Here is a 56534-nt window from a genome sequence, read left to right on the forward strand (position 1 = left end):
CCCTACCCAGCTGGCTCCACTTCTACAATCAGCACAGGCGCCACTCCGCGATCGGAGCCCCACCCATCAGCAGACTCAACAACCTGCCTGGACATCACAGCTAGGTCGGGCGGACGCCCCCTCGTGCCGGTCGTCGTCGGATCGACGCCGTTCGCGTGAGGCCGTTGGCGCCGAGCATCCCGATGGCAACGGCGACTGCGAGGCCGAGCAGACCGGGCCCCGCGGGGTGCGAGGCGCCCGTCGCCGAGAGCAGCGCGACCTGTGCCAACGTGAGGAGGACGAGCCCGGAGGCGAGGTTCACACGACGCAGGTCAGCGGCGAACGGCTGCGCATCGCGCCGACCCACGACCATTCCGATTCCGCACGCGATCAACTCGGTGAACGAGATCGCCGCCAGCGCAATGCCGACTCCGAGCGGGGAGGATGCAACACGCTCCGCGTCGAGGGAAGCCGGAATGCCGGTGAGGCCGCAGATCAGGCCGAAGAAGATGAGGGCCAGACTCACGCAGCGCGATGTGCGTGCAACACGCACCTCGGGCTGGGAACGCCGCCCCCGTCCTGGTCCGGCAACGAGCAACAGGCGAGCTTTCGCGGCGAGCAATCCCGCGCTGACGGCCACGCTGCCGAACAGGAACCAACTGGGAGCAGCGAGTACGAGGGCAGCCTTCGCACCGATCAGCAGCGCCGTGGGCAGAAGTGACGCCCGACCGAGCAGGACGAGACGCGTGCCACGGTTGCGGAGTTCGAGGCGGATCTGCTCGACGCGGGTGAGCGGGGTGGGCGACCCGGCGCCGTTCGGCGAGCCGTCCGGCGCCGGATCTCCGATCACGCGCGCGACCGCACGCCGATGATCGTCGCGGCCGCGGCGAGCGCGCCGATGACCGCTACCCCGATGGTGATCTTCTTCGTCTTCGACATCGCTGCTCCTGTTCTCCGTTCGTGCAGTTGACTCCTTCAGGTTCGCCGAGCGGATGCTCCGAGGCGTCGTCCACGTGCATCGAGCCTCCTACTGCGCTCGCAGTAGAGCGGGCAAGGCCCCCGCCTGAGTCGCACGGCACGATGGGGCCGCCGCGAGAAGCGGCGGCCCCATCGTGCGTCCGGTCGGTCAGCCGACCTTGGAGAGCTCTCCAGATCCGACCTGCCGGGGCGCGTCGTCCTCTGCGACGTCGAGGGCGTGGCCCTCCACGTCGACCGACGGCATGGCCCGATCGAGCCAAGCGGGCATCCACCAGGCGGCTCGCCCCAACAGGGAGAGCAGTGCCGGCATCAGCACGAGCCGGACGATGAATGCGTCTGCCGCGACGCCGACCATGAGACCGAAGGCGATGGATGCACCGACCGAGAACTCGCTCGTCGCGAACCCGCCGAACACCACGACCATGATCGAGGCCGCCGCGATGACCACTGGAGCGCTGCGCGCGAAACCTTCGCGGATCGCGGCCTTCGGGTCCATGCCCTTCTTGTGGAGTTCCTGGATTCGGGAGACCAGGAAGACCTGATAGTCCATTGCGAGACCGAACAGCACGCCCACGAGGATGATCGGCAGCAGACTCAGCATCGGATCGCCCTGCGGCGCAGGAATCAACGCGTCCAGCCACCCCCACTGGAAGACCGCGACCGACGCGCCGAACGCGGCCCCCACCGAGAGGAGATATCCGGCCGTCGCAATGAGTGGGATGAGGATCGAGCGGAACAGCAGGACCATCAGCAGGACCGAGATGACTGCGATGATGATCAGGTACTCGATGAGCGCCGCGTTGAGCTGCGCGTCCTGATCGATCCCGATCGCGGTTTCACCGGTGACTTCCAAGTGCACGCCATCGTAGGAGTCGGCGTCGTCGCGGATGGCGTGGACGAGATCCTTGGTCTGCTGGTCGATCGGACCGGCTTCCGGGATGACGATGATCCGAGCCATCTCACCGGTGGAGCTGAGCTCCGCCGGCACAACCTGCTGCACTCCGGTCATCTCGGACAAGCCGTTCACCACCGCGGCAGCACGAGCGGCGACTTCGTCGCCCTCCGCGAGGACGATCAGCGGGCTCTGCACGCCGCCGAATGCATCGAGGATCTCCGTGTACGCGGCCCGCTCGGTCGAGTCCGGGTCGGCGCCGCCCGGCACCGAGAGCGCGGTCTTCATCTGGAACATCGGGAGTGCGATCACGACCAGCACCGCGATTCCGGCGACTGCCGAGATGATCGGTCGCTTCACCGTGAGGCTGCTCCACCCGCGGATGAGTCCCCGCCGCTGCCGGCCGCCTTCTTCCAGGAACTCGCCGCGATCGAGCGCGACACGCTGCCGCGTCGAAAGCATCCGACGGCCGAGGAGCCCGAGAACGGCCGGCAGCAATGTCAAGGCGATGAGGACGTCGACGAGTACGGCGAAAGCCGCTGCAATGCCCATCTCCGTGATGACGGGGATGTTGACCACCACCAGGCCCACGAGGGCGACGATGACGGTGAGTCCGGCGAAGAGTACGGCAGTACCGGCGGTGCCGGCGGCGCGCGTCACCGCGTCGGGGACGCTCGAGCCCTTCCGGAGTTCCAGTCTGAAACGCGAGATGACGAAGAGCGCATAGTCGATTCCGACGGCGAGTCCGATCATCGCGGCGAGGATGATCGTGTTGTCGCCAATCGGCGTGAGCGCGCCGTACGCAAGCACGCCGACGAGCCCCACGCCGACGCCGAACACCGCGAGCAACAGGTTGACGCCGGCGGCGAGCAGCGAACCGAATGTGAGACCGAGCACGACGAGCGCCATGATCACACCGACCGCTTCGCCGATGCCCGGTGCGGGAGCACCGAGCGGCACGAGGTTCCCGCCGAGCTCGATTCCGAGGTCGGCAGGCGCCGACTTCAGGAGTTCGAGCGCTGCGGAGTAGTACTTCTCCTGCTGTTCCTCGCTCAGTTCGCCGTAGTGGATCGTGGAGACCGCGACGTCGAGTTTCGGGGAGAGGTACGGCTGCTGCGCGTTGTAGGGGTCGGAGACCGATTCCACGCCCGGGAGGTTCGCCGCATCGGCCAGCACTGCGGAGATCGCGGAGACCGTCCCCGAAGCGGTCACGTCGCCGCTGTCCGGAACGAAGACGAGCTGCAGATCCGCGCCGGCGGCGGCGGCGGAATTCGGGAACGCATCATCCATCCTCTCGAGCGCCTGGGATGCATTCGTATCGGGCATCGAGTCGGTGACGGCGCCGGGCGAGCCATTCGCGGTGCCGACCGCGAGTACGCCCACAAGGGCGGCGAAGATCAGCGCCCAGACGCCGACCACCGGCCAGCGGAAGCGGGCGGCGAAGCGCCCGATCTTTGACAAGAAAACGGACATGGGGCTCCTCGGGTGACGCAGTTGATTCGGATCGACCCCAACGTTCCCCGAATGGGCCGCAACCTGAATCGTCCGGTCGGAGCGACGGCTCTACTGCGTTCGCAGTAGTGCGTCGCAGATGCCGGCGAGGTCTACTCCGAACGCAGTAGAACCGTCGCTCCCCCTGCACGACGACCGAACGAGGACGGCTCGCCAAGCTGGCATGGACATCGAGGAGGAACCCATGAATCCATCAGTGAAGAGCCCCCAGGCCACGGACGAGCACAGCCCGATGGTGAAGCCGCGGCCCACCAGAGCCGCACCCGTCCGGCATCGAGTGCTGCTGCTGACGTCCGTTCTGCCCTGGGCGGCGCTCGCGACCGATCGGTGGGCGACCGAGCGAGCCGAGCGATGACCCGCGTGCTGCTGTACCCGCTCGCTGCCGCCTACGTTGCAATCGAGATGACGCTGTTCGTACTCGTCGCTGGGGTCATGCTCACGGTCATGCTCGCCTACTGGGTCATCCGGTCCGGTGCACGCCTGATCCGACGGTTCGCCGCGGCGACAACCGCCAGCGACGAGTACCGGGGCTGCACGCTGCCGCTCACCACTGATCCGCTCGTCCCGCGAGTCAAGGTCGGCTGAGATCTGACCCCGTTTCATCGGACGAGAAGTCGACCCCTCCGGGTTGTTGTTGGTCACTTGCCGCCGGTCGGCAGGTTGTGAGGAGCTCGCGCCGGCTCCGGGTCACGCCAGCACCATGCTCAGGATCGTCTTCGAGAAACTCGATCCGCCCGGTGTCTCACTTCGGATTCCATATTCCTGTCGGATCGATCGCCCGGTTGATTCGGCGGCTGATCTCGGCGAGTTGTCGGATCTGCGGTTCCGAGAGCGGCCCGAACACGAGTTGCTCGACGAGAGCGTGATGGGCCGGCGTGGATTCGGCAACTGTCGTTCGGCCGGATTCAGTCAGCACGGCAAGCGTGAATCGGCCGTCCGCGGGGTCGATCTCCCGGCGGACGAGTCCCTTGGACTCGAGTCTCGAGATCGCCCGCGAGAGACGCGAGAGCGTACTGCTCGCATACCCGGCGAGCGTGCTGATGCGCAGTGCGCGCTCCGGTGCACCGTCGAGCGCGTAGAGCAGCCCGTGCTCGAAGTGCGTCAGCCCGCTGTCGCGCGTGAGCTGCGCATCCAGTGCGGCGGGGAGCCGCTCGAGCAACGTCGCGAGCGCAGCCCAGGCTTCAAGACGGACTCCGCTCAGCGCCGGCGGTTCGGTTGGAGTCGACATGCATCGAGGCTATGTCACCGCATGAGGACGGCACGCACGGCGCGCCCATGACTTGCTTGAGCAAGTCAATCGGAGTACATTCACTTGCCTGGGAAAGTCATCCGACGAGCCTGAGCAACGAAGAGCGGCGCCGAGGGCGCCGACGCAAGGAGATGGGTAGTGGACCTGCAACTACAGGGCAAGAGGGCGTTCGTGAGCGGTTCGACGCAGGGGATCGGGTTCGCCGTGGCCGAGCGACTCGCCGCCGAAGGTGCCCGAGTCATCGTGAACGGCCGGTCGGCCGAGCGAGTGGATGCAGCAGTCCAGCGGCTGCGGGCCGCACACCCCGGGGCCGAGCACTCGGGACTCGTCGCGGACTTCACCGCCGCCGACGAAGTCGACGCCCTGCTCGGCGAACTCGGTGAGGTCGACATCCTCGTCAACAACGTCGGGCTGTTTGGGCTGGCGACGTTCGACTCGATCACCGACGACGATTGGGCGCGATACCTCGAGGTCAACCTGTTGAGCGGTGTCCGCCTCTCCCGGCACGTCGTGGCAGGGATGCTGCAGCGTGGTTGGGGCCGGATCCTCTTCATCAGCAGCGAGTCCGGCGTGAACGTGCCTGCGGACATGATCCATTACGGCGTGACGAAGGCCGCCATGATCGCCCTCGGCAATGGGCTCGCCAAGCTCACGCGGGGCACGGCCGTCACGGTCAACACCGTCCTCGGCGGGCCGACGTACTCGGACGGCGTCGCTGCGACGGTCGAGTCCATCGCCGGCTCACAAGCCGCACCGGTGGATGCAGTGAAGGGCGCGATCATCGGGGCGAACGCGACGACCCTGCTCGAACGCTTCATCGAGCCGTCCGAGATCGCGAACCTCGTCGCCTATCTCGCGAGCCCGCTCGCCTCGGCGACCAACGGGGCGGCGCTACGCGTCGACGGCGGGGTGCTGACCTCGATGCTCTAACCGTGCCGAACCTCGGACCGGCGGGTGCAAGACGCGCCCGCCGGCCGACTTCACGGCTGCGACACCTCGAGGTCGACGATCGCGGCCACGGAGCGAACCACAGCGGCCCGATGCGAGACGATGCGCTCAGGGCTCGACGGATCGGACCCGTCGGCGGCGAGCAACCCCTGCGGCGAGAGCACCCACGCTTGCGCGATCGAATACACGATCACCAGCAGATCGACGGCCCGACGGGCACTGCCGACCCGCGTGGCGACCGCGAGCGTCTTCTCGAGATACGCACCCATCGGCTCGGACGCGACGGCCGGTCGTTCGAGCTGCGCCCACAGGCTCACGCGCAGCGCAGTCGGGTCCTCGAGATGGAAGTCGAACAACCGCCCGGCCCACTCCGCGAGCGAATCCGGCGTCGGCGGCACCGCCGCCGCCATCGTTTCGACCGCCGAGCGCACCGCCGCATCGAACAGCCCGGACTTGTTCCCGAAGTACGCATAGATCATCCGGACGTTCGAGCCCGCCTCAGCGGCGATCCGCTCGACCCGCGCACCTGCCAGCCCGACGGCGGCGAACTCCGCCAACGCCGCCTCCAGAATCCGAGCACGCGTCGCCTCCGCATCCCGAACCACCATCACGCTTCCCTCCATCGCTTGACGCCGCGTCCGGCACGGCCTAGCGTATTGGTAAATGAATACTTACTTACATCGCGATCCCGAAGCCGCCCGGATCACCCGCGCACTCGCCATGACCCCCGCCTCCTCAGCCCGCGAGCGGACCATCGACATCACGACGATCGGAGCCCGCACTGGGAGCGCCCGGCGCATCGAGGTCTGGTTCTATCGCGTGGACGGCGAGATCTACCTCACCACTTCCCCGGCACGACGCAGCTGGTACGCGAACCTCCTCCGCAACCCGGACTTCACGTTCCACCTCAAGCACGGCATCCGAGCAGACCTCCACGCGCACGCCGAACCGATCCGCGACGCCAACACGCGCGCGCACGTGTTGGGCTCGATCATCGATGACCTCAATCAGCCCCGGAACCCGGCCGGCATCCCCCAGCCCGTCGAACCGCTCGCCGCCTGGCTCACGGGAAGCCCGCTCATGCACATCACCTTCCCGGCCGGAGCAAACTCATGACCGCACGCTCGATCGCCATCGTCACCGGCGCCAACCGCGGACTCGGGCAGAGCATCGCACTCGCTCTTGGCCGCTCAGGGCACCAAGTCGTGGCAGCCCACCGCCCCGGCAGCGACATCACCGAAACGACTGATCTCCTGACGGCCGAGCACATCCCCCACCTCACGTGGGCCGTCGACGTCGCCGACGTCGACTCACTCAGCGAGTCCACCCTCCGGCTCCGGGCGGCGCTGCTCCTGAGTTGGGACTCCGACCACGTCGACGTGCTCGTCAACAACGCCGGAGTCGGCAGCTTCGGAATGTTCGACGAGGTCACTTCCGATGAGTTCGACGCACTCGTCGCCACAAACCTGCGCGGCACGTACTTCACCTCGCAGGCACTCCTCCCTCTGCTCGACGGTCGGGGGCACATCATCAACGTCACGACCTCGCTGACTCGCCACGTCAGCCCCGCAACCTCGATCTACGCCGCATCCAAGGCCGCGATCGAGACGTTCTCGCGCAGCCTCGCCGGCGAACTCGGCCCCAGAGGCATCCGCGTGAACACCATCGCCCCCGGCCCCACCGCAACGGACTTCAACGGCGGTGCGATGCGAGACGACGCCGACCTCCGCGCGGAACTCTCGACCCGAACCGCCCTCGGACGCGTCGGCCATGCCGACGAGATCGGCGACGCCGTCGCCGCACTCGCCTCCTCGAGGATGCGCTGGGTCACCGGAGAGCGCATCGAAGTCTCCGGCGGCGCGTACCTGTAACCGCCGCTCCCCGAGCATTCGAGCGAATCAACTCGCGTCACCCAAGCCGCCAGGAATAGGCCGTAGTCGATCGAGAGCGGTCGAGACCGTGCAGCGTCTTGACTGCCTCGCCGATCACCGCGACGTCGCGAAGCACCGCGTCGTAGGCCATCCGGGCGACCTTGCTGCGACTCATATTTGCGGTAGCGGCTGCGACGCATCTTGGCGACAGCGCCGGCACCACCTCAGCGCTGGCGTCACCTACGCGTGCAGCAAGCCCGTCCCTCTTGTGAGCTCCTTCGATCTCGGTGGAGACCGGGCCGGTGCGGCGAACTTGCCGCACTGGTCCGGTGATCCGGTTCAGACGGTGGCCGGGCTGCCGTAGGGGGCGACGATCATGGCGGTGAGGTCCATCGCGTCGCTCATGCCGAGGCCCGCGCCGAACATCGTGTTGCGCGCGTCGACGGCCGAGCCCTCGACCTCGTAGAGGGTCGCATAGCGGAACGGCGCGGCGCCGCCCGGCTCCTCGGTCAGGCGCAGTGCCTTCGCCGAGACGAAGCCCGGGAGCTGGAGCACCTCCTGGACGTGCGTGCCCCAGTACCACTCGCGGAACTCGTCGTCGCGGCCCTCGACCGGGTTGACGAGGGCGATCAGCGTCTCGGCCATCAGGCGTTCACCGCCTCGCGCGTCGCGACGAGCGCGCCGTCGAAGTCGGTCGATGCGGACAACTCGCTCAGGATCTCGTGGAGCTTCCCGCGCCCGCCCGGGTTGAGCAGGAACTTGCGCGGCTTGCCGACGACGTTGGCGCCGTAGTAGTGGCTGTGCTCGGCGGAGAAGATCGACTTCGGGGCGAGCTCCGCCACCATGTCCATCCAGGCCTGCTCGTGCTCGGCGGTCGGCTCGAATCGGTCGAAGCCCTTCTCGCGCGCGTACACGATGGCGTCGGCGATCCAGTCGACCTGGTCCTGCGAGTAGCGGGGGTAGTTGCCGCCGCCGGCGCCGTGGGGGCCGCCTGGGAAGAAGAAGTTCGGGAGGCGGTGCGCGGCGAAGCCGGCGAAGTCGCTCGGGCCGTCCTCCCAGTCCGTCGAGAGGTCCAGACCGTCGCGGCCCCGGATGCCCATGCGGGTCAGTGCGCCGGTGCCGAAGTCGAAGCCCGTCGCGTAGACGATGATGTCGTACTCGCGGTGGCCCCCGGTGGTCTCGATGCCCGTCGCGTCGATCCGCACGAACGGGGTCTCCTTCAGCGAGACGAGCGAGACGTTCGGCTTGTTGAACGACTCGTAGTAGTCGTGGATGAACGGCGGGCGCTTGGCGCCGAAGAGGTGGTCCGTCGGGATGAGGCGCTCCGCGGTGGCCGGGTCCGCGACGATCGAACGCACCTTGTTCGCGAGGAATTCGCAGAACTCGAGATTCGCCTCGCGGTTGGTCGTCATGTCGTAGTAGTTCGACGTCAGTTTGCCGAAGCCGGGGGCCTTCCAGATCTCCTCGTAGAAGGCCTGGCGCTCCTCGGCGCTGTCCTCGGTCGAGAACTTCCCGGCCGGCGGGTGCATGAAGCCCGTCGGGTTCGCCGGGGAGGTGAGCTGCGCCGCGATCCGTTCGAAGTTGTCGCTGAGCCACCGCCGCTTCTCATCGGTGAGCGGGGCGTTGTTCAGCGGCGTCGTCCAGGTCGCGGTGCGCTGGTAGAGGTCGACCTGAGCTGCGATCTCCGAGATCACGGGCAGCATCTGGGCGCCGGAGGGGCCGTTGCCGATGATCGCGACGCGCTTGCCGGCGAACTCGAGCGGTTTGTGCGGCCAGGCGCCGGTGTGGTGCCCCTCGCCCTGGAAGTCGGCGAGGCCCTCGACCTCGGGGTAGTGCGGCACCGACAGGCCGCCGGTCGCGGAGACGACCCAGCGGGCGCGCACCGTCTCACCGGCCTCGGTCGTGATGTCCCAGCGGTTCGCATCGTCGTCCCAGACGGCCGACACGACGCGCTGACCGGTGCGGATGTGGCGGCGGAGGTCGAACTTGTCGACGACGTGGTTGAGGTAGCGCTCGATCTCGGGCTGCGTCGCGAACTCCTCCTCCCAGGCCCACTCGTCGAAGAGCTCCTTCGAGAAGAAGTAGCCGTACGTGTAGCTCTCCGAATCGAACCGGGCCGCCGGGTAGCGGTTCCAGTACCAGACGCCCCCGACGCCGTCGCCGGCTTCGAGGGTCTGCGCGGTGAATCCCGCCTCGATCGCCCGGTGGAGGGCGTAGATGCCGACGACGCCGGCTCCGATCACCAGTACTTCGACGTCGACGTCGTTGTCCGTCCTGCTCGTCATCAGGCTCGCTCCTGCTTCTCTGCTCTGGCCTCGGCCATCGCACAAAGCTAAGCACACGTGCTCAATACTGACAACCATCCCCGTGATCAGTGATTGTCGCCGCAACGTTATGCTTGCCTGAATTCAGCGCGTATGGTGAAATCCACCGATCACTCAAGGGAGAATGATGAACGCACCTGCTGACCTCCGATTCGACGGACGCGTCGCCGTCGTGACCGGCGCCGGCCGCGGCCTCGGCCGGGCCCATGCCCTGCTCCTCGCGGAGCGCGGCGCCGCGGTCGTCGTGAACGACTTCGGCGGCTCGAAAGAGGGCGTCGGCAGCGATCACGGCCCCGCCAACGACGTCGTCGCCGAGATCGTTGCGGCGGGCGGACGCGCGATCGCCGACACGAGCGACATCGGCGTCGAGGCGAACTGCCACGCGCTCGTCGAGGCGGCCGTCCGCGAGTTCGGCCGCATCGACGTCGTCGTCAACAACGCCGGCATCTCGCGCTGGGCGGCATTCCCCGACGCCGACGCCGACAACCTCGAGCGCACCCTCGACGTGCATCTGCGGGGAACGTGGCACACCACGCGGGCCGCCTGGCCGCACTTCGAGGCGCAGGGCTACGGCCGGGTCATCACGACCGTCTCCACGGGCATGCTCGGACTGCCGAACAACCTCGCCTACGCGACGGCGAAAGGCGCGCTGCTGGGCTTCACACGCAGCCTCGCCACGTCGGGCGCCCCGAAGGGCATCCTTGTCAACGCCATCGCGCCCAACGCGGTGACGCGTCCGAGCGAGACGACCGACAAGCCGAACATCGTCACCTCGTCGAGCATGGATGCCGCGCGTGTGCAGGCGATGGAGACCGGCCTCGTCTCCCCCATGGTGGCGCTGCTCGCGCACGAGTCCTGCCCGGTGAACGGCGAGATCCTCGTCGCGGGCGCGAAGCGCTTCTCGCGCTGGTTCTTCGGCATCACTCCCGGCTGGCTCGCCGACGACGCTCCCACCCCCGAGGAAGTCGTCGAGCACTGGGACGAGATCAACGATCAGGACGGCTACTACGTGCCGACGAGCCTGAACGACTGGGCCGGGCGTTTCATGGCGCACCTCGCCTGAGGGCGCTGCTCGGGCTCGCGATCCGGCGCCTGGATCGCGGGAACACGGAACGGGGGCGCGGGCTTCGGCCCGCGCCCCCGTTCCCCGTTCGGGTCAGCCCGTCGCGACGCGCGGATCGCCCGGCACGAGGGGGGCGCCGAGGCCGGCGCTCAGGAAGACGACGAGATCGTCGAGGAGCACGTCGAGCTTGGCCGCCTGCGCGCGCTTCTGCTGCGCGGACTGGTAGCGGGCGAGCGCATGGACCGCGCTCGTGAGGGCGACCCACCAGCGCTCGTCGAGCACCGCCGCCGGAACCTCGGGCAGCAGCTTGGCGAGCAGGGCCCGCAGCGAGACGACCGCCGCCCCCGTGTGCAGGCCCTGCGGCGCGAGCCCCTCGTAGCCGCCCTCCTCGGTGATGTAGAGGGAGAGGAACGCGAGGTAGTGGTTGTCCGGACGCACGTGGATCGCGAGCGGACGCACGAACGCGGCCACGACGTCGGCGACCGTCGGGACTTCGCCGCCGAGCATGAGCTCGGCGACCATGTCGGTGCGGATGCTCTCGCTCTGGGCGCCGCGCGACTCCATGAGCGCTGCGACGAGCCCGTCGCGATCGCCGAAGTGGTACTGCACGGCCGCGTGGTTGCGCTGGCCGGCCGCGACTCCGATGTCTCTCAGCGCGACGGCTGAAATCCCGTGCTCGGCGAACAGCCGCTCCGCGGCGTCGAGGATGCGCTGTCGAGTGGCCTCGCCGCGCACGTTCCCGCGCTCACCGGCAGGCCGGCGGGCGTTCGCGCGCGGCCGAGGCTCCGTCGCGGTTTGAGACATGACTAGGAATCTAGCGCGATCCTGATCCCGATCGGTGCCATTTCCGTGCCGGCCGGATACACGGTGCCGAACAACCCGACGGCCGCCGGCGCCAGCTGCGTCGACACCGCGTCCCACACAAGCTCGGTGCCGTCGGCACGATCGACCGGACTCGCCGCCGCAATGGCGACGACCGCCAGCAGGTCGTCGTCGTTCCCGTCGACGTGCGTGGCGAGCACGCCGCCGTCCGGTCCGACGACGACCTCGGGGTCCTTGATCAGGATGTCCATGAGGCCGCCGTGCGCGTGGAAGCGCACCCGCCCCTCGAACGAGAAGCGCCAATCGTCGCCCTCGCGGACGGCCCGTCGCATCGGGAACGAGAAGACCCCGCCCTCCCCTTCGACGGCGCCGCCCTCGACGGTGCAGGTGCCGCGGGCGATGCGCGTGACGTAGGTGATGAGCGAGTCGCGAACGGCCCAGTGGAGCGCGTCGACGGTCGCGGTCGCGGTCGCCATCGTCAGCTCCCGGCCGGCGGCCGGTGGTCGGCGGGGAAACCGGCCATGCCGTCCTCGAGTTCGAGTCCGAGGTTGCGGAAGGCGACGCAGTGCATGTCGTACGTGCCGATCGTGAAGACGAAGTCGATGAGCTGCTGCCGATCGAACTGCGCCTCGAGCGCGGCCCAGGTCTCGTCGGAGGCGAGCCGGTCCCCCGTGACCATCTCGTCGACCGCTCGGACGAGCGCGGCATCGGGAGCCGACCACAGCGAGGCATCCGGGCCCTCGGAGAGGGCGGCGATCTCGGCCTCGGTGAGCGCGCCGCTCGCCTTGCTCATCCAGACGTGCTGCGCCCACTCGTACTCGCCGTAGCCGAGCCAGGTGGTGCGGAGGATGGCGATCTCGCGGACGCGGTCGGACAGCGTCGAGCGACGGAGGTGGTTGGAGAAGGGCATCCAGCCCTTGATGAAGTCGGGATGCCAGGCGTAGATGCCGAGGATGTTCGCCTTCGGGCGCTCGGTCGAAGCGGGAGCCGCGCCGCCGGGCGCGTGGGAGCGGAGGACGGCGAACGCCTCGTCGACCTCGGCGGTCCAGTCATCGGTCGGGCGCGGCGGGACGCGCGGGGTGGTGGTGGCAGTGGTGTCGGTCATGTCGTTCGCTCCGCTCAGCCGATGAAGGATCCGCCGTTGACGGAGATGGTCTGGCCGGTGACGTACCCGGCGTCGTCGGACACGAGGTAGGCGACCGCGGCGGCGATGTCGGACCCGACGCCGACACGGCCGACCGGGATGTACTTCGCCATGTCGTCGGCCGAGGGGATCGTGCCCGCGGCACGCTTCTTGGCGACGCTCGGCGTGTCGACGGAGGACGGGGCGACGGTGTTGACAGTGATGCCGGCCTTGCCGAACTCGACCGCGAGCGCCTTCGTCATCGCCATCTGGCCGCCCTTGGAGGCCGCGTAGTGGGCCATGTTCGGGGCGCCGCGCTGGGCGCTCGACGACGAGATGAGCACGATGCGACCCCATCCGGCCTCCACGAGGTCGGGGAGCGCGGCCTGCACGGTGTTGAACGTGCCCGTGAGGTTGATGCCGAGCACGGTGTTCCACTGCTCGAGCGTCATCTCGAGGAACTTCTGCTGCGGGGCGACGGCGGCGTTGGCGACGACGACCGACACGGGACCGAAGTCGGCGCGGATCTCGGCGAGCGCGGCGTCGACCTGCTCGCGGTCGGCGACGTCGGCGTCGTAGCCGCGCGCGGTGCCGCCCGCTGCGACGATGTCGGCGGCCGCTGCGGCGGCGGTGCCGGGCGTGCGGCCGATGATCGCGACCGAGAAGCCGTCGGCCGCGAGCCGCTCGGCGATCGACAGTCCGATGCCGCCGGCGGCGCCCGTGACGAGGGCGACCTTGCGGCCGTGTGCGGCGTGGTCCGGGGCGGAGACCGGTGCCTCGGCGATCGACATTGCGTATTCCTCTCCATCGAAGAACCGAGCACCGCCCGTCGCCTGGCTCGTCGGTGAGGCGGCATCCGTGCGGTTCGGTCACAATTCTGTTGTTCAACGGAACGCATGTTCTGTTGAGCGACAGCACTAGGATCGCTTGCGCCTCACTGGTTGTCAAGCCACTGTGGGAGGCACCCACCGAACGAAGGCAGGCGATGAGCACCACGACTGATGCGGTCGAATCCAGCGAGACGAGCCGGCGCCGGCAACCGCTCGCCCGCGGCATCGAGCTCTTGACGTACATGGTCGAGAGCCCGAAGGACGCGCACGGCGTCCGCGAGCTCGCCGGTCGGCTCGACGTGAGCCCGAGCACCGCGCACCGGCTCATCACCGACCTCGAGAAGCTCGGGCTCGTGCGCCGCGCCGAAGTCGGCACGTCCTACCGCCTCGGACTCGAGTTCCTGCGCCTCGCGTGGCTCACGACCGACCGCTACCCCTCGCAGGAGCTCGCGCTCGGCGTGCTGCACGAGCTCGTCTCCGAGACCGGCGAGTCGGCGTTCTCGTCGCTCTACAACGAGCAGCGGCGCTCGATGATGTTCACGACCGCGGTCGAGTCGCCCCATCCCCTGCGCTACACCCTCCCGTTGCAGCAGTGGCTGCCGCTGCACGGCGGAGCCAGCGGGCTCGCGATCCTCGCCTACACCCCCGACGAGGTGCAGCGCGAAGTCGCGTACGGTCCGCTGACCAAGCTCACGCCCGACACGGTCACCGACCCGGAATCGCTGCTGGAGCGGCTCGCCGAGATCCGCCGGGACGGCTACGCCATCACGCACAGCGAGCGCATCGAGGGCGCGGTCGCGATCGCGGCGCCGGTGTTCGGGCTCACGCCCGGATCGGTCGCCGGCGCCGCCGGCATCTCGATCCCGGAGTTCCGGTTCGACCAGTCGAAGACGCTCGAGCTCGCGCACGCCGTGCGCCGGGCCGCCGACCGCATCAGCGCCAACATCAGCGGGCAGCGCCTGGACGCCTGACCCGCGCACGTTCCGCACACGCCGCGGCCCGGATGCTCTCGCAGCATCCGGGCCGCGGCGCTTCCGGTTGACATCGCCGACCCCTCCGGCGATACTCACTGTTGCGTACAACCGAACTGTAGTTCGCTTGTACGAGACACGGATCCCCCCGACAGCGAAGTTGAGGAACACCATGAGCGACTCCGACGCCGCCCGCCACGTCGTCATCATCGGCGCGTCCCTCGCCGGGACGCGCACCGCGCAGAACCTGCGGACCATCGGCCACACCGGCCCGATCACCCTCGTCGGCGCCGAGGCCGAGCTCCCCTACGACCGCCCGCCGCTGTCGAAGGACGTCCTGAAATCCGACTGGTCGGACGAAGTCGTCGAGGGCAATCGCCTCATCACCCCGACCGAACTCGACGAACTCGACGTCGACCTGCGGCTCGGCATCGCCGCGACCGGCCTCGACACGGTCGCCCGCGCGGTGCGCCTCGCCGACAGCACGACCCTCGCGTACGACGTGCTCGTGATCGCGACGGGCGCCGCCGCCCGGCCCTCCCCCTGGCGCCCCGAGTCGGGCGTCCTGCAGCTGCGCACCCTCGACGACGCCCGCGCCATCGCCGAGCGCCTCGCCCTCCGCGAGCCCGTCGTCGTCGTCGGCGGCGGCTTCATCGGCACCGAGATCGCCGCCGCCGCGATCGGCTTCGGCTGCCCCGTCACCGTCGTCGACCCCGTCACCGAACCCATGGCCCGCCTCGTCGGCCCCGAGATCGCCTCGAGCCTCGTCGAACTGCACCGTGCGAACGGCGCCGAGACCCGCTTCGGCGTCGGCGTCGTCGACATCCGCGGCACCGCCGGCGACCTCACCGTCGTCCTCGACGACGGCACCGAACTCGCTGCCTCGACCGCGGTCGTCGGCATCGGCTCGATCCCCGGCACCGACTGGCTCGCCGGCTCCGGCCTGACGCTCGAGAACGGCGTCGTCACCGACGGGGGCCTGCGTGCCGTCGGCGCCGACGACGTCTACGCGATCGGCGACGTCGCCCGCTGGCCCCACGCGGGCCGCGGCCTGCATCGCGCCGAGCACTGGACCAACGCGAGCGACCAGGCGCGCTTCGTCGCCGCCGCGATCGCCCAGGGCGCCGAGGCCGAGTACGCCTCCTCCGACTACGTCTGGTCGGACCAGTACGACTGGAAGGTGCACACCGTCGGCCACCGCGACCCGAACGGCACGTCGATCCTCGTCGGCGACCTCGCCGTCGACGGACGCGTCGCGGTCGTCCACGCCGACGCCGCGGGCGACGCGGTCGGCGTCGTCACCGTCAACTGGGTGCGCGCACTCAACCAGGCCCGCCGCCTGCTCATGACCGGCGGATCCGCACGGTCCGTCGCCGACCAGCTCGAGCAGCTCGCGCCACGCGCGGCCGCCTGAACGAGGCATCCGGAAGAGAAAGGAACCCCCGATGGTCTACGTGGTCACCGAAGCCTGCGTCGACGTGCAGGACACGAGCTGCATGCAGGAGTGCCCGGCCGACTGCATCTTCGAGGGCGGGCGGATGACGTACATCAACCCCGACCTCTGCATCGATTGCGGGGCGTGCGTCGCCGCGTGCCCGGTCGACGCGGTCTTCTACGACGCCGAACTGCCGGCCGAGCAGGAGCAGTTCATCGAGATCAACGAGCGATTCTTCGCCGAGATCGACACCCCGAAGTCCGGCCGCAAGGCCGGGAAGCTCGACTACGACGTCGACGTCATCGCGGACCTCGCACCGCGCAAGGAGGCCTGAACCCATGTCCGTCACCCGAGTCGCCGTCATCGGCTCCGGCCCGTCCGGCGCCTACACCGCGCAGCTGCTCACGGAGGAGTCGGAGTCGCCCGTCGAGGTCGACGTCTTCGACCGGCTCGCCACGCCGTTCGGGCTCGTCCGCTACGGCGTCGCCCCCGACCACCCCCGCGTCAAGTCGATCACGACCTCGTTCGCCGAGGTCTTCGACGAGACGCCCGGCGTCCGCTTCCTCGGCAATGTCGAGATCGGCCGCGACCTCTCGATCGCGGAGCTCCGCGAGCACTACGACGCCGTCGTCTTCGCGCACGGCGCCCCGCTCGACCGACGCCTCGGCATCGACGGCGAGGACCTCGACGGGGTCGACGCCGTCCGGCAGTTCGTCTCCTGGTACCAGGGCCACCCCGACCAGGCCGCCGACGCCTTCGTGCTGCAGGGCGGCACGCGCGCCGTCGTCATCGGCGTCGGCAACGTCGCCCTCGACGCGGCCCGGATGCTCGTGCGCGAGGTCGAGGACCTGCGCAAGACCGACATCCCCGAGCACATCGTCGAGGCCTTTGCCGCGAGCACGATCGACGAGGTCGTCGTCATCGGACGTCGCGGACCGGCGTTCGCGAAGTTCACCAACAAGGAGTTCATCGAACTGCTCGAGGTCGACTCGACCGACGTCGTCATCGACGCCGCCGATCTCGAGCTCGACGAGGTGCAGCAGGCGCACCTGGCGAGCGACCCGGCCGCAAAGCGCCTCGTCGCGACCTTCCAGAAGGCTGCGGACCGCGGAGTGCTCGGCCGCCGCAAGACGATCCGCTTCGTCTTCGACCGCACTCCCGTCGAGTTCCTCGGCGACGGCACGGTCACGGGCATCCGCCTCCGTGCGACGAGCGACCCGTCGGTCGTCGAAGACCTGCCGGTCGACCTCGCCCTCCGCTCCGTCGGCTACCTCGGCAAGCCGCTCGAGGGCCTCCCGTTCGACGAGCGGGCCGGCGTCGTGCCGAGCCGCGACTCGCGCGTCATCGACGGCGACGACGTCGTCGAGGGCGTGTACGTCGCCGGCTGGATCAAGCGCGGCCCGAACGGCGTCGTGGGCACCAACCGCAAGTGCGCTCTGGAGACCGTCGAGTCGGTGCTCGCGGACGTCGCCGCCCGCGGCGGCGCCTCCACTGCGTCCAGCGCCGAGACCGTCGACGCGCTGCTCCGCGGGCGCGACGTGCGGGTCGTCGACTGGAGCGACTGGCGCGCCATCGAGGCCGCCGAGATCGCCGCCGGCGAAGCCGTCGGCCGCGAACGCATCAAGCTCCACATCCGCGCCGAGCAGCTGCGCGCCGCCGAACTCGCCGGAGCGACGGCCGGTGTCTAGCTCCACCCTCCACGCGGACGGCTCGGTCGATTCGGCCGACGCCGTCCGCGTCGCGGTCGGTGCCGTCACCGACCCGGAGCTGCGCCGCCCGCTCGGCGAGCTCGACATGATCCGCTCGGTCGAGGTGCTCGACGGAGTCGCCTCCGTCGGCATCCTCCTGACGATCGCCGGATGCCCCATGGCGCAGCGCATCGAGCGCGACGTGCACGACGCCGCGTCCGGCGTTCCCGGGATCCACGACGTGCGCGTCGAGGTCGGTGTCATGGACGACGAGCAGCGCGCCGCACTCACCGCGAAGCTCCGCGGGGGCAAGCGCACCGCCGCGAACCCGTTCACGGCGGACTCGCTCACGCGCGTGATCGCGGTCACGAGCGGCAAGGGCGGCGTCGGCAAGTCGACCGTCACCGCGAATCTCGCGATCGCGTTCGCGAACCGCGGGCTTCGGGTCGGCCTCATCGACGCCGACGTGCACGGCTTCTCGATCCCCGCGCTCATCGGGCTCGTCGACGAGTCCGGCCGCATCCGCCGCCCGACCCACGTCGACGAGCTCGCGCTGCCGCCCGTCGCGTACGGCGTCAAGACCATCTCGATCGGGATGTTCCTGAAGCCCGGCGCCGAAGAGACCGCGGTGCCGTGGCGCGGTCCGATGCTGCACCGCACGCTCGAGCAGTTCCTCGGCGACGTCTACTTCGGCGACCTCGACGTGCTGCTCATCGATATGCCGCCCGGCACGGGCGACGCCGCGATCTCCGTCGGCCACCTGCTCCCCCACGCCGAGGTGCTCGTCGTCACGACGCCGCAGCGCGCCGCCGCGAGTGTCGCCGTGCGCAGCGGCCAGCTCGCCCGCCAGCTCGGCCAGCGCCTCCTCGGCGTCGTCGAGACGATGGCGCCGGCCGTGCTGCCCGACGGCTCGCCGTTCGAGCCCTTCGGCTCGGGCGGCGGGGCCGCGGTCGCCGAACGTCTCTCGACGCCCGACGACGAGATCCGCACGCTCGCCTCCATCCCCTTCAGCACGGCGCTGCGCGCCGGCGGCGACGCCGGACTGCCGGTCGTCGCGGAACATCCCGGCGACCCGGCCGCGCGCGCGTTCGCCGAGCTCGCGGCGACCTTGGCGGTGCGTTCCCGCGGTCTCGCGGGCATCAAGCTGCCGCTCTCGGTCGTCTGACGGCCCGACGACGAACCCCCGACGCCTGCGGCGCCGGGGGTTCTGCAGTTCCGGGCGGACCCCGAGCGTCCGGGACACGCCCCGCAGACGACGAGTGGCCGGACACGCCCGTGTCCGGCCACTCGCTGCTCGACCGCGCGACCATGCGACCGCGCAGGAGTCTCGTCAGCGCACTCCGGCCCCCACCGCATGCGCCGAGGGCGCGCCGGCCACGCCGTCGCCGAGCAGCGCTTCGACCTCATCGACCGAGAAGCCGACCTCGCCCAGCAGCCGGACGGTGTCGCCGCCGAGCGCCGGCGGGTACACCGGCTCGACCTCGGCCGTGTTGACGAACCGGATCGGCGTTGCGACGTTCTCGAACTCGGCATGTTCGCCCCGCACCGTGACGAGCGAACCGTCGTCGGCTTCGCGGGCATCCTGGAGCGCCTCGAGCACGTTGCGGACCGGGGCGACCGGGACGGAAGCGTCCGTCAGCAGCTCGACCCACTCGGCCGCGGGCCGTGTCGCGACGCGCGCCTCGAGGAGCTCCCAGAGCTCGACCTTGTTGCGGAGTCGCGAGGCCGCGTCGACGAAGCGCTCATCGGTGACGAGCTCCGGCACGCCGAGCACGCGGCAGAGTTCCTCCCACATGCGCGGGGTGTTCGCCGTGACGACGAACTCGCGCCCGTCGCCGCCGCGGAACGAGCGGTACGTCGCGATGGAGTCGTGCGCGGCGCCCTGCGGGCCGGGCGCGGTGCCGCGCACGGCCGTGTAGACGGCCTGGTACGAGAGCATCGCGAGCTGGCCGCGCAGCATCGAGACGTCGACGATGCGCCCCGTCCCGGTCTCGGCGCGGGCGCTCAGCGCCGCGAGAACGCCGATGACGGCGTAGAGCCCGGCCACGACGTCTCCGGCGGGGATGCCGAGTCGGGCGGCCGGGGCGCCGGGATGCCCGTTGAGACTCATCACGCCGCCGAGCGCCTGCACGACCATGTCGTAGGCCGGCCGATCGCGCCACGGCCCTTCCTGGCCGAAGCCGCTGATCGACGCCCAGACGAGCGAGGGATGCTCCGCCGTGATCGTCTCCGGCGCGAGCCCGAGGCGAGTCGTGACGCCGGGGCGGAAGTTCTCGACCACGACGTCGGCGCCGGCGATGAGGCGCTTCGCGACCTCGAGGCCGCGCGGCGATTTCAGGTCGAGCGCGATCGAGCGCTTGTTGCGGTTGTTCGCCAGGAAGTAGGCGCTGTCGCCGTCGACCTCGGGGCCGGCGATCGCGCGGCTCGAGTCGCCGTCGAGCGATTCGATCTTGATGATCTCGGCGCCGAGGTCGCCGAGCAGCTGCGTCGCCGACGGCCCGGAGAGGAACGTCGTCAGGTCGATGACGCGCACTCCCTCGAGCGGCGGACGGAGCGCGGTGCTCATGCCGCCTCGAACAGGTGGATCGTGCAGGCGCCGTGGTCGAGGCCGGCGGTCCCGCCGCCGGTGACGTGCGTCATCGCCCAGCGGGCATCCTCGATCTGGCGGTCGCCGGCGGTGCCGGTGAGCTGCCAGAATGCCTCGGCGATCTGCGCGACGCCCGAGGCGCCGACGGGGTGACCCTTCGCGAGCAAACCGCCCGACGGGTTGACGACGACGTCGCCGCCGAAGGTCGTGCGCCCGTCGCGGATGAGGGCGATGCCGCGGCCGCGCTCGGCGAGGCCGAACGTCTCGTAGTAGACGAGTTCGGCGATCGAGAACGCGTCGTGCAGTTCGATCATGTCGAGATCCTCCGGGCCGATGCCGGCGGCCTCGTACGCGTCGTGGGCCGAATGCTTGCTGATCTCGGGGGCGGTCATGTCGCGGTACCCCTCGGCGACCTGGCCGGAGTGCAGGATCGATGCGGCGACGCGCATGCCGCGCACGCCGAGGCGGGCGCGGGCCTGCTCGGAGGCGAGTACGACGACGGACGCGCCGTCGCCGGTCGGGCAGCACATGAGCAGCGTCAGCGGGTCGGCGACCGGGCGGGCGGCGAGCACCTCGTCGACGGTCACCTCGCTGCGGAACTGCGCGAACGGGTTGAGGGCGCCGTGCTTGCGGGCCTTGACGCTCACGAGCGCGAGGTCCTCGGGGGTCGCCTCGGTCTCGTGGAGGTAGCGCATGGCGCGCATCGCGTAGACGGCGGGCATGACGATGCCCTGCTTGACCTCGCGGTCCTCCGGCGAGAGCGGCAGCGTGCCGCCGCCGAACTGCGTGAGCTTCTCGACGCCGATCACGACCGCCACGTCGATGTCGCCGCGGGAGATGGCCTCCCACGCCTCGTGCACGGCGGTCGCGCCGGACGAGCAGGCGTTGTCGACGTTGACTGTCGGCACGGTGCCGAGGCCGATCTCCTTGCAGATGCGCTGGCCGGTCATCATGCCGCCGTACGAGTGGCCGACCCAGACGGCGTCGATGTCCTCCTTCGACACCCCCGCGCTGCGCAGCGCGTCGATGAGCGGCGGCACGGCGAGGCCGACGTAGGACGAGGAGCGGTGCTTGCCGAACGGCACCATGGCCGCCGAGACGACGTAGACGTTCTCGCTCATGGTCACTTCTCCTCTTCGGATGCTTCGGTTGCTTCGGTCGCGGCGGGCGCGATGGATGCGTCGGTCGCTTCGGGCGCGAACCACCAGGCATCCCCGTCGACGCCGAGGGCGACTCGGATGCCGGGCATCAGCGGAGCATCCTCGGTCTCGCGGAGGTCGGCGAGGGTGCGCACGTCGCCATCGAAATCGACGTAGCCGAGGGGACGGACGCCCTCGGCGCCCACGTGCAGACGGGTGAAGGTGTAGAGCACGCCGGCGGTCGGCAGGGCGACGCGCGTGACGTCGGTGCCGACGCAGTCGCTGCAGACGATGCGGGTGCCGATCATGGTGTTGCCGCAGGCGTCGCAGGTCGTGCCGACGAGCCGGGGCCCTTCGGGGAACTCGCCGAGGAGCCCGTCGGACTCGAGGTCGGCGACGGGGCTGGAGACGAGCACCTCGGTCGCGGTCGCGGCGGTCATGCGTTCACTCCGTTCTCCGCGAGGGCCCGCGCGATGGCGCGCGTCGGGCACACGTCGATGGCCTGCTGGATCTTGTCGTCGGCGTCGCCGTGGTCGTCGATCACGATCGCCACGCTGATGTCGTCGAGGTCGAAGGTCGCCGGCGCGTAGAAGGTGCACTGGCCGGAGCCCATGCAGCGGTCGCGGTCGACCGTCAGGAGGTCGGTGGACATCAGGACGCCACCGCCTCGTCGTGCTTGAGGTAGAGGTGCGTGTGACCGCGGAACTTGTAGCTGCGGATGAGGTTCCACTCGCGCTCGTCGACCGCCCCGTGCTTGCGCTCGTCGATCGTGATGCTCGTCGTGCGCTCGAGGAAGCGCTGGATGGTGAAGACGGCCTCGGCGCGGGCCAGCGGGGCGCCCGGGCACGTGTGGATGCCGCGGCCGAAGGCGAGGTGCTGGCGGGCGTTCGGGCGCTCGGTGTCGAACGTCGCGGGGTCCTGGAAGACGCGGCCGTCGCGGCCGGACGCGCCGTGCAGCAGCATGACGACGGTGCCGGGGGCGAGCTCGAGGCCGCCGATCTCGGTGGGGCGCTTCACGAGGCGGAACGAGCCCTTGATCGGGGCCTCGACGCGCAACGTCTCCTCGATGAACTTCGGGATGAGGGTGAAGTCGTTCCGCAGGCGCTCCTGCAGCTCGGCGTCCTCCGCGAGGCGCTGGAAGCAGATGCCCATGAGCTGCACCGTGGTCTCCTGACCGGCGGCGAACATGTTCGCGGCGATACGGGCGACCTCGATGGGCTCGGGCAGACCGCCTTCAGGGAAGGTCGCGAGGGCCATGCCGGTCAGGACGTCGTCCTGCGGCTCGGCGCGGCGCTCCTCGATCTTCGCGATGAAGTAGCCGTAGAGCTTCTCGATGCTGTTGTGGTGGTTGGCCTGCAGCTCGAGGTTGCCGAGCACGGGGCCCGGCTCTGCGGCGAGGGTGTCGAGGAGGAAGCCGTGGTCCTCGACGGGCACGCCGAGCAGGTCGGCGACGGCGAGGATCGTGAAGCCCTTGCAGTAGTCCCAGATGAACTCGCTCTCGCCCTTCGGCAGGATGCCGTCGAGGTAGCGGTCGGCGGTGTCCTTGAGGAACTGCTCGTTCTCCTTGAGGCGCTTCGGCGTGATGAGGCCCATGAGGATCGCACGGTGGTCGGTGTGGATGGGCGGGTCGAAGGTGACGATCTGGTCGTTCTGCGGGAAGAACGAGCGGTGCTGCTCGAGGAGTTCGGAGATGTCGTCGCCGACGACCTCGAAGGGCAGGTCGACGACCGGGCCGCCGGTGCGGTTGATCGACGAGTAGACCTCGGGCTGGTGGTAGACCTGCAGGGCCTCCTCGTAGCCGGTGACGATCACGACGCCGTACTTCGGCTCCCGGAAGACGGGGTGGTTGGCGAGCATGTGGTCGAACCACGGCTCGGCCTTCGCCGCGACGTCTTGGTCGGTGAAGAAATCGATGTCGGTGGGGTTCGTCAGGGCGGTGCTCATCGTGGGGTTCCTCTCTCGGCGATGCAGGGCTGGGGGCCTCGGCTGAAACGACGTCGGATCAGTGCCGGCCCTGCCGCCGTGCCGCGCTCAGGTGGTGCAAGAACTGCTTTGTTCCGTATTACCGAACATGCGTACCGTTGAACGGTACCATTAAGCTTCGCGTCTCACTCAGCGGCTGTCAAGCGATCGGCGAGGGGCCGCCCCGGCGCCGTTCGGCGCCGGGGCGGACGGAGTTCACTGGAAGCGTTTCGGGACCCCGTCGAGCAGGATCGTCTTCGTCTCCAGGTAGGGCGCGAGGCCCTGGATGCCGCCCTCGCGGCCGACGCCGGACTGCTTGAAGCCGCCGAAGCCCATCCGGGTGTCGGTCTTGAAGCCGTTGTTGCCGGCCGTGCCCGAGCGGAAGCGTCGCGTCGCGTACCAGGCCCGCTCGACGTCGTCCGTGAACACCGCGTTGTTCAGGCCGTACTGCGTCTCGTTGGCGAGCTGGATCGCGTGCTCCTCGTTCTCGGCCGGGATGACCGAGAGCACCGGGCCGAAGATCTCCTCCTGGGCGATCGTCGAGGCGTTGTCCACATTCGCGAAGACCGTCGGCTCGATGAAGTAGCCGCGCTCGAAGTGCGACGGCACGCCGCCGCCCGCGACGAGCGTCGCGCCCTCGCGCTTGCCCGCCTCGATGTGGTTCAGGACGCTCTGCTGCTGCTTCGCCATGGCGACCGGGCCGAGGTCGGTCTCGGGGTCGAACGGGTCGCCGACCCGCTTGGCACCGAAGGCGGCACCGAGCGCCGCCGCCATCTCGTCGTGGCGGTGCTTGGACACGATGACGCGGGTGAGCGACATGCAGACCTGGCCGCTGATCGAGCACTCCTGCTGGGCGATGGCCGCGGCGGCCGTGCCGAGGTCGTAGTCGTCGAGGACGACCGCCGCCGACTTGCCGCCGAGTTCGAGGGTGAACCGGGCGAGGCGCTCGCCGGCCGCCGACGCGATCTGGCGGCCGACCGGGCTCGAGCCGGTGAAGGCGACCTTGTCGACGCGCGGGTCGCGCACGAGTTGCTCCGAGACGCCGCGGTGGCCGTTGACGACGTTGAACACGCCCTTGGGCAGGCCGATCTCGTCGGCGATCTCCGCGAGGAGGTAGAGCTCGCCGGGCGACTCCGGCGGGGCCTTCAGCACGATCGTGCAGCCCGCGAGGAGCGCCGGCGCGATCTTGTACGCGGCGAGCGAGAGCGGGGTGTTCCACGCGACGATCGCGCCGACGACGCCGACGGGCTCGCTCACGACGACGCCGAAGGCGGAGAACTCGGGCTGGTCCCGCTTCTCCCATTCGTAGGTCTCGGCGAGGTCGGCGTAGTAGTCGAAGAGCGCGGGCACGCGCGACATCGAGGGCACGGCCATCCGGTACGTGGCGCCGACCTCGCGGCTCCAGAAGGTCGCGAGTTGCTCGGCGCGGGCGCGCATGCCGGCCGCGAACTTGCGGAGGTACTCGGCGCGCTCCTTCGGCTCGAGGAACGGCCACGGCGAGTGGTCGAACGCGCGGCGGGCCGCGGCGATGGCCGCGTCCATGTCCTGAGTCGACGTCTCGCCGATCTGGAGGAAGACCTCCTCGGTCGCGGCATCGATGACGTCGAGCTTGCGCTCGCCGGTGGCGGCGCGCCATTCGCCGTCGATGTACAGGCTGTCGGGGTGCTGCAGGCTGATCGGGGTCCCTCGGACCGTGAGCACGTCGGTCACGTGTCTCTCCTCACTTCATCGTGTTGCCGGATCCGGGGCGGATGCCCCGGGCCGTATTCGGTCGGGCGCGCGGCGCCCGCTGCGCGGGCATCCAGCGACGGATGCCCGCGCTGGGCGGTCAAGCGGCCTGACGCGAGAGGACCCCGCGGAGGGTCCAGCCGAGCCGGTCGGGAGCGATCCCGGCGAGCTCGAGGGCGTTCATGCCGAAGTCGACGGACAGGTGCGAACCGGAGACGTAGCCGGCGAGGTCGCTGCCGAGGAACGCGAGCACGCGCGCCATGTCGACGGACTCGGCGAGGCGGCCGGCGGGGCCGACCTCGGCCTCGACCTTGTCCTGGCCGCCCTTCATCTCGGCGAACTCGGCGAGCATGCCCGAGACGGTCATGGCCGGCAGCACCGCGTTCACGCGGATCTTGCGGAGGTCCGCGAGGCGCGAGACCTGCTCGGCGACCCACAGGTTGAGGGCGCGCTTGGAGAAGATGTAGCCGAGCGAGCCGGGGATGGAGCCGAACTCGGCCTCGTAGGCGGTCAGGCGGCCGACGACGTCGTCCCAGTCGCCGCCGCGCACGAACGGCTCGAGCTCCTCGCGGATCGCGGGGGTCTCCCAGCGCACGCCGCCGTTCGAGGTGACGAACGTGATCGAGCCGTGCTCGACGACGCGGTCGACGAGGTAGGTGTCGGTCACGTACTTGTTCGAGACGAAGTTGACCGTCATCGTCTCCATGAACGTGTTGTGCACGCCCGAGATGCCGGCGATCCCGAAGAACGCGTCGATGCGCTCGGGGATCTCGGCGAAGGCGGCGTCGATGGAGGCCTGCTCGCCGAGGTTCGCGATGATCGACTTCGCGATGCCGGGCACCGGCGGCTCGACTCGGTCGAGTGCGTAGACGTTCGCACCGAGGTCGACGAGGATCTCGGTGAGCGCACGGCCCATGCCGGACGCGGCACCGGTGACGACGACCGTCTTGCCGGCGTAGCCGAAGTAGTCGGACATTCCATTGCTCCTTGCTGGTTGATCGGGCGGGCCGCTTTCCGGCGGCCCGCCCTGGTTCGGTCCAGGCGGTCAGTGCACCGGGACGATGACCGCCGCTTCCTCGCCGGCCCGGACCTGGGAGGCAGCGCCCTTCGGGGTGCGGAGGAGCGCGGCGATGACGAACGCGGCGAGCGAGAGCACCGCGATAAGCGTGAAGACCGCGATGTAGCCGGCCTCCGACGAGAAGTGCGAGCCCTCGGCGATGTAGCCCGCCATGATCGACGTGCTGAGCGACGTGCCGACGCCCGAGAACGCGGTCTGGATGACGGTGTACATGCCGGTCGCCTCGCTCGTGTTCTTCGCCGGCGAGCTCTCGACGACGAGCATGGGCAGTGCCGAGAGGACGAACGCCGTCGAGACGGTGAGCACCACCTGGCTGACGATGAACATCGGGAACGAGTGCATCACCGCGGCGCCGAGCGCCGTCAGGACGGCTGCGAGGACGCCCGCGCCGGCACCGATCATCAGCGAGATGCGCGCGCGGCCGTTGCGGGCGATGCGGCCGCTGAGCGGCGAGAGGGCGAAGCCGAACAGGCCGATCGCGAAGGACACGGCGCCGGCGGCCGCGGCGGCCAGGCCGAAGCCGACGGGAGCCTCGGTCGGGTACTGCATGATCAACTGGCCGAGGTAGCCGGCCATGCCCATCGGGATGCCGAGCAGGGCGGCCGCGAGCATCGTGAGGCCGAGATTACGCTGCGAGAACAGGCGCACGTTGACCATCGGCGTCGCGTGGCGGCGCTCCCAGAAGTACCAGCCGACGAGCACGAGGACGCCGAGGCCGATGCATCCGAGAACGACCGGCGAGACCCAGCCGAGGCCGTGGGCGGCGTTGATGCCGAAGAGCACCAGCGCGAGGCCGGGGGCGAAGAGGATGCCGCCGAGCCAGTCGATGCGGTCGCGTGGCCCCTCCGGGGTGGAGCCGTGGAGGAAGAGCGCGCCGACGACGGTGACGACGGTCATAGCGATCGCCGCGACGAAGATGTAGCGCCAACCCGCCGAGTCGATGATGACGCCGGCGATGATGTTGCCCGCGGCGCCGGCCAGCATGGCCGTGCCCGCCACGAGCGAGACCGCCACGGTGAGGGACTTCGCGGCGACCGCCTCGCGGATGATGCCGAAGCAGAGCGGCAGCAGACCGCCCGCGAGGCCCTGCACCGCGCGACCGATGATGACGCCGGAGATGTCGGCGGCGAGCAGGCTGATGACGGAACCGGCGATCGAGGCGACGAGCAGGATGACGAGCACCCGCTTACGGCCGAAGATGTCCCCGAGCCTGCCGCTGATCGCCGCGGATGCGGCGCCGACGAGCAGGAAGCCGGTGAGCACCCAGCTCACCGCGCTCTCGGTGCTGTCGAACTCCGTGATCAACCCGGGCAGTGCCGTGTACATCATCGTCGACTCGAACGAGCTGACGATCGCCACGAGCATCAGGACGGCGATCACGAATCCGATCGGACGACGCTTCGCGGTCGTCGGATCGGACGTCTGGGTTGAGGTCATTGCCACTCTCCACATTGAGGTACGGCGCCGGGCGCGCCCCGTGCGGTCCACGCACGCGTCGCCCGGTGTTTCGGGGAACATCGCGGCGGCTCCAGCGCCACCGCTTGTCGTTGCTTCGTTGCTTCGCTATGTTCTGTTCTAAGGAACGCTTGATCCTTACAACAGGAACAGTGTGCGGCACGACTTCTCGGATGTCAACGCGGATGAGAGGTCTTTTTTGAGCGCGCCTGCTTAGTTCAAGCGAAACGAAAACGGCCCGCCGAGCAGTGCTCGGCGGGCCGTTCGCGTACGACCGTCAGGCCGGCGGCAGCGCCGCGACGAAGTCCGCATCGCGCTCGACGAGCCCGAGCTTCCGGCCGCCCTTCGAGATGTCGAGCCCCTCGAAGAACTGCTCGTTCACCTGGATGAAGTGCTCGTCCTCGCCGTCGAGCTCGTCGTCGTACCGGATCGCCTGCGTCGGGCAGACCGCCTCGCAGGCGCCGCAGTTGATGCAGAGATCCTGGTTGATGTACATCATCCGGCCACCCTCGAACAGGCAGTCCGCTGGGCACACCTGGATGCAGCTCTTGTCCTTCACATCGACGCACGCCTGCGTCACCACGAATGCCATCTCGTTCGTCCTCCTCGACTTCGTCGTCCGGATCGGCCCGTCTGGACTCACCCCGCCGGGATGAGTACACTGACGGAACTTCTAAGCGCTAGATTTCAAATCTAGCATCACGAAGCACAGATGTGACCAAAGCTGTTCACGACAGGAGAGCTCGATGACGACAGCGACCTTCTCGACGCAACGCGTCGACCCGTACAACCCCCCGGCCGAGCACCTCCGCCTCCAGCGCGAGGCGCCGGTCAGCCAGGTGCCGTGGCGCAACGACACGACGATCTGGGCGATCACCAAGCACGCCGACGTACGCACCGTGCTCGGCGACGCCCGCTTCAGCTCGGACCGCTCGCTGCCCGGACACCCGACCTTCGCCGGCTACACGTCCGCGAGCAAACTCAAGAACCTCATCGAGATGGACCCGCCGGAGCACACCGCGCAGCGCGTGCGCATCATGGGCGAGTTCACGGTCAAGAAGATCGGCCTCATGCGCCCCCGCATCGAGGAGATCGTCGAGGAGACGATCGACACGATGCTCGCGAGCGGGAACTCGGCCGACCTGGTCGAAGCGCTCTCCCTGCCGGTGCCGTCCGTGGTGATCGCGGAACTGCTCGGCGTCCCCTTCGAGGACCACGCACTCTTCCAAGAGAACAGCGCCATGTTCGTCGAGGCCGACGCGACGCCCGAGGAGCGCGTCGCGGCGATGGGCGCCCTCAAGCAGTACATCGGCGGCCTCGTCGCCGCGCGAGTCGAGCAGCCCGGCGACGACATCCTGAGCCGCCAGCTCGCCGCCGGGGCCTCCCCCGAGGAACTCACCGGCATCGGCTTCCTGCTGCTCATCGCCGGCCACGAGACCACCGCAAACATGATCTCGCTCTGCGTCGCGACGCTCCTCGACAAGCCCGAACTCCTGCAGCAGCTGCGCGACGACCCGAAGCTCATCCCCGGCGCCGTCGAGGAACTCCTGCGCTACTTCACGATCGCCGAGATCGGCGGCCTCCGCCTCGCGACGGCGGACCTCGAGGTCGGCGGCGTCGTGATCCCCGCCGGCGACTCGGTCTTCGCCCTGTGCAACACGGCGAACCGCGACCCGGAGGTCTTCCCGAACCCGGACGTCATCGACTTCACCCGCGGCGCCCGCAACCACGTCGCGTTCGGCTTCGGCCCGCACCAGTGCCTCGGCCAGAACCTCGCGCGCCTCGAGCTCGAGGTCGTGCTCGAAGCGGTCGTCCGACGGATCCCGACGCTGCGGTTCGACGGCTCGTTCGACGACATCTCCTTCAAGGAGTGGGGTCCGAACTACGGCGTCTACACGCTCCCGGTGGCGTGGTGACCATGGAACTGACCGCGAACCGCTCCACGTGCATCGGCTCCGGCCAGTGCGTGTTCACCGACCCCGACGCGTTCGACCAGGACGACGACGGCATCGTGCTCGTGCTGCGGCCGCAACCGTCGGCCGGCGACGAACTCGCCCGCGCGACCGAGGCCGTGCAGATCTGCCCGAGCCGCTCGCTCGTGCTCTCCGAGCAGTCGGCGTGAGCCCGACGAACAGAGATTGGAACAACGGATGACTTTGGAGCAGACCGCCGCCCCCGAGGCGCTGCCCGACCCCTACGAGCCCTGGCTCCGCCGCATCGCCGACGACCACGAGGCCGCACGCCACGAGGACGGCGTCCAGTGCCGCGGCTCCGTCGCGCTCATCGACGAGGCCGCGCGCCTGCGCGGCATCGCATCCGTGCGCCTCGGCCGCGCGATCTCGCTCGAGAAGGAGGTCGAGACCCGTCCCGACCGCCTCGCCGACGGCCGATCGATCGCCGAGGCCGAAGCCGCCCAGTGGCGCGCCCTCGGCAACGCCGAGCTCCCGAACGGGCACGGCAGCGTCGACCTGCAGGTCGCGATCGGCGCGCACGGGCGGCATGCCCACGGCGGCGACACGATCTCGTACGACGCGCACGGCGTGCACAACACCCACCTCGACGGGCTCGCCCACATCGGAGCCGACGGCACCTGGCACGGGCCGATCCCGATCGAGGCCTCGCAGACCGACGAGGACACGATGGTGCACTGGGCGCAGCACGGCATCGCGACGCGCGCCGTGGTGCTCGACATCGCGGCCGCCCGCGGCGTCGAGTGGGTCGCCGCAGGAGAGGCCGTGACGGCCGACGAGCTCGAGCGCGCCCTCGCCGCGACCGGGGTCGACTTCCAGCCGGGCGACGCCCTCGTCGTCTACCAGGGCCGCGACCGCTACGAGGCCGCCGGCAACGTCTACCCCAGCGGCGCCGCGGCGGTCACCCGCCCCGGCATCGGCGCCGACGGCGCCGCCTGGATCGCGTCGAAGGAGCCCGGGCTGCTGCTCTGGGACTTCCACGACGCGCGGGACAACGCACGCGGCTCCCTCGAGGTGCACAACCTGATCTCCGCGATCGGGCTCTGCATCGTCGACAACTGCCTGCTCGGACCCGCGGTCGCGACGCTCCGGGAGGCGGGCGCCTCCACCGGGCTCGTCGTGGCGGCCCCGACCGCGATCCACCGCTCGACGGGCGTGCTGATCAATCCGCTGCTGCTCTACTGAGCCGCTGCACGGACCGCGAGCGGGGCCGGCGTCCCTGGAGAGGGGAAGCCGGCCCCGCTCGCGTCGCGCGCCCGAGGAACGTACCACCCGAACATCCGACACCCCAGAAACGGAGCAGCACATGACCACGTCCTTCGAGGGCAAGGCCGGCCTGGTGACCGGCGCCGGAAGCGGCATCGGCCGCGCGACCGCACTCCTCCTCGCCGCCCGCGGCGCGAAGGTCGTCATCGCCGACATCGCAGACGAACCCGGGCTCGAGACCGTCCGACTCATCGAGACGGCCGGCGGCACCGCGGCGTTTCAGCACACCGACATCACCGACGAGGCATCCGTCGCCGCGCTCGTCGACTCGGTCGCCCGGCGCTACGGCTCGCTCGACTTCGCGCACAACAACGCTGCCGGCGGCATCGCGCAGCACGAGCTCGCCGACTACGACAGCGACCTCAACGCCTGGGCGCTCAAGCTCTACCTCGAGGGGCCCTATTTCTGCCTCAAGCACGAGTTGCGCTACATGAAGGAGCACGGCGGCGGCTCGATCGTGAACACGGCGTCCCTCGCGGGCCTCTTCCCCTCGCCGCTCACCGGTCCGTACACCGCCGCGAAGCACGGCATCGTCGGCTACACGAAGAGCGCTGCGCTCGAGTACGGCCGGTACGGCATCCGCGTCAATGCGGTCTGCCCCGGCGTCGTCCGGACCGGCCTCACGAAGGACCTGCCCGAGGCCTACATCGGCCCGGTGACCGCCGGTCAGGTGCTCAAGCGCCTCGCCGAGCCGGAGGAGATCGCCGAACCGGTCGTCTTCCTCCTCTCCGACGCGGCCTCGTTCATGACGGGCGCGATCGTACCCGTCGACGGCGGCGCCTCGACTTCGACGACCTCCGTCGAATGAGCACGAGATCCGGGCAGGGCGATGCGACGACTGCCGGTGCCGCCGTCGGCACGCGCTCGTCGGTGCGGTTCGCCGCGCTCGGTGACGCCGGCGTGCCTGCGATGCCCGTGGCCCGGTAACCGCCGCCACGACGACGAGGGTGCCGGCCGCGGGAACGCGGCCGGCACCTTCTCGGTCGGTCGGCTCTCAGTCGAGCGGGAAGTGGCACGCCGCGTACTGGCCCGGGCGCACCTCCCGCATCTCCGGCTCCTCCGTGGCGCAGCGCTCCTGCGCGATCGGGCAGCGCGTGCGGAACCGGCATCCCGAGGGCGGGCTGAGCGGCGACGGGATGTCGCCGCCGAGCGCCGGGCCGGCGAAGCCCTCCTCGCTCTCCGGGGACGGCACGGAGTCGAGCAGGCCGCGGGTGTACGGATGCGCGGGGCGCGCGTACACCTCGATCGAGTCGCCGAACTCGCACGTCTTGCCGAGGTACATCACGAGCACCTTGTCGCTGAAGCTGCGCACGACGCCGAGGTCGTGGGCGATGAAGACGATCGTGAGGTCGTACTTCGCCTTGAGCTCCTCGAGCAGGTTGAGCACCTGCGCCTGCACCGAGACGTCGAGCGCCGAGACGGGCTCGTCGCAGATGAGTAGGCCCGGCTGCACGGCGAGCGCGCGCCCGATCGCCACGCGCTGCGCCTGCCCGCCGGAGAGCTGCCGCGGCAGCATTTCCGCGAAGCGCTCGCTCGGCAATCCGACCTGCGTGAGGATCTCGGGCGCCTCGGCGTCCCGCTTCGACTTCGCGACGCCGGCGATCGCGGCGCCCTCCATCACGAGCTCCTTGACCGAGCGGCGCGGATTGAGCGAGCTCACCGGGTCCTGGAAGATCATCTGCATGTCGCGTCGCAGTTCCCGCATGCGGTTCGGCGATGCTGCGACGATGTCGTCCTCGCGATAGCGCACGCGGCCGCCGGCGATCGGGTCGAGCTTCAGCACCGCGCGACCCGTCGTCGACTTGCCGCAGCCGGACTCGCCGACGATGCCGAGGGTCTCGCCGGGCAGCAGGTCGAAGCTGACGCCCGCGACCGCTTTGAAGGCGCCGCGCGCCGTGTGGTACTCGACCTCGAGGTCTTCGACGGAGAGGATCGCCGCATCGCCGCGCAGGTGCGCGCTGCCGCTACCGGCCAACGAGCTCACCTTCTTTCATGTTCACCGGGTGGAAGCAGGCGGCCGCGTGGCCGGCGCCGACGTCGACCATCGGGGGTTGCTCGGTCTCGCAGGCGGCCGAAGCCGCGGCGCAGCGCGGCGCGAACCGGCAGCCGGCGGGCGGATCGGTCGGCGACGGCAGCGAGCCCGAGATGACGTCGAGCGGCGCGTGGCGCTGATGCTCGATCGACGGCGTCGCGCCGAGCAGCGCGCTCGTATAGCGGTGCTGGGGCTCCTCGAACACGTCGTGGCTGCCGCCGATCTCCGCGAGCCGGCCCGCGTACATCACCGCGGTGCGGTCGGTCCGGCCGGCGACGACGTGGAGGTCGTGGGAGATCAGCATGAGCGACATCCCGCGTTCCCGCTGCACGCGTCGGAGCAGGTCGAGGACCTGGCGCTGGATCGTCACGTCGAGCGCGGTCGTCGGTTCGTCGGCGATGAGCAGCGTCGGTTCGCATGAGAGCGCGACGGCGATCATGACGCGCTGACGCATGCCGCCGGAGAGCTCGTGCGGGTACGCGCGGAGGCGCCGTTCGGGGTCGGGGACGCCGACTTCCTTGAGCAGGTCGAGCGCGCGCGAGTTCGCCTCGCTTCGGGAGACGCCGAGGTGGCGGCGCATGCCCTCCGTGAGCTGGCGTTCGATGCGCACCACGGGGTTCAGCGACCGGCCCGGGTCCTGGAAGACCATGGCGATCTCGGGGCCCCAGATCTGCCGGAGGTCCTGTTTCGACAGGCCGAGCAGGTCCTTGCCGTCGAATCGGAGCTCACCGGTGCGAGCCGATCGCGCGGGCATGAGGCCCATGATCGCCCGCGCCATGACCGACTTGCCCGACCCGGACTCGCCCACGATGCCGAGGGCTTCGCCGCGGCGCACTTCGAACGAGACCCCGTCGACGGCCTTCACCACACCGCGCGGCGAGCCGATGTACGCGTGGAGGTCGGTGACCTCCAGGAGCAGTTCACTCATCCTTCATCCTTCCGGGTGAGGGATCCCGGGGGCGGGGCCGTGGCCCCGCACTCCCGGGATCGCGGTCAGGGCTGGATCCAGATGTCCGCCGCCGCGGGCGTCGTGTAGCCGTACATGTGGATGCCGTGCACCTGGTCGGTGGAGATCGCGCCGTTCAGGTACTCCTGGAAGAGCAGGTACGGCACGACCTCGACGAGGCGCTCCTGCACGAGGGTCCACTGTTCGTGCTGCGCGTCCTGATCCTCCGCGGCGACCGCCGCGTCGAGGGCCTCGTTCAGCTCGGGGTCGTCGATGCGCGAGTAGTTGGTGCGGTCGGCATCGCCGCTCAGGGCGCCCCACAGGCGGGAGGCCGGGTCGACGAACGCGAGCGAGGAGGTCGCGAGGTTGTAGTCGCCCGTCGTCGTGACGACGCCCTGCTCCGAGGAGTCGCGCTGGTCGGCCGTGACGGTGACGTTGTCGTACTCGGCGAGCTGCGCCTGGAGGGCATCGAAGGTCGCGGCGCCGACGCCGGGGAACACGGTGTAGGCGAACTCGACCGGCTTGCCCTCGGCGGCGAGCTCGTCGAAGAGTTCCTGCGCCTTCTCGGAATCCTGGGTCTGGAGCGGGATGTCCTCGTAGAACGGGGAGTTCTTCTGGAACAGCGTCTTCGGAGTGCCGCCGGTGCCCTTGTTGACGGCCGAATTGATCGCTTCCAGGTCGAGAGCGTACGCGAGCGCCTGGCGGGCGCGTACGTCGTCGAATGGCGCCTTCGCCGTGTTGAACATGAAGCCGACGCCGCCGTTGAAGGTGTAGACGGAGTTGACGTAGCCGGCGGACTCGGACTCGGCGAAGAGCGCCGGGTCGGAGTTCATGACGATGTCGGCCTGTCCCGAGATGAGGGCGTTGAGCCGCTGGGTGCCGTCGGCGACGCCCTGGACCTCGATCGCGTCCAGGTAGGCGGGGTCACCGGCGTAGTCGTCGTTGCGGACCAGCTTGACGGTGCCGCCCTGCGTCCAGCTCTCGAGCACGAACGGTCCGGCCCCGATCGGGTTCTTGTTGAACGCCTCCTGGCCCTGCTCGAGGGCGGTCGGCGAGGCGATCCACTGCAGGGAGTAGATCGGCATGAGGCCGAGCAACCCCGGCGTCGGCACGACCATGTGCAGCCTCGCGGTGCGGGGGTCGACGATCTCGATGTGGTCGATCTGGCTCGCGACCCCGGCGCTGGCCGAGCCGAGCGCCGGGTCCTTCATGCGGTCCCAGTTGTACTTGATGGCCTCGGCGTCGAACGGGGTGCCGTCCGTGAACGTCAGGCCTTCGCGCGTCACGACGTCCCAGGTGGCGCCGCCGTCGGCCGTGGTGAACGACTCGCACAGCCCGCAGTCGTAGCCGCCCGTCTCGGGGTTCGCGATGACGAACTGCCCGTAGAGCGCGGTGTACGTGATCGGCATGGAGGTCGAGCTGAAGACCTGCACGGGGTCGAATCCGGTGGGCTGGACCATCTCGAGCACGCGCAACGTGCCGCCCGAGACGGGCTCGCCGGATCCCGCGTCGGCGACGCTCGTCGCTCCGTCGTCGGTTCCGGCGCAGCCGGTGAACAGCAGCGCTGCCGCGGCCACGGCGGCGATCAGCGTCGATCGCTTCCTGGTGAACATGGGGTCCTGCTTTCTCTTGGTGGTGGTGTGCGGAATCACGGGATTCCGGGGTCGCCGAACGGCGCGACGGGTCGGGCGGGGCGTCGGCGGGATTGTGGGTGAGGAGCGGGTCAGTCGTGCAGCGTGCGGTCGAATCGCAGGCGCAGGTGCTCGCCGGCCTGGTTCAGCGCGAACACGGTCAGGAACAGCACGGTCGCGGGAACGAAGACGAGGTAGGGCGAGGTGCGCAACTCGGTCGCGCCGGCGTTGATCATGCCGCCCCAGCTCGGCGTCGGCGGCGGCACGCCGAGGCCGAGGAAGCTCAGCGAGCCCTCCGCGACGATGAGGGCCGCGATGACGAGCGGGAGGTAGGCGGCGATGGTCGGCACGACGTTGGGCAGGATCTCGCGGAGCAGGATGCGGCGGTCGGTCGCCCCCATGTTCCGGGCGGCCCGGACGAACTCGCGACTCGTCCACGCCATCGTGTTGGCGCGGGCGAGGCGGATGAAGGTCGGGGTGCTCGTGAGCGCCAGCCCGACGAGCAGCGTCGGAACGCTCGGCGAGAGGATCGAGGTGATCGCGAGCAGCAGCACGAGCGCGGGGAACGAGAGCAGGACGTCGGCGACGAGAGTGACGACCCAGTCGACACCCTTGCGGAAGTACCCGGCGAGCAGGCCGAGGATCGTGCCGAGGATGACACCGCCGGCCGCCGAGACCGTGCCGACGACGAGCGACACCTGGCCGCCGTAGATCAGGCGCGACAAGAGGGAGCGTCCCGTGCCGTCGGTGCCGAGCAGTGTGTCGATCGGCCCGAGCTGCGGCGGTTGACGCGGCGGACCGACGACCGCGTCGATCGAGGCGATCGGCAGCACGGAGGCGAACACCGCGAGGAACACGATGAGCCCGATCCAGCCGTAGGAGAACCAGACGAGTACGGAGTGCCGCTTCTTGGGCGGTGCGACGACCGGAGGTGCGAACCGCCGGATGCCGGCGGGCGCGGACTGCTCCGGCAACGTGCTCCTGGTGATCACGGTCATGCCGACACCGCCTTCCCGGTTGCGTTTCGCGTGACGCCCGCACGAGTGCGGCGGGCCGCCTTCGGCGTGCGACGGACCCGGGGGTCGATCGCGCCGTAGCCGACGTCGACGAGCATGTTGATGACGACGAAGCCGACGGCGATGAAGGCGACGACTCCCTGCACCGCGACGATGTCGCGCTGGACGATCGAGGTCGAGATGAACTGGCCGAGCCCCGGGAGCACGAACAGCGCTTCGACGATGATGGTGCCGCCGATGAGGCGGGCGAGGCTGAGGCCCGAGATCGTCAGCAGCGAGAACGACGAGGGCCGGAATGCGTGGCGGAACATGACGTAGCCGCCGGTCATCCCCTTCGCACGCGCCGCGGCGACGAAGTCTTCGCGGAGCGTGCCGATGAGATCGGCTCGCAGGACGCGGTGGAACGCTGCGATCTCGGTGAGCGCGACGGCGATCGCCGGGAGGATCGCGCTGCGCAGGTTCGGCCCGAGGCCGTCCTCGATCGGCACCCAGCCGAGCGCCGGCAGCACTTTCAGGGACACGGCGAAGATGAAGATGAGGACCGGACCGGCGACGAACGCGGGGATGGAGAGGAACGCCGAGGTCACGGCGTTGATCCCGCGGTCGAGCGCGCTGTTCGGGAAGGCGGCCGAGAGCACGGCGAGGGGGATCGACACGGCGAGCGCGATCACGAGCGCGAGCACCGCGAGTTCGAGCGTCACCGGCAGCCGCTGAGCGATGGACTCCATGACCGGGATGTGGGTGATGGGCGACGTGCCGAGGTCGCCCTGCAGCGCGGCGAGCAGCCAGTCGACGTACTGCACGACGAAGGGTCGGTCGTACCCGAGCGCGGCGTTCATCTCGGCGACGGCGTCGGGGGTCGCGTTCTCCCCCAGGATGACTTCGGCCACGGATCCCGGGGCGAGGCTCATGAGGGCCTGGACGCCGATCGTGACGAGCAGGATGACGAGCAGCGCGTAGCCGGCACGTCGGAGGAGGTCAGCCCACATTCGGGGCACCTCCCGCCGAAACGGGATGCTTCGAACTTGAAACTTGCACTCGGACTCCTTTGTCGAGCTCGCCTGGATTTCCCAGTCGGGGCTTACTGTTTCGTTGGAGCGAACAGGACTTTTTTCCAACGCAACAAGCAGGATCATGCAGACTTCAAGCGATGTTGTCAACGGAATTGAGCGTGTTGACTCAATACTGTTGCCGCGTGGCGAACTCGTCCCCTACGGTCAGTTCCGTTGAGGCTCGAAGCAGCGCCGCGATACGAGCGTCAGTGAACCGCAGAACTCGACCATGTGTCTCAGACTTCGACCCCTGGTCGCCCGTCACGATTCGGAGCCTCGATGCGCATCGATCCCTCTGCTGCGACGCCATCGCCGTACTCATGCAGCCCGTCAGAACGGAGTCATCGCCGCGCTCGTCAAGAGATCGGTACGAGTTCGCCGGTCCAGCACCGCGTCGACCGCCCGCGCGGAGAGTGCTGCTCCGCATCGATCGGCGGCAGCCCGGCCCGCTCCCGGCGCTGCCGGGCCGACCTGGTGTCGGCGCACAGTTTCACCGGTGCTTGCGCACGTGATCGAGGAGTGCACCAGCAAACACCTCGGCCTGCCGCAACCGCCGCGCCGCCTGCCGGATCCTCAAAGAACGCCGACGCCGCCCGCCCGCGCGGCCGCCGCAGTCGTCACCGGCGGCGTCAAGATCGATCAACGTGCGCGTCCTACACGCTCCGCGTGCGCGAAAACGGTCCCGCTGAACGGAAAGACCCGGCCGCCTGATCAAACGGAACCCTCCGGGCGAGCCCCAGTCACGCGAGGCCGAACAAGCGCACCAGAGACGAGCCGGGCCGGTCCCATGCGAATCAAGTACCTCGCGCGCTCTCGCCGCCATCCTGATCACGGTTCATACTCTCGAGTTTGCATGGATTGCCACCAGGCAAACACCTGATCAGACGATATTTGTAGGGCGGACGGGACTTGAACCCGTGACCGATGGGAGTCAGCCGACTTTCCGAAGGGTTCCGGATGCCTTGTCGCACCTCGCCTGATCTGGATCTGATCAGGATGTTCTCGTGCGTCGTGTTCGAACCCATTCAGACTACCCGGCTCGACTTCGACCCACCTGGGCGAGTCTCGGATCGAAAAGTGGTGAATAAACGGTCGCCGGTCTCGGGTGGGGTCGACTCGATGAAGACTCGAAACCGAACTCAAGCACACGGCATGGCCATCGCTCCCCCGCCCGCCGCAGACCGACGCGCTTCGGAGGCGGAACAAGAACCAGGCCACTTCACAGTGCGGAGCGTGCTCAAGGAGGCCGGAAAGGTGAAGCGACCAGCGAGTGGAGGCCGCTTCGAGCACCATCGACAAGTGGCCGGCGGAAGCGCCCGCGTAGTACGGCCTGACTAGCCAAACGACAAGAAGCTTCCGGTTCGGCCGAAGATTGGTCGTGGGCGATTCCGAGGCGCCCGCCCCGTCTCACCAGGACATCGATACTAGCCGCATTTACCGCAGAGAATCGCGCACTATCAATCGATAGTCAAGCCACTGTCCCCAATGCGAACTATTCGGCGCTACACCGTGCATCCAGCGAGATAAGCAGCCCGTTTCCTAGCCCAATAGCATGCTCCCTGAAAAAACCGATCTGTTCGTAGAATGACTCTTCCGAGAGCACGATAGAGGGCGTCATCAGCAATGCCGCAGTGATTGCATGCACCTCGGCCACTTCAAAATCAGTCTCATCACTTCGGACTTTTTCCAAGGTGCGCATCAAGAAGTCTGCGGAGCTACCAAGACACATGACTGTTCGGCCTTCACCACCCGGGCGCGCGACGTGATAGAGGATCACCTCTCGCACCAGTTGCTTTTGCTCATCACCCAGCCAGAGCCGGATTCGGTCGCCCGTAACGTCCAGACGAACGCGACTTCTCATCTCTGAATATACCTTCCCGACTCGAACTTCAACTGGGTATACCGATAACCGTGAATATTGCGGCCGGTTTGCACCAGTAGCACTCCTCGCCCAGAATCAAAGGCGACATTTGCGCCAGTCTCCGCATCTACATGCGTCATATTTCCCCGCCAGGCCGAAAAATAGTCCGCAAGCGCATCAGGATCATGTCCTATGCCAGGTATATCATGGTCGGCCGAACTAGCGCTTCCGTCGTGCATTCTCTTCACCTGATAATCGACACCATCTGCGATATCCGGCCCGAACGTATCGTCAATACGATTGTACGTGGCATCGTCGAGCCCCCCGAGGCCCGCATCAAGGCCATTGCAGTTATGAACGAGAACTTCGCTCTCGCCGATCTGCACATAGTACGTGTGGATGTCAGCGACGGTTAGGTTGTGGACGGTCTGGGGCCGGTGGTCGTGTTCGATCGCGGTGATCTGGACGAGGGTGCCAGAGGCGGTTTGCAGCCAGTCACCGGGCAGCAGGTCGCCGGAGTCGACCCAGCGGTCCCGTTCAGGCACCCAGAACGGGTGCCCGTCGGTGGCCTCGAGGGTGCCGGTGCCACCGGTGCCGTCATCGATAGTGATCGTGGTGAGGTCCTTCTCACCGTCCCCCGTGATCAACGCGGTCACTGGCTTAGCCGCAGTCTCGCCGGTGTTCGGATCGGTCGCCAGGACCTCTTCACCGATGTCGAGGTTTTCAATTGCTTTGACCGCACCAGAGGCGAGAACCACAAGCGTTCCAGGCACAAAGCTGTTCGCGCGCTTGCAACTCGAACCGGCAGCGTTCTTGACGGCGGCCGCCGCCTTCGTTGCCGTCGACGCGGTCTGCGAAGCCGCCGCACGGGCACCGCTTCCGGCTGCGGCAGCTGTCGCGGCGCGCGTCGGCGCCATCACAGCTGATGCCGCCGCTTTGACCGCTGGTGCGACGGCCTTGAAGACGACTGCGCCGGCGCCGCCGAGCAGACCCCCTGCCGCGCCGATGAGCGTCTCGGTCGCGAACCCGCTCCACGAGAACTTCTGTCCTGTCGTCGCAGTGCGGACCACATTTGTGACCGCACCGGCGATCGCGCCGCCTGCGATTGCGCAGCCGATGCTGCCCGCGCCCGCAGTTAGGGCGAGACACCCGGCGGTCGCGAGGCCGCCGACGACAGCCCCCGCGATCTCGGCCTTGTACTTGTTGACGAACCCGCCGACGGCCTTGGCTGCCTTCTTTCCGGCTTTGAACATGTCGCCCAGCCATGACATTCCGGTCGGGTCGGACCATGTCACTGGATTGTGTCCGGAGTAGACGTAGGCGTTGAACTGGGCTGGGGTTCCTGGGTCCAGTTGCGGGTCAGTGCTGATGAACTGACCGTTGCGTGCGTCGTAGTGGCGGGCACCGATGAGTGTCAGACCGGCGATGTTGTCGTCGAATGTCGCGCCGAGGAACCGACGATCTCCCGGAAGGTCCGCGCCGACTTGCCCGCGTTCGCCTCCGAAGGGATCTGTGTAAAGGCGGGCGACCGAGTCGATTGAATCGGCCTGGGTTTCGTTCCGTTCTTGAAGCAAGGATGGAAGACGATGAACAGGAAGTACTCGCCGGAGATGCGCGAGCGGGCGCTCAGGATGCTCGCTGAGGCTCGCCCGGAGCACCCGAACTTGATGAGCGCGGTCCGCCACGTTGCCGGGCTGCTCGGGATGAGCCCCGAAACGCTACGGTTGTGGCAGCGCCGCTACGAGGTCGACGCGGGCGTGAAGCCCGGGGTCACCTCGGACGCCGCGGCCGAGATCAAGCGGTTGCAGAAGGAAGTTGCCGAGCTGCGCAAGGCGAACGAGATCCTCAAGGCTGCGAGCGTGTTTTTCGCCAAGGAGCTCGACCGCCCCTCGACGAGATGATCCGGTTCATCGACGAGCACCGGGATCGTTTCGGGGTCGAGCTCATCTGCCGCGTCCTCGGGCCGGCGGTGCAGGGATTCGTGACCTCGCGCGGCTACCGTGCCGCGACGAGCAGGACGCCGTCGGCGCGGAGCCTGCGCGATGACCTGCTGGTGCCCGAGGTCGCCCGCCTGCACGCGGAGAACTACGGCGTCTACGGGCGCCGGAAGATGCACGCGTTGATGCGCCGGCAGGGTTGGGACGTCGGCCGTGACCAGACCGAACGGCTGATGCGCCTGGCCGGGGTGCGCGGCGTGAAGAAGTCCAAGCGGGTCTACACGACCAAGTCCGACCCGGCCGCCGTGCTGCCGAGGGATCTCGTCCAGCGCCGCTTCACCGCTGACGGGCCGCGACGGCTCTGGGTGTGCGACGTGACGTACGTGGCGACCTGGGCCGGCTTCGCGTTCGTCGCGTTCGTCACCGACGTGTACTCCAGGCGCATCGTCGGGTGGAACGTCGCAGCGACGTTGAAAGCGGAGATCCTGCCCATGCAGGCGCTCGACATGGCCGCCTGGGACGCCGGCGGTGACCTGAGCGGGCTGACGCATCACTCGGACCACGGGTCGAACTACATGGCCATGGTCTACACCGACCGCATCCTCGAGCTCGGCGCCGTGCCCTCGACCGGAACCGTCGGCGACTCCTATGACAACGCGATGGCGGAGGCCGTCAACAACCTCTACAAGACCGAGCTGATCCGTCAGCGCGGCCCGTGGCGCACGGTCGAGCAGGTCGAGCTGGCCACCCTCGAGTACGTGTGGTGGTGGAACCACCAACGCCTGCACGGCGAACTCGACATGCGCACCCCGATCGAGGCCGAGGCCGCGTACTACGCTGACCTCGAATCAGCCCAGCAGAGCCCTGCCGGACAAAGAAATCGCTAGGAACGAAACCCAGGCCGATTCAATCAGATACATTCACAGCAGCAGCGTGGCCGGAAACACCTGGTCAATGGGAATTCCGTGCAGCCTTGCCGCGAGCTGAACTCGCAACCACCAGCCAGTGAACGGCGCCGGCACAAACCCCTGATCAGAGCCATTTCACAGCGATCAACGCCGGGGCGTTCGATTGACTGACACTCAAACAGATCAGAGAAATACCTGATCAGCATGTCATTCCAAGCGCGTGGGGCGGGTCAGACTTGAACTGACGACCGATGGGAGGCAGCCGACTTTCCGGCGCGTTCCGGATGCCTCGCCGCACCTCGCCCGATCTGTATCTGATCAGGATGTTCTCGTGCGTCGTATTCGAACCCGTTCAGACTACCGGGCTTCGCCTGGGCGCACCACGGGTCGAAAAGTGGTGAATAAACGGTCACCGTAGTCAGGTGGGGTCGACTCGATGAACGCGCGGGTCTGAACGCAAGCGCGACATGACCACCCCTTCCCCGCCCGCCGCAGACCGACGCGCTTCGGTGGCGGAACGAGAACCAGGCCGGCCAATTCAGCTCGCAGAACGCCGCGCAAACGGGCTGGCTCGTATCAGCTTGCCCGCCACCGCCAGGCCGCATGGCCACCGTAGAACGAATGTCCGCCAGGTTGCCTCCGACGTTGCGCGCTGCGCATGCTTCTGCGCACTCCTGTCTTTGAGCTCACGCCCCACGCCGCGTTCAGACGAGTTTCCGTAACGCTGATTCCGCGGCCCTACGCACCCACAACCTTGAATCGCTCTTCATGCGCTCAAGCCCAGCACGTGCACGTGGGGTTTTCAGTTTCCCAAGGGCTTTCACTGCGTGCCCGTCTACTTCTGGATCACCCAGCAGCTCAATGAGAACGTCACCAGCCTCCAGTCTTTTGGAACGTCCTAGCCCGAGCACAACCATCTCCCGGGCCTTACCCGAGCCGATCGCGACCGAGGTGCGACGGTTCCTTCGGACGGGGCCGCGAGGGGGCGAAGTCCGACGCGCGCTCTGATAACGTGCGACCCAACTGCCTCGGCAGCCGTGGCGTCGAAAGCGTCCGCCACCTGCCGGGGAGGGGCGGAATCCATGCCGAAGCACGTGCGCATCACGAACACCACGTCGAAAACCTACACCTGGGCGATGTGGAAACCCGGTGACACTATGGGCTGGGGGGTGTACGCGTGCGAGATCATCAATCCCGACCAGACGCACACGGTCGCGATGGACTCGACGCTGGCCGACGGGTTCAAGTTCTACTACGAACACGACCGAATGACAGCCGCCGCGATGAATCGGTACGTGGGCGATGCGAGGCACGTCGCCAGCCCGCTCGCCGATGTGCAGATCCAACACGATTTCCACACGCCGAACGATTTTGTCGATTGGAATGCCGTCAAGGCCGAGTACATCGACCGAAAGCTTACCGACGACGCCGCGAAGGTGTCGCTGACGCAAGGGGCCGCGAGCGCCTCCATCGCTATCAGAGCAGTGGTCGAGGTCGTGAAGCTCGTCTTCCCGCCGCTGGCGCCGATAATCTCCGGCCCTGGGGCCATCGCCGCGTATCTTGCCGACGGCATTGCGAGATCCGAGCCGGCGAATCCGCTCAGCGACCCGGCGAAGTATATGGACGCCATCCGCGAGATCGTGCGTGCCGAAAACGATCGACAGACCGCGGAAGAAGCGGCATCCATCTTCATCAACGCCGACACCTACCTGCGGAGCATCCGCGGGGCCTCGTTGCAGCCGCACGAGTACAAGGATCTCGTCACCGCCGCTGAGGCGTTCGTCGCTCCGAGCGGTCTGCCGATGGCGTACCTGACGTCGATGAACCTAGACCCGGACAAGTCCAAGTACATCGTCTCGGCCTACCTGCTCGGCGTCGCGGCGTTCGCGCGTTACCAGTGGTACCACTTCATCGAATCCGTCAACGACGGCGACCAGATCACCACTGAGAAGCTCAACTCCTGCCGTGAGCAGCTGGCGTTCTCGCTGCACGGGCTCGAGAAGCTGAAGAATGCGACCGCGGCACAGATCGATCCGAAGATCGCCAAGTCGGGCGTGGAGGTGCCGGCGCTTGTCGCGCAGCTGCGGGAAGCACTCTGCATGTCGACCGTCGGGATCCCGAGCCTGGACGTGATCCACGAGGTCATGGTCAACCTGAACGACCTGTGCGGGCTCATAGATCAGGACGTCGCTTCGTTTCGATCCAGCGGACCATCGCCAGTCGCAGATCCTGGCGGGTCTCCCACCGCTGGGTGTTCAGGACGTTCTTCTGCAGGAGCGCGAAGAAGCTCTCCATGCTGGCGTTGTCCCCGGCACCGTAGGAGCGGCCCATCGAACCGACCAGGCCGTTGTTCTCGAGCAGGCGTTGGACTTTCTTCGCGCGAAATTGACCGCCCCGGTCCGAGTGGCAGATCGTGCCCTCGGGGGAGCGCAGCGCGATCGCGTTGCGCATCGCGGCCATCGCGAGCGAGGGCTTCATCCGGGTGTCGATGGAGTAGCCGACGATCTTGTTCGACCAGACGTCCTTGATCGCGCAGATGTAGAGCTTGCCTTCCCGGGTGGGGTGTTCCGAGATGTCCCACAGCCACAGCCGGTTCGGCCCGTCGGCGACGAACTCGTGACGGAGCACGCCGTGCTCGTCGACGACCGCGAGGAGGTCGTCATGCGGCGCCGGCCCCGTCGCGCCGGCCTTCGACGTCCGGGACTTGTGGTGGCTGGCGTGATGCGCGCGATGCGGCACGGCCGGTGCACACGGTTCTCGCCGACCGTGATGCCGTGCTCGTCGCGCAGCTCGTCGGTGATGAACCGGTAGCCCAGCGTCGCGTCATCGCTGTGGACGTCGCGGATCACGTCCAGCAGGTGCGCATCGTCCCAGTCGCGCCGGCTCACGGGATCCTTCAGCCACTTGTAGTACCCCTGGGCGTCAACCCCAGGACCCCGCACGCCACCATGACCGGCACCCGGATCGGGGCGCCGGGCGCGGCCATCTCTCGGACGAGCGGGAAGACTATTTTCCCGGCAGGTTCGCCTGCTCGCGGCGACCTTCGTCGGAAGCGAGCTCGTGCATGCGATCGAGGCCGCCAACGATTCATCGATGGTGTGGTGTTCGGCGGCGCGATTGCCGGCTGAACGGTCTGGTGCTCGTCGCGCCGCCGAAGCCCGTCAGCCGGCGGTGGCCCCAGTGCCGACACACAAAGAGCCGAAGATCGAGGTCAGACGAAATCGTGCCAGGCAAACCAAGCCCAGCCCAGTCGCTTCGAACGCAATTCCTCGCCCGAGCGCACTTCCTTCAGGGAAACCAATGAAAACCCTGGTCAGATCATGTTTTGTGGGGCGGGTCAGACTTGAACTGACGACCGATGGGAGGCAGCCGACTTTTCAGCGTCTTCCGGAGGCCTCGCCGAACCTCGTCCGATCTGGATCTGATCAGGATGTTCTCGTGCGTCGTATTCGAACCCGTTCAGAGTACCCGGCTCGACCTGGACTCGCCTGGGGACGCCTCGGATCGAAATGTGGTGAATAAACGGTCACCGGGGCCAGATGGGGCCGACTCGATGCACGCGCGGGTACTGAACGCAAGCACGCCAGGGGACATCGCTCTCCTGTCCTCCGCCAACCGACACGCTTCGGAGGTGGAACGGGACTCAGGCCGATTCATAAACGGTCGCCGAGCGGGCTGGGTCGCCAGCAGGTCGGGCACGAACTGGTGGGAGACCATGCCGGTGCCGAGTACCGCCCATCGGGTCACGCGTGCCTCCTGAGGAATTCGAGCGCACGGGCGGCGGCATCATCGACCGGAAGTCCGAGTGGCACGACGATGCCGCGTTCGTCGGCGGCGAGGGGCTCGAGGGTCACGAGCTGCGAAGCGAGCATCGATGCGGGCATGAAGTGGCCGGTACGGTGCCCGATGCGTTCGGCGAGCTCCGCCTCGCTGCCGTGCACGTGCACGAACGCGAGTCGGGTTCCGCTGACCCGGGTGAGAAATTCGCGGTACGACCGCTTCAGCGCCGAGCACGACGCCACGACCGGATGCCCCATCGCGAGCTCGTCGCGGACGCGGGCGGCGACCCGGCCGAGCCAGGGCCACCGATCCTCGTCGGTGAGCGGGATGCCGGCGGCCATCTGCGCCTTCGCCTCCGCGGAGTGCAGGTCATCGGCTTCGACGAACACCGCGCTGAGCCGGTCCGCGATCGCGACCGCGAGAGTCGACTTCCCGGCTCCGGCCACACCCATCACGACGACGGCAGCGGCCGGCGCCGAGACATCCGTGCCGTACGCTGCGATCTGATCGGTCACGTCGGTCACCAGTCGTGGACGGTGCCGTCGAGCAGCCGGTTGTACGGCAGATACGCCTGCTCGTACGGGTACTTGCCCGCCTCGTCGAGGTTCAGGTCGACACCGAGGCCGGGCTTGTCGCCCGGGTGCAGGTAGCCGTCGGTCCAGGTGAAGGACTGCTCGAACACCTGGTCGGTCTTCGCGCCGTGGCGCATGTACTCCTGGATGCCGAAGTTGTGGATTGACAGGCCCAGGTGCATCGCGGCGGCCATGCCGACCGGCGAGATGTCGGTCGGTCCGTGCATGCCCGACTTCACCTGGTACATCGCCGCGTACTCGAGGGTCTTCTTCAGCGGCGAGATGCCGCCCATGTGCGTGACCGCGCCGCGCACGTAGTCGATCTGCTGGTCGCGGATCAGGTCCTTGAAGTCCCAGATCGTGTTGAAGACCTCGCCGATCGCGAGCGGCGTCGTCGTGTGCTGGCGCACCAGGCGCAGCGCCTCCTGATTCTCGGCCGGGGTGCAGTCCTCGAGCCAGAACAGGTCGTACGGCTCGAGCTCCTTGCCCAGGCGAGCAGCCTGGATCGGGGTCATCCGGTGGTGCCCGTCATGCAGCAACGGCAGGTCGGGCCCGAACTCGTTGCGGACGGCCTCGAACACGCCGGGCAGGTGGTTCAGGTAGGCGCGGGTGTCCCAGTCCTCCTCGACCGGCTTCGCACCCCGGCGCGCCGGCTCGTGGTCGTACCGGACCGACGCATCGCCGACATCTGCCCCCTGCGCCGCAATGCCGTAGATCGCCTTCAACGTGGGCACGCCGGTCTGCACCCGGATCGCCCGGTACCCCTGCTCCTGGTGGGCACGGATCGAATCGAACAGCTCGGGCAGTTCCTTGCCCGACGCGTGGCCGTAGGCCATGAGCCCATTGCGCGACGCACCGCCGAGCAGCTGGTACACGGGCATCCCCGCGGCCTTGCCCTTGATGTCCCAGAGGGCCATGTCGACAGCGGCGATCGCGGCCATCGTGACCGGGCCGCGCCGCCAGTACGCCGACCGGTACAGGAACTGCCAGGTGTCCTCGATCTTGCTTGCGTCGCTGCCGATCAGCAGCGGCACGACGTGCTCGGTGAGGTACGCCACGACCGCGAGCTCGCGACCGTTCAGGGTGGCATCGCCCAGGCCGGTCAGGCCGTCGGCCGTGGTGATCTTCAGGGTGACGAAGTTGCGGTCGGGGCTGGTGACGATGACGTCAGCCTGGTCGATGATCATGCTCATGGTGTTGCTCCGTGGATCGTGGGTGCGGGGGAACGAGAGGGGGTCAGGATGTCTCGAGCGCGGCCAGCGCGTCGGCGACGTGTGCCGTTAAGCCGACGTCGGCGGCGAGGCGCGGGTCGAGCGCGTTCAGCAGGGTGTGCCGGTCGGATGCCTCGAACTCGGCCACCGCCGCCGCGTCGATGCCGTCGGGCAGGGGCGCCGTGCCGGCGCGCACACCGAGCATCCATGCGGCGATCGCGGCGGCGCATCCGCTCCCGTCCCTGCCGGCCTCGAGTTCGCCGATCGCGACCGGCACGATGCGCAGACGCATCTTCGTGGTGGAGTCTTGGGCGATCTGCGCGAGGCGGTGCTCGATGCGCGGGTTGCGGAATCGTTCGAGGAGCGCAGCCCGGTAGTCGGCGAGGTGGAACTCGGGCAACTGCCGGGCGTCGTCATCCCAGAGCCCTTCGACGAGAACCCGGCACACCGGGTCGTCGATCGCGGTCGACACGACAGTGTGCCCGCGGGTCTGGCCGAAGGCCGCGAGCACGGTGTGCGCGCCGTTCAGCATCCAGAGTTTCCGGTTCTCCCACGTGGCGATCTCGTCGACGAACCTCACGCCGGCCGATTCCCAATCTGGTCGGCCGGCGGGGAACTCGCCCGACAGCACCCAATCGGAGAACGGCTCGGTCACGACCGGCGCAGCGTCGAGCCACCCGGTCGCCTCGAGAACGGCCTGTGACTCCGCGTCGGTGTCGATTGCCGGGGTGATGCGGTCGATCGAGGTCGAGACGACCGAGACCGATGCCGCCAACCACTCGGTGAGATCTGGCGAGATGCGCCCTGCGAGGCCGGTGAGCGCGCGTTGCACGAGGCCGCCGTTGTCGGGCAGGTTGTCGCAAGGGACGAGCGCGATCGGCCCCGCGCCCGCGCGACGCCGGGCGTCGAGCGCCAGCAGAACCCGGCCGAGCGCGGTCGCGGGCCGGGCGGTGAGTATCGCGTCGCCGACCGACGCGCCCGTGAGCGCGCTGTGCAGCAGGTCGACATCGGATGCCACGAGCGCATCTTCGCGGTCCGGCGAACCGCCGGCGGCGAGCCGGTAACCGGCCTCGGTGATCGTGAGCGTCAGGATCGCGACCTGCGGGTCGGCGACGGCCGCGACGAACGCGGGCACGTCGTCGCCCGCCTCGACACGCACGATCGACGGGATGAACTCGAATCGGTCGCCGTCGGCGGCCCGCTCGACGAGCGTGTACACCGCGTCCTGCGGGGTGAGCCGGTCGACCAGGTCTCGGCTGCGGCCGGTGAACGCGACGATCCCCCATTCGGCGGCGTCCGATGCGTGCGCGGTGTACCAGGCCTGGTGCGCGCGGTGGAATGCGCCCAGCCCGAGGTGCACGATCCGCTCGGGTGGCGTTGGGAGTCCCACCGCGGGTCGTGAGAGACGTACACCGGCGTCGGTAGCGGCGGTCACAGCTTGAAGACCTCTCGAGGAATGGCGTCGACCAGGTCGTCGATGATGCGTTCCGCGACGTCCATTCGCACTCGTCCCTCGACGACGAGGCGCGCGAGGAATCCGGCGTCGACCCGGCGGGCCGTGTCATGCCGTGCGGGGATCGAGAGGAACGCGCGCGTGTCGTCGATGAACCCGCTCGACCGGTAGAAGCCCGCGGTTTCGGTCACGGCGGCCCGGTGGCGGGCGATCGCGTCGGGCGCGTCGAGGAACCACCACGGTGCGCCGAGGTACACGCTCGGGTAGAACCCGGCGAGCGGTGCGAGTTCGCGGGAGTACGTGGTCTCGTCGACGGCGAAGAGCACGAGGTGGAAGTCGCGCTCGAGGCCATACCGTTCGAGCAGCGGACGGATGCCGCGCGTGAACTCGGTCGCGACGGGGATGTCGTGTCCGGTGTCGGGCCCGAACCGGGCGTGCGTGCCGGTCGAGTGGTTGCGGAGCACGCCCGGGTGAATCGTCATGACGAGCCCGTCGTCGACGCTCATGCGCGCCATCTGCACGAGCATGTGCCCGCGGAACGCGCGCCGCTCGGCCGCGTCGGCCGTACCGGCGACCACGGCCTGGAACAGGCGCTCGCCCTCCCCTGCATCGAGGTCGACCGTGTACAGCTCCTCGACGCCGTGGTCGGTCGAGACCGCGCCGTGCCGGATGAAGTGCGCCCGCCGGTCCTCGAGTGCGCCGAGGTACCCGGCGAAGTCTCCGGCGCGATCGGTTGCGGCGAGCAGGCGCTCGACGTTGCCCGTGAACCCGACCGCATCCGGATCGAGGTACCGATCCGGCCGGAAGGTCGGCACCACCCGCCCGGGAAGGCCGGCAGCCGCGAGCAGCGCATGCTCGGACAGATCGTCGAGCGGGTCGTCGGTGGTCGCAAGGAACTCGATGCCGAACCGCCCGAAGAGCGCGCGCGGTCGGAACTCCGGACGCACGAGGGCGGCGGCGATCTCGTCGTAGATCTCATCCGCCGTGTCCGGCCCGAGCGGGGTCGTGATGCCGAAGACTCCGTCGAGCTCCTCCTCGATCCAATAGCCCGACGCCGTGCCGGCGAACCGGTGCCAGTGCGCGGCGAGGGTGCGCCAGACCGTGCGCGCGTCGCGCCTGACAGCCTCGTCCACGACCAGGTCTGCGAGATCGACGCCTGCGGCGTGCAGCAGCCGGGTCACGTAGTGGTCGCCGGCGAGCAGCAGGGCGACCGGGTCGGTGTACGGCTCGTCGGCCAGCAGCAACGACGGCGGCACGTGGCCGTGCGGCGAGATGATCGGGCTGTCCGCCACGCGCGCGTAGAGCTCGAGCGCGACCGATCTGGTCGAGGGGTCGGCCGGCAGGAGCCGTGCTGAGTCTCGGAGCGTCATGGTCACTTCGCGATGAGGTTGAGCTGGGCGTTCAAGGCGGCGACGTGCTCGATGGACACGCCGCCGGCCTGCTTGATGAGCTTCTCGACGCTCATGCGGTCGACGATGGCCTGCATCGCCGGCGGGATCTCCACGCCGTGGCCGACCTCGCCGCGGCTCGTCGCGACGGCTTCCATCACCGAGGCGATGACGCGCGCGCCGTCCTCCGACTGCTTGATGTCGCCGAGCGAGTCGCGAACTGAGAAGAACCCGGCGGGACTGGGCAGCTCGGCCTCGTCGAACCAGTTGGCGATGCTCGTGGTGGGCATCACGCTTGCCGCGGAGACCTCGTCGACCTTGCGCAGCATGATCGTGTCGGTCGATGCGCCCGAGCGGGCGGTGACCTCGTGCTCGCCGGTCAACGGCACCTGGAAGCGGAAGACTCGGCGGCCCTCGACGGCCCCGACCTCGACGCCGTCGACCGACAGCGCGACCCGCTCCTGGTTCGAGTACACGATCACCTCGGTGACATCCTCGGCCCGTTCGTCGCGCCGACGACCTGCGACATGCACGAACGGTTCGCTCGACCATGCCGCCTTGTACACGTAGAACGCGTCCTTCTTCAGCGACCGGTCGAACGACACGAGCCCCTTCTGGTTGCGGCCCGCGACGCCGCCCTCGTCACGTCCGGCCGATCCGAAGTCGGCGAGGTTCCAGACGTGCGTGGCCCAGAGCCACGGCCGCGCCTCGATCATGCCGACCATGTGCTCGTGGTAAAGCGCTTGGTAGCTCTCGGTGTAGTCGCCCTTCTCGGGAGCGACGGATTGGAACTGCGCGTTCGCGTCCGCGCCGTATTCGGCCAGGCCGATCGCGATCTCGGGGTTGGCCGCGTGGAAGTCGTCGAGCCAGGTGTCGTTGTCGGCGACCTCGCCGACGTACCAGCCGAAGTAGAGGTTGTACGACATGACGTCGGGCAGACCGACCAGCGGGTGGTCGGTCTCGAGGAGGAAGAGGTTCGCCATCGCGGTCAGGCGGGTCGAGTCGAGCTCGTGGGCGAGGTCGTTCAGTTCGCGGTGGGCGGCGACCACGTCGTCACCGGAACCGGCGAGGGTGATCTCGTTCGACAGGCCCCACGAGATGATGCTCGCGTGGTGGCGGTTCTGCACGATCAGCTCGGTGAGCTGGTCGCGGGCGTTGTCAGTCGCGCCGGGGAGGAACACGGTGATCTGCGGGATCTCGGCCCACACCACGAGGCCCGCTTCGTCGCAGAGATCATAGAAGCGCTGGTCGTGCTGGTAGTGCGCGAGTCGCACGGTGGTCGCGCCGAGCTCCCGGATCAATGCGAGGTCGCCCTGCTTGATCTCCTCGGTGATCGCGTTTCCGACGCCCTCGAAGTCCTGGTGGCGTGAGACACCGCGCAGCGGGTACTCCTCGCCGTTCAGGAGGAACCCGCGCTGGGGATCGATCGCGAACTCGCGGCAGCCGAACCGCAGGTCGACGACATCGAGCACGACGTCGCCGGCAACGAGTTCGGCTCGGGCCATGTACAGGTGCGGGTCGCGCAGGCCGTGCCAACGGCGGACGTGCTCGATCGCGAGCGACGCGTTCGCTTCACCATCGAGGATCGGCACGGTGACGGTCGCCTCGCCGTCGACGGTGAACCGCACACCGGTCGCCGATCCGCCCGAAGTCGAGGCCACCGCAGCGCTGAGCGCGACCTCGGCACCTTCGCCGTCGAGACGCGGGGTGACGATGAGCCCCGGGCCGCCGTGGCCGTCGAGCGCGAAGTGGACGCGTCCGACGGTGAGCTGGCGCACCTCGCGGTAGATGCCGCCGTAGAAGGTGAAGTCGGCCTGCTGCGGGTACACCCGCTCGTTCTTCGCGTTGTCCACGATGACGACGAGCGTGCCCGCGCCGTCCGCGAGCCCGTCCGTCACGTTCACGCGGAAGGTCGAGTAGCCGCCGTCGTGGCTCGCGAGGAAGCGGCCGTCCAGGTACACCTCGGCCGACGAGTTCACGCCCGCGAACTCGATCCAGGTCTCGACGTTGGGCGCTTCCGCCTCGATCACGCGTGCGTACGTCGAACGGCCGCGGCAGTAGTCGCCGCCCGCCTGCCCGTCGATCGCGTTCCACGTGTGCGGCAGCACGACGTGCTCCCCCGCTGCGGCGACGTCCGCCCAGTGCGAGTCCGTCGACAGCTCGACGGGTGCGAACGCCCACCCCGCGTTGATCGACGTGGCCCGTCGGGCGTCAGGGGCAGCGGGCTGCGTCATGGGAGTCTCCTTCGACGTGAGTGCACCGGCGCACGCCGGCTGGACCCCACCACGATATGAACGACGGAACGGCGCGTGATAGAACTGATCACGCAGAATCAGCACTGATTCAGCGGATTCTCCGGCCCCCGCACGATCCACACGAACTGAGGCCCCCATGACAAGGTCGCATGAACAGGCACGGGCACAGGAACAGGCACAGGAACAGGCACAGGAACGGGCACAGGACGCGCTCGCGCCCATCGCGGCCGCGGTGGCCGAGGTCCTGAGCTGTCCGATCGAGCTCACGACGGATATTGCGCCGGCACTCGACGCGTTCGAGTCGGCGCACTGCCTAGACCCTCGCATCCAGCCCGCCTTCACCGCGTCGGTGCTCCGAGGGTTCGTGCGCGACATGGATCGGCAGGTCGTCCATGAGATCCGAGAGCCGCTCGGCATGGCCATCTCGCTCGTCCGCTGGGGCGATCGCCTGCTCGTCATCGGCCCGTACACGCACGAGCCCATGCATCCGGGTGTCGCCGAAGAGACCTTGAGTCGGTTGGGCGTCCCCAGCGCCCACCTCCAGATCTACAAGCTCTACCGCACCAGGTACCCGATCGTGGATGCCGAGTACGTCTACCGCGGAGCTGCGAGCGTGCTCCGCGCCGGCGGCGGCGAGGACGCGCTCGGCAGCCTTCGCGAAGTAGAGGCCGAAGGCGGAACGATCGCCCCCGGAGTTCGCGAGGCCCCGCAGTCCGCCGCCTTCACCGTGATCGAGGAGCGGTACCGACTCGAACGGGAATTCATGGACGCGGTCGCAGAGGGCTCTTCCGAACGCGCCCTCGCAGCCCTGCAACGCATGGGACGGATGCCGCAGACCATCAGCTACCTCAACACGCCGTTCCTCGGCACGACCATCCTGCGCATCATGGCCCGGGTCGCGGCGCAGCGCGGCGGACTGCCACCGCTGACCGTCGACGCGATCTCCCAGGAGTACGCACAGCGCCTGCACCGCATCGGCCATTCCTCCGACCCCAAGCGTTCCGCAGCGTTCACCGCGCAGATGGTCACGGACTTCTGCCGGCACGTCCGACGTCACAACCAACGCGAGTACCCGCCACTAGTGCGCCGAGTCGCCGACGAGATCGACCTGCACCTCAGCAGCCAGGTCTCGACGACAGAGCTCGCCGACCGGCTCGGGGTGTCAGCGTCCACGCTCGCTCGCCGCTTCAAGGCCGCGACCGGCCTGACCATCGTCGCGTACACCGCCCAGCAACGGGCCGAACGCGCGGCCCGCTTGCTCGCCACGACGACGCAGAGCGTGCGCGAGATCGCGCTGTTCGTCGGCTACGACGACGCCAACTACTTCGTGAAGGTGTTCCGAGATGCGCACGGCATGACGCCGACCGCCTATCGGGAGGCTCACACCGCCTGACACGCACGAGGGCCGCGGATCAGATCGGATCCGCGGCCCTCGACGTCGGCGCTTCGTCAGGCGAGCACTGCCTCGCCCTCAGCCTCCGCACCCTGCAAGGCGGCCTTGCGCTCGCCGACGCGCTTCTGCACTTCGATCATCTCGATGCGATCGAGCTTGTAGCCCCGCATCGCGATGAGCGTGCATGCCCAGCCGAGGATCGGCAGGCCGAAGAAGAGCAGCAGGCTCATCACCAGGATCGGCGTCGACGGGCTGTCGGTCGGCTGGGGCATGACCGTCGTGAAGCCGATGAGGGCAACGGCGCCGAGCGCGAGCGCGGCGCCGAGCGACGAGATGATCTGGTCGACGATGTTGTACGTCGCGGTCACTGTGGCCGGGAGGAACTTGCCCGACCGGTCGAGTTCGTAGTCGATGACGTCCGCGCGCATGGCGCCGGACGCCACGGTGACCACCATCGAGGCACCGTTTAGGAGCAGGTACACAAGGAAGAATCCGATCGTGAGTGCCAGGTTGCCGAGGATCGAGCCCATGTCGACGACCAGGCAGAACACGGTCAGCAACACGGCGAGGATCAGGCAGATCCACGTCCAGGTCACGGTCGCTGCCTTCGAGCCGTGCTTGCCGGTGTAGCGGGCGCCGAAGATCGCGAACACGATGCCCGGAAGGATCGCGATCAGCCCGAGCACCGAGCCGAGCTGCATATTGCCGAGCAGGATGCCCCACATCAGCGTGCCGATCACGGCCTGCGACTTCACGACCTGGGCGAGCTTGTCGGAGGCCCCGCTGATCAGGTAGCGCTGGAACGGTCCGTTCTTCGTGAGGAGGTTCCACATGTCGCGCATCGAGACGTCCGCCTTGGCGCGGTCGACCTCGAGGTGTGCGAAGTTCTCGGGCTTGTCGATCCGGGCGACGCCGATGCACGCGAGGATCTGGAACACGAGCGAGCAGGCGACGTAGGTGAGCGCGGTCTCGCTCAGCATCTCGACCGTGAACTGGTTGCCGTGCCGCGGCAGGAACACCACCGTCGAGAGGATCGAGAAGATCGCGGGCACGAAGTAGGCGTACACCGTCGACCAGACCTGCACGGTCGGCCGCTGTCGCGGATCGTTCGTGAGCACCGGCCCCGTCATCTGACCGGCGATGTCGTTCATCGACGAACCGATGATGTAGACCACGTAGATCGCGATGAAGAACACCGCGCCGAGGCCCGTGTCAGCGCCCCAGACGAACAGCATGAGGATCGCGAGCGAGCGGATGAGCCATCCGCCGAGCATAAAGAAGCGAAGCTTGCCGAATCGGAAGTTCACCTTCTCGATGAGCAGCGCCAGCAGCGGGTCGATGAGTCCATCGAACACGCGCGTGAGCGTCAAGATGAGGCCTGCCGCGGCGACGGCGATGCCGTATCCGGCGTTCTGCAGGTAGCTCATGAGGCCGACGAGGACGTAGAAGATCATCGCCGAGCCGTTGTTCATCTGGGAGAACGCGATCTCCCAGGTCTTGGCGCGACGGTAGGTGACGCCGTCCGCCTCACTGGCCGTCTGCTTCGGGTTACGCGCCATTGCGTGTTCGCTCCTTCGAGAATCCGCTCGGGCGGCCGACGGCTCGTTCCGTCGGCCACCTGATGAGCCGAAGGCAACAGTAGGAAGAAGCGCACCCGGCCGAATAGAAGACACCGGGCGGACGTAGAACGAAATCGGCGGGAGCTGCGGCGCGGCCGGTACCGGAGCGGGACCCGACGACAAACGAGGCTCAGGGCGCCTGCTGCGCGCTCTGACCCTCGTCACGTGGACGCCCGAACGTCACGCCTCGAGGAGCTCGCCCATCTGCTTCGCGATGAGCGTGGTCGCGAACTTCGGGTTGAGGCGCGAGAGCCGGTCCATCGCTGCGGCGTCGGAACCGATGGTGGCGCGGAAGCGCCCCTTCTGGATCGCGCCGACGATCACCCGGCCGGCCTCCACCGGACTCGTCGTCTTGTACGCGGCGGTCTCGGCCGAAGCGTCGCCCGCGAGGCTGACGCCGGAATTCGCGGCGATGTCGGTGCCGATCGCACCCGGGAAGACGACGCTCACCTGCACGTTCGTGTCGAGCAGTTCGGCGTAGAGGGCCTCGGTCAAGAGTTTCACCGCGGCCTTGGATGCGCCGTAGGCGGCCTGGCCGGGCACAGGAGCGTACGAGCCCATGCTCGCGACGTTGAGGATCGCTGCTTCGGGGCGCGCGAGCAGGGTCGGC

51 protein-coding genes, 3 pseudogenes and 1 other annotated feature (1 of these 55 running past the window's edge) are annotated in these 56534 nt (G+C 68.6%); of the genes and pseudogenes, 18 read left to right on the forward strand and 36 right to left on the reverse strand.

The annotated features are described in order from the left end of the window. A pseudogene (locus GB864_RS03055) lies at positions 1-104 on the forward strand (IS481 family transposase); the annotation flags it as partial. On the opposite strand, the gene GB864_RS03060 reads toward GB864_RS03055, so the two are convergent. Then, entirely contained in the window at positions 101-829 is a 729-nt protein-coding gene (locus GB864_RS03060) for a hypothetical protein (protein ID WP_160422881.1), read from the reverse strand. The pseudogene GB864_RS03055 and the gene GB864_RS03060 overlap by 4 nt on opposite strands. 276 nt (positions 830-1105) lie before the next feature. Further along, positions 1106-3322: an MMPL family transporter gene (locus GB864_RS03065; protein WP_160422882.1), complete on the reverse strand. Its 2217-nt coding sequence runs from the start codon at positions 3320-3322 to the stop codon at positions 1106-1108. 223 nt (positions 3323-3545) lie between these two features. Between GB864_RS03065 and GB864_RS03070 the strand changes: the two genes are divergently transcribed. After that, positions 3546-3716, forward strand: coding sequence for a hypothetical protein (locus tag GB864_RS03070; protein ID WP_160422883.1), 171 nt, complete (start codon positions 3546-3548; stop codon positions 3714-3716). Beyond that, positions 3713-3946 (forward strand): hypothetical protein, encoded by a 234-nt coding sequence (locus GB864_RS03075; RefSeq protein ID WP_160422884.1) that lies wholly within the window; start codon positions 3713-3715, stop codon positions 3944-3946. Before GB864_RS03070 ends, GB864_RS03075 begins: the two co-directional genes overlap by 4 nt. 157 nt (positions 3947-4103) lie before the next feature. Here the strand turns inward: GB864_RS03075 and GB864_RS03080 are convergent, their stop codons facing one another. Next, a complete protein-coding gene (locus GB864_RS03080; protein ID WP_160422885.1) occupies positions 4104-4589 on the reverse strand; it encodes a MarR family winged helix-turn-helix transcriptional regulator in 486 nt (161 codons plus the stop codon). A gap of 159 nt (positions 4590-4748) precedes the next feature. Between GB864_RS03080 and GB864_RS03085 the strand changes: the two genes are divergently transcribed. Continuing rightward, positions 4749-5540: an SDR family NAD(P)-dependent oxidoreductase gene (locus tag GB864_RS03085; RefSeq protein ID WP_160422886.1), complete on the forward strand. Its 792-nt coding sequence runs from the start codon at positions 4749-4751 to the stop codon at positions 5538-5540. Between the two features lie 50 nt (positions 5541-5590). On the opposite strand, the gene GB864_RS03090 is transcribed toward GB864_RS03085, so the two are convergent. Next, the gene (locus GB864_RS03090) at positions 5591-6181 is read right to left on the reverse strand and encodes a TetR/AcrR family transcriptional regulator (protein WP_202106947.1); all 591 of its coding nucleotides are present in this window, start codon (positions 6179-6181) and stop codon (positions 5591-5593) included. A gap of 40 nt (positions 6182-6221) precedes the next feature. Between GB864_RS03090 and GB864_RS03095 the strand changes: the two genes are divergently transcribed. Then, positions 6222-6674, forward strand: a complete 453-nt coding sequence (locus tag GB864_RS03095; RefSeq protein ID WP_160422887.1) for a nitroreductase/quinone reductase family protein — start codon at positions 6222-6224, stop codon at positions 6672-6674. Further along, positions 6671-7429 carry an SDR family NAD(P)-dependent oxidoreductase gene (locus tag GB864_RS03100; protein ID WP_160422888.1) on the forward strand — a complete coding sequence of 253 codons (759 nt, stop codon included), beginning with the start codon at positions 6671-6673 and terminating at the stop codon, positions 7427-7429. Before GB864_RS03095 ends, GB864_RS03100 begins: the two co-directional genes overlap by 4 nt. Before the next feature lie 339 nt (positions 7430-7768). Here the strand turns inward: GB864_RS03100 and GB864_RS03105 are convergent, their stop codons facing one another. Both GB864_RS03105 and GB864_RS03110 read right to left on the reverse strand, forming a co-directional pair. Further along, entirely contained in the window at positions 7769-8074 is a 306-nt protein-coding gene (locus GB864_RS03105; protein WP_160422889.1) for a DUF4286 family protein, read from the reverse strand. Further along, a complete protein-coding gene (locus GB864_RS03110; RefSeq protein WP_202106948.1) occupies positions 8074-9714 on the reverse strand; it encodes a flavin-containing monooxygenase in 1641 nt (546 codons plus the stop codon). Before GB864_RS03110 ends, GB864_RS03105 begins: the two co-directional genes overlap by 1 nt. A gap of 166 nt (positions 9715-9880) precedes the next feature. Here GB864_RS03110 and GB864_RS03115 point away from each other — a divergent pair, with 166 nt between their 5' ends. Further along, positions 9881-10816, forward strand: a complete 936-nt coding sequence (locus GB864_RS03115; RefSeq protein ID WP_160422890.1) for an SDR family NAD(P)-dependent oxidoreductase — start codon at positions 9881-9883, stop codon at positions 10814-10816. Positions 10817-10909: 93 nt separating this feature from the next. Here GB864_RS03115 and GB864_RS03120 read toward each other — a convergent pair whose 3' ends face one another. From GB864_RS03120 to GB864_RS03135, 4 genes are read right to left on the reverse strand one after another with little or no spacing between them, the layout of a single operon-like run. Continuing rightward, positions 10910-11620 carry a TetR/AcrR family transcriptional regulator gene (locus tag GB864_RS03120; RefSeq protein ID WP_160422891.1) on the reverse strand — a complete coding sequence of 237 codons (711 nt, stop codon included), beginning with the start codon at positions 11618-11620 and terminating at the stop codon, positions 10910-10912. A 2-nt stretch (positions 11621-11622) separates the two neighbouring features. Further along, complete coding sequence (locus GB864_RS03125) at positions 11623-12114, reverse strand: HtaA domain-containing protein (RefSeq protein WP_160422892.1); 492 nt, start codon at positions 12112-12114, stop codon at positions 11623-11625. A gap of 2 nt (positions 12115-12116) precedes the next feature. Further along, entirely contained in the window at positions 12117-12743 is a 627-nt protein-coding gene (locus GB864_RS03130; RefSeq protein ID WP_160422893.1) for a carboxymuconolactone decarboxylase family protein, read from the reverse strand. 14 nt (positions 12744-12757) lie between these two features. Then, positions 12758-13552, reverse strand: coding sequence for an SDR family oxidoreductase (locus tag GB864_RS03135; protein WP_160422894.1), 795 nt, complete (start codon positions 13550-13552; stop codon positions 12758-12760). 194 nt (positions 13553-13746) lie between these two features. Between GB864_RS03135 and GB864_RS03140 the strand changes: the two genes are divergently transcribed. The 5 genes from GB864_RS03140 to GB864_RS03160 all read left to right on the forward strand — a co-directional run bounded on the left by GB864_RS03140 (position 13747) and on the right by GB864_RS03160 (position 18850). Next, a complete protein-coding gene (locus GB864_RS03140; RefSeq protein WP_160422895.1) occupies positions 13747-14562 on the forward strand; it encodes an IclR family transcriptional regulator in 816 nt (271 codons plus the stop codon). A 172-nt stretch (positions 14563-14734) separates the two neighbouring features. Beyond that, positions 14735-15976 carry an NAD(P)/FAD-dependent oxidoreductase gene (locus GB864_RS03145; RefSeq protein WP_160422896.1) on the forward strand — a complete coding sequence of 414 codons (1242 nt, stop codon included), beginning with the start codon at positions 14735-14737 and terminating at the stop codon, positions 15974-15976. A 31-nt stretch (positions 15977-16007) separates the two neighbouring features. After that, positions 16008-16331 (forward strand): ferredoxin, encoded by a 324-nt coding sequence (gene fdxA / locus GB864_RS03150; protein WP_160422897.1) that lies wholly within the window; start codon positions 16008-16010, stop codon positions 16329-16331. 4 nt (positions 16332-16335) lie between these two features. After that, a complete protein-coding gene (locus GB864_RS03155) occupies positions 16336-17685 on the forward strand; it encodes an FAD-dependent oxidoreductase (RefSeq protein ID WP_160422898.1) in 1350 nt (449 codons plus the stop codon). Beyond that, positions 17678-18850: an Mrp/NBP35 family ATP-binding protein gene (locus GB864_RS03160; protein ID WP_336603852.1), complete on the forward strand. Its 1173-nt coding sequence runs from the start codon at positions 17678-17680 to the stop codon at positions 18848-18850. The genes GB864_RS03155 and GB864_RS03160 overlap by 8 nt, the downstream gene beginning before the upstream one ends. A 165-nt stretch (positions 18851-19015) precedes the next feature. Here GB864_RS03160 and GB864_RS03165 read toward each other — a convergent pair whose 3' ends face one another. From GB864_RS03165 to fdxA (GB864_RS03205), 9 genes are all read right to left on the reverse strand, one after another. Next, the gene (locus GB864_RS03165; RefSeq protein ID WP_160422899.1) at positions 19016-20251 is read right to left on the reverse strand and encodes a CaiB/BaiF CoA transferase family protein; all 1236 of its coding nucleotides are present in this window, start codon (positions 20249-20251) and stop codon (positions 19016-19018) included. Beyond that, positions 20248-21393: a thiolase family protein gene (locus GB864_RS03170; RefSeq protein ID WP_160422900.1), complete on the reverse strand. Its 1146-nt coding sequence runs from the start codon at positions 21391-21393 to the stop codon at positions 20248-20250. The genes GB864_RS03165 and GB864_RS03170 overlap by 4 nt, the downstream gene beginning before the upstream one ends. A 2-nt stretch (positions 21394-21395) precedes the next feature. Beyond that, positions 21396-21851 carry a Zn-ribbon domain-containing OB-fold protein gene (locus GB864_RS03175; RefSeq protein WP_160422901.1) on the reverse strand — a complete coding sequence of 152 codons (456 nt, stop codon included), beginning with the start codon at positions 21849-21851 and terminating at the stop codon, positions 21396-21398. Continuing rightward, positions 21848-22063 (reverse strand): ferredoxin, encoded by a 216-nt coding sequence (locus GB864_RS03180; RefSeq protein ID WP_160422902.1) that lies wholly within the window; start codon positions 22061-22063, stop codon positions 21848-21850. The genes GB864_RS03175 and GB864_RS03180 overlap by 4 nt, the downstream gene beginning before the upstream one ends. Continuing rightward, entirely contained in the window at positions 22063-23355 is a 1293-nt protein-coding gene (locus tag GB864_RS03185) for a cytochrome P450 (protein WP_160422903.1), read from the reverse strand. Before GB864_RS03185 ends, GB864_RS03180 begins: the two co-directional genes overlap by 1 nt. A 234-nt stretch (positions 23356-23589) precedes the next feature. Continuing rightward, complete coding sequence (locus GB864_RS03190) at positions 23590-25083, reverse strand: aldehyde dehydrogenase family protein (protein ID WP_202106949.1); 1494 nt, start codon at positions 25081-25083, stop codon at positions 23590-23592. A gap of 118 nt (positions 25084-25201) precedes the next feature. After that, positions 25202-26077, reverse strand: a complete 876-nt coding sequence (locus tag GB864_RS03195) for an SDR family oxidoreductase (RefSeq protein ID WP_160422904.1) — start codon at positions 26075-26077, stop codon at positions 25202-25204. A 69-nt stretch (positions 26078-26146) separates the two neighbouring features. Beyond that, on the reverse strand, positions 26147-27616 hold the full coding sequence (locus GB864_RS03200) for an MFS transporter (protein WP_160422905.1): 1470 nt from the start codon (positions 27614-27616) through the stop codon (positions 26147-26149). Positions 27617-27911: 295 nt separating this feature from the next. After that, positions 27912-28226 (reverse strand): ferredoxin, encoded by a 315-nt coding sequence (gene fdxA, locus GB864_RS03205; RefSeq protein ID WP_160422906.1) that lies wholly within the window; start codon positions 28224-28226, stop codon positions 27912-27914. 154 nt (positions 28227-28380) lie between these two features. On the opposite strand from fdxA (GB864_RS03205), the gene GB864_RS03210 reads away from it, so the two are divergent. From GB864_RS03210 to GB864_RS03225, 4 genes are all read left to right on the forward strand, one after another. After that, positions 28381-29550 (forward strand): cytochrome P450, encoded by a 1170-nt coding sequence (locus GB864_RS03210; RefSeq protein ID WP_160422907.1) that lies wholly within the window; start codon positions 28381-28383, stop codon positions 29548-29550. Positions 29551-29552: 2 nt separating this feature from the next. Then, entirely contained in the window at positions 29553-29756 is a 204-nt protein-coding gene (locus tag GB864_RS03215; protein WP_160422908.1) for a ferredoxin, read from the forward strand. Between the two features lie 28 nt (positions 29757-29784). Further along, positions 29785-30789 carry a cyclase family protein gene (locus GB864_RS03220; protein ID WP_160422909.1) on the forward strand — a complete coding sequence of 335 codons (1005 nt, stop codon included), beginning with the start codon at positions 29785-29787 and terminating at the stop codon, positions 30787-30789. 121 nt (positions 30790-30910) lie between these two features. Continuing rightward, a complete protein-coding gene (locus GB864_RS03225; RefSeq protein ID WP_160422910.1) occupies positions 30911-31678 on the forward strand; it encodes an SDR family NAD(P)-dependent oxidoreductase in 768 nt (255 codons plus the stop codon). 186 nt (positions 31679-31864) lie between these two features. On the opposite strand, the gene GB864_RS03230 is transcribed toward GB864_RS03225, so the two are convergent. The 7 genes from GB864_RS03230 to GB864_RS03260 form a co-directional block, all read right to left on the reverse strand. Further along, positions 31865-32845 carry an ABC transporter ATP-binding protein gene (locus tag GB864_RS03230; protein WP_160422911.1) on the reverse strand — a complete coding sequence of 327 codons (981 nt, stop codon included), beginning with the start codon at positions 32843-32845 and terminating at the stop codon, positions 31865-31867. Continuing rightward, positions 32835-33830, reverse strand: coding sequence for an ABC transporter ATP-binding protein (locus tag GB864_RS03235; protein ID WP_160422912.1), 996 nt, complete (start codon positions 33828-33830; stop codon positions 32835-32837). Before GB864_RS03235 ends, GB864_RS03230 begins: the two co-directional genes overlap by 11 nt. Positions 33831-33895: 65 nt before the next feature. Next, positions 33896-35461: an ABC transporter substrate-binding protein gene (locus GB864_RS03240; RefSeq protein WP_160422913.1), complete on the reverse strand. Its 1566-nt coding sequence runs from the start codon at positions 35459-35461 to the stop codon at positions 33896-33898. A gap of 110 nt (positions 35462-35571) precedes the next feature. After that, complete coding sequence (locus GB864_RS03245; protein ID WP_160422914.1) at positions 35572-36477, reverse strand: ABC transporter permease; 906 nt, start codon at positions 36475-36477, stop codon at positions 35572-35574. Continuing rightward, positions 36474-37484: an ABC transporter permease gene (locus GB864_RS03250; protein WP_160422915.1), complete on the reverse strand. Its 1011-nt coding sequence runs from the start codon at positions 37482-37484 to the stop codon at positions 36474-36476. Before GB864_RS03250 ends, GB864_RS03245 begins: the two co-directional genes overlap by 4 nt. A gap of 1555 nt (positions 37485-39039) precedes the next feature. After that, on the reverse strand, positions 39040-39408 hold the full coding sequence (locus GB864_RS03255; RefSeq protein ID WP_160422916.1) for a hypothetical protein: 369 nt from the start codon (positions 39406-39408) through the stop codon (positions 39040-39042). After that, complete coding sequence (locus GB864_RS03260; RefSeq protein WP_160422917.1) at positions 39405-40982, reverse strand: polymorphic toxin-type HINT domain-containing protein; 1578 nt, start codon at positions 40980-40982, stop codon at positions 39405-39407. Before GB864_RS03260 ends, GB864_RS03255 begins: the two co-directional genes overlap by 4 nt. 12 nt (positions 40983-40994) lie before the next feature. Here GB864_RS03260 and GB864_RS03265 point away from each other — a divergent pair. After that, positions 40995-42232 (forward strand): IS3 family transposase gene (locus tag GB864_RS03265; RefSeq protein WP_419672758.1). Its coding sequence is split into 2 segments (ribosomal slippage): positions 40995-41274 and positions 41274-42232, totalling 1239 coding nucleotides; the frame shifts between segments, so codons are not numbered across the junction. Next, positions 41267-41369 (forward strand) — a sequence feature (AL1L pseudoknot). Its footprint overlaps the gene before it by 103 nt. 725 nt (positions 42233-42957) lie before the next feature. Here the strand turns inward: GB864_RS03265 and GB864_RS19035 are convergent. From GB864_RS19035 to GB864_RS03310, 8 genes and pseudogenes are all read right to left on the reverse strand, one after another. Continuing rightward, the gene (locus GB864_RS19035; protein ID WP_419672760.1) at positions 42958-43170 is read right to left on the reverse strand and encodes a HEAT repeat domain-containing protein; all 213 of its coding nucleotides are present in this window, start codon (positions 43168-43170) and stop codon (positions 42958-42960) included. 1273 nt (positions 43171-44443) lie between these two features. Next, a pseudogene (locus GB864_RS19045) lies at positions 44444-44929 on the reverse strand (transposase); the annotation flags it as partial. A 53-nt stretch (positions 44930-44982) separates the two neighbouring features. Next, positions 44983-45195 (reverse strand): annotated as a pseudogene (locus GB864_RS19070) (transposase); the annotation flags it as partial. Between the two features lie 801 nt (positions 45196-45996). Then, positions 45997-46557, reverse strand: coding sequence for a gluconokinase (locus GB864_RS03290; protein ID WP_336603854.1), 561 nt, complete (start codon positions 46555-46557; stop codon positions 45997-45999). Beyond that, positions 46554-47792 carry a D-mannonate dehydratase ManD gene (manD, locus tag GB864_RS03295; protein ID WP_160422940.1) on the reverse strand — a complete coding sequence of 413 codons (1239 nt, stop codon included), beginning with the start codon at positions 47790-47792 and terminating at the stop codon, positions 46554-46556. The genes GB864_RS03290 and manD overlap by 4 nt, the downstream gene beginning before the upstream one ends. Positions 47793-47841: 49 nt before the next feature. Continuing rightward, the gene (locus GB864_RS18900) at positions 47842-49176 is read right to left on the reverse strand and encodes a mannitol dehydrogenase family protein (protein ID WP_336603855.1); all 1335 of its coding nucleotides are present in this window, start codon (positions 49174-49176) and stop codon (positions 47842-47844) included. Between the two features lie 71 nt (positions 49177-49247). Further along, positions 49248-50639 (reverse strand): glucuronate isomerase, encoded by a 1392-nt coding sequence (uxaC, locus tag GB864_RS03305; protein WP_160422924.1) that lies wholly within the window; start codon positions 50637-50639, stop codon positions 49248-49250. A 2-nt stretch (positions 50640-50641) separates the two neighbouring features. After that, the gene (locus GB864_RS03310) at positions 50642-52891 is read right to left on the reverse strand and encodes a glycoside hydrolase family 2 protein (protein WP_160422925.1); all 2250 of its coding nucleotides are present in this window, start codon (positions 52889-52891) and stop codon (positions 50642-50644) included. Positions 52892-53285: 394 nt separating this feature from the next. Between GB864_RS03310 and GB864_RS03315 the strand changes: the two genes are divergently transcribed. Continuing rightward, positions 53286-54305: a helix-turn-helix domain-containing protein gene (locus GB864_RS03315; protein WP_160422926.1), complete on the forward strand. Its 1020-nt coding sequence runs from the start codon at positions 53286-53288 to the stop codon at positions 54303-54305. Positions 54306-54361: 56 nt separating this feature from the next. Here the strand turns inward: GB864_RS03315 and GB864_RS03320 are convergent, their stop codons facing one another. Together GB864_RS03320 and GB864_RS03325 are read right to left on the reverse strand one after the other, a co-directional pair. After that, complete coding sequence (locus tag GB864_RS03320) at positions 54362-55864, reverse strand: MFS transporter (protein ID WP_160422927.1); 1503 nt, start codon at positions 55862-55864, stop codon at positions 54362-54364. Positions 55865-56104: 240 nt separating this feature from the next. After that, positions 56105-56534, reverse strand: partial view of an SDR family NAD(P)-dependent oxidoreductase gene (locus GB864_RS03325; protein ID WP_160422928.1) — the 3' portion only. It continues 374 nt past the right edge of the window; only the last 430 of its 804 coding nucleotides appear in the window; its start codon lies off the right edge, out of view; the stop codon is at positions 56105-56107.

The organism is Agromyces seonyuensis (assembly GCF_009789225.1).
Taxonomy (GTDB): Bacteria; Actinomycetota; Actinomycetes; order Actinomycetales; family Microbacteriaceae; genus Agromyces; species Agromyces seonyuensis.

What these genes read in the sequence shown, in the direction of transcription:
- GB864_RS03240 (WP_160422913.1), bottom strand. Translation starts at nt 35,461, where the DNA reads ATGTTCACCAGGAAGCGATCGACGCTGATCGCCGCCGTGGCCGCGGCA.
- GB864_RS03135 (WP_160422894.1), bottom strand. Translation starts at nt 13,552, where the DNA reads ATGTCGATCGCCGAGGCACCGGTCTCCGCCCCGGACCACGCCGCACAC.
- GB864_RS03235 (WP_160422912.1), bottom strand. Translation starts at nt 33,830, where the DNA reads ATGAGTGAACTGCTCCTGGAGGTCACCGACCTCCACGCGTACATCGGC.
- GB864_RS03145 (WP_160422896.1), top strand. Translation starts at nt 14,735, where the DNA reads ATGAGCGACTCCGACGCCGCCCGCCACGTCGTCATCATCGGCGCGTCC.
- GB864_RS03320 (WP_160422927.1), bottom strand. Translation starts at nt 55,864, where the DNA reads ATGGCGCGTAACCCGAAGCAGACGGCCAGTGAGGCGGACGGCGTCACC.
- GB864_RS03110 (WP_202106948.1), bottom strand. Translation starts at nt 9,714, where the DNA reads ATGACGAGCAGGACGGACAACGACGTCGACGTCGAAGTACTGGTGATC.
- GB864_RS03125 (WP_160422892.1), bottom strand. Translation starts at nt 12,114, where the DNA reads ATGGCGACCGCGACCGCGACCGTCGACGCGCTCCACTGGGCCGTTCGC.
- GB864_RS03210 (WP_160422907.1), top strand. Translation starts at nt 28,381, where the DNA reads ATGACGACAGCGACCTTCTCGACGCAACGCGTCGACCCGTACAACCCC.
- GB864_RS03140 (WP_160422895.1), top strand. Translation starts at nt 13,747, where the DNA reads ATGAGCACCACGACTGATGCGGTCGAATCCAGCGAGACGAGCCGGCGC.
- GB864_RS03245 (WP_160422914.1), bottom strand. Translation starts at nt 36,477, where the DNA reads ATGACCGTGATCACCAGGAGCACGTTGCCGGAGCAGTCCGCGCCCGCC.
- GB864_RS03105 (WP_160422889.1), bottom strand. Translation starts at nt 8,074, where the DNA reads ATGGCCGAGACGCTGATCGCCCTCGTCAACCCGGTCGAGGGCCGCGAC.
- GB864_RS03115 (WP_160422890.1), top strand. Translation starts at nt 9,881, where the DNA reads ATGAACGCACCTGCTGACCTCCGATTCGACGGACGCGTCGCCGTCGTG.
- GB864_RS03120 (WP_160422891.1), bottom strand. Translation starts at nt 11,620, where the DNA reads ATGTCTCAAACCGCGACGGAGCCTCGGCCGCGCGCGAACGCCCGCCGG.
- GB864_RS03185 (WP_160422903.1), bottom strand. Translation starts at nt 23,355, where the DNA reads ATGAGCACCGCCCTGACGAACCCCACCGACATCGATTTCTTCACCGAC.
- GB864_RS03075 (WP_160422884.1), top strand. Translation starts at nt 3,713, where the DNA reads ATGACCCGCGTGCTGCTGTACCCGCTCGCTGCCGCCTACGTTGCAATC.
- GB864_RS03180 (WP_160422902.1), bottom strand. Translation starts at nt 22,063, where the DNA reads ATGTCCACCGACCTCCTGACGGTCGACCGCGACCGCTGCATGGGCTCC.
- GB864_RS03100 (WP_160422888.1), top strand. Translation starts at nt 6,671, where the DNA reads ATGACCGCACGCTCGATCGCCATCGTCACCGGCGCCAACCGCGGACTC.
- GB864_RS03170 (WP_160422900.1), bottom strand. Translation starts at nt 21,393, where the DNA reads ATGAGCGAGAACGTCTACGTCGTCTCGGCGGCCATGGTGCCGTTCGGC.
- GB864_RS03215 (WP_160422908.1), top strand. Translation starts at nt 29,553, where the DNA reads ATGGAACTGACCGCGAACCGCTCCACGTGCATCGGCTCCGGCCAGTGC.
- GB864_RS03155 (WP_160422898.1), top strand. Translation starts at nt 16,336, where the DNA reads ATGTCCGTCACCCGAGTCGCCGTCATCGGCTCCGGCCCGTCCGGCGCC.
- GB864_RS03065 (WP_160422882.1), bottom strand. Translation starts at nt 3,322, where the DNA reads ATGTCCGTTTTCTTGTCAAAGATCGGGCGCTTCGCCGCCCGCTTCCGC.
- GB864_RS03080 (WP_160422885.1), bottom strand. Translation starts at nt 4,589, where the DNA reads ATGTCGACTCCAACCGAACCGCCGGCGCTGAGCGGAGTCCGTCTTGAA.
- manD (WP_160422940.1), bottom strand. Translation starts at nt 47,792, where the DNA reads ATGATCATCGACCAGGCTGACGTCATCGTCACCAGCCCCGACCGCAAC.
- GB864_RS03200 (WP_160422905.1), bottom strand. Translation starts at nt 27,616, where the DNA reads ATGACCTCAACCCAGACGTCCGATCCGACGACCGCGAAGCGTCGTCCG.
- GB864_RS03070 (WP_160422883.1), top strand. Translation starts at nt 3,546, where the DNA reads ATGAATCCATCAGTGAAGAGCCCCCAGGCCACGGACGAGCACAGCCCG.
- GB864_RS03315 (WP_160422926.1), top strand. Translation starts at nt 53,286, where the DNA reads ATGGATCGGCAGGTCGTCCATGAGATCCGAGAGCCGCTCGGCATGGCC.
- uxaC (WP_160422924.1), bottom strand. Translation starts at nt 50,639, where the DNA reads ATGACGCTCCGAGACTCAGCACGGCTCCTGCCGGCCGACCCCTCGACC.
- GB864_RS03090 (WP_202106947.1), bottom strand. Translation starts at nt 6,181, where the DNA reads ATGGAGGGAAGCGTGATGGTGGTTCGGGATGCGGAGGCGACGCGTGCT.
- GB864_RS03130 (WP_160422893.1), bottom strand. Translation starts at nt 12,743, where the DNA reads ATGACCGACACCACTGCCACCACCACCCCGCGCGTCCCGCCGCGCCCG.
- GB864_RS03250 (WP_160422915.1), bottom strand. Translation starts at nt 37,484, where the DNA reads ATGTGGGCTGACCTCCTCCGACGTGCCGGCTACGCGCTGCTCGTCATC.
- GB864_RS03220 (WP_160422909.1), top strand. Translation starts at nt 29,785, where the DNA reads ATGACTTTGGAGCAGACCGCCGCCCCCGAGGCGCTGCCCGACCCCTAC.
- GB864_RS03165 (WP_160422899.1), bottom strand. Translation starts at nt 20,251, where the DNA reads ATGAGCACCGCGCTCCGTCCGCCGCTCGAGGGAGTGCGCGTCATCGAC.
- GB864_RS03225 (WP_160422910.1), top strand. Translation starts at nt 30,911, where the DNA reads ATGACCACGTCCTTCGAGGGCAAGGCCGGCCTGGTGACCGGCGCCGGA.
- GB864_RS19035 (WP_419672760.1), bottom strand. Translation starts at nt 43,170, where the DNA reads ATGGTTGTGCTCGGGCTAGGACGTTCCAAAAGACTGGAGGCTGGTGAC.
- GB864_RS03310 (WP_160422925.1), bottom strand. Translation starts at nt 52,891, where the DNA reads ATGACGCAGCCCGCTGCCCCTGACGCCCGACGGGCCACGTCGATCAAC.
- fdxA (WP_160422897.1), top strand. Translation starts at nt 16,008, where the DNA reads ATGGTCTACGTGGTCACCGAAGCCTGCGTCGACGTGCAGGACACGAGC.
- GB864_RS03195 (WP_160422904.1), bottom strand. Translation starts at nt 26,077, where the DNA reads ATGTCCGACTACTTCGGCTACGCCGGCAAGACGGTCGTCGTCACCGGT.
- GB864_RS03255 (WP_160422916.1), bottom strand. Translation starts at nt 39,408, where the DNA reads ATGAGAAGTCGCGTTCGTCTGGACGTTACGGGCGACCGAATCCGGCTC.
- fdxA (WP_160422906.1), bottom strand. Translation starts at nt 28,226, where the DNA reads ATGGCATTCGTGGTGACGCAGGCGTGCGTCGATGTGAAGGACAAGAGC.
- GB864_RS03175 (WP_160422901.1), bottom strand. Translation starts at nt 21,851, where the DNA reads ATGACCGCCGCGACCGCGACCGAGGTGCTCGTCTCCAGCCCCGTCGCC.
- GB864_RS03095 (WP_160422887.1), top strand. Translation starts at nt 6,222, where the DNA reads ATGAATACTTACTTACATCGCGATCCCGAAGCCGCCCGGATCACCCGC.